The organism is Amycolatopsis rifamycinica (genome assembly GCF_000695625.1).
Classification (GTDB): Bacteria; Actinomycetota; Actinomycetes; order Mycobacteriales; family Pseudonocardiaceae; genus Amycolatopsis; species Amycolatopsis rifamycinica.
Window position 1 is genome coordinate 1 of record NZ_JMQI01000005.1, and the last position, 55,307, is coordinate 55,307.

The window sequence follows — 55,307 nt, forward strand, 5'->3', positions numbered from 1 at the left end:
GGGTTCTGACCCGCCTCACCACTCACGACGGCCGCGGCAGGGCGCTCAGCTGTGGAGGTCGGCCGAGAGGCGGAGGGCGTCGTCGGCGATCCGCTCGATCAGGGCCTCGTCCTTGTGCTTGTCGTAGAAGTCGGCCAGCACGATCGTCGTGTTCGTGCCGTCGACCCGCGAGGCGAACGCCGCGTCCTTGCCGCTCACGCTCGGTGTGCCGTCGCCCGCGAACGTCTTGTCCTTGACCAGGTCCGTGACGTTGCCGGTGTTGTCCTGCTCGGTCAGCGCCTTGAGGGCCTTCGCCGTCGTCGAGTCCGGCATGCCGACCAGCGCCACGGACACCAGCGCCTTCGCGCCGCCCGACTCCGTCGTGTACAGCGCCCGGACCAGCGACTGGCACGGGGAGTCCTGGAAGAACTCCTTCGTCTTGCCGTAGGACTTCGCGACGCAGTCGGTCGTCTTCGCCGGCCCGGAGACCAGCGTGAACTTGAACTGCCCGGTGTTCTGCGCCGGCGGCTGCGCGACCGGCTCGTCCGGCGTCGAGTCGTGCCGGATCAGGAACCACAGCAGCCCGGAGACGACGGCGATCGCGACCAGCCCGGCGCCCTTGAGCAGCAGGGACCGGGTGTCACGCGCCGGCGGTCCCGGCACCGGCGGGCGAGGCTGCGGGGGTACCGCGCCCAGCGGGGCCGTGTCGGACGGGCCTGGGGTGAAATGCGCACCAACCACGGGGCCATACGGTAGTTCACCCGCGTCCGGCGGTTCACTCGAATGCGTGTAAGAGCTGTTCGACGTCGTCAGCGGTGTTGTAGAGGTGGAAGCCGACCCGCACCCGGCCGCCGCGGACGCTCGACACGACCCCCGCCGAAGCCACCCGTCCGGGGTCGGCGTCGAGCGACACGATGGCCGTGCCGCGCGGCGGCAGCCCGAGCTTCTCCAGCAGCATGTCGGCGAGCCCGACGTTGTGCGCCTGGACCTGGGCGAGGTCGAGGCCGGCGAAGTACTCCAGGGCCACGGCCGAGCCGACCTGGGCCAGCCAGACGGGCGAGAGGTCGAACGCGCGGGCGTCGCCGGCCAGGCGCAGCGGGAGGCCGTAGACCGTGGCCCACGGGTCCTCCCCCGCGTACCAGTTCGCCGCGACCGCGCGGGTGCGCTCCTGCGCGTCCGGCCGCACCGCGAGCCAGGCGCCGCCGCGGGGCGAGCCGAGCCACTTGTAGCCCGCGCCGAGGACCCAGTCGGCCCAGGCGACGTCCAGCGGCAGCCAGCCGGCCGCCTGGGTCGCGTCGAGCAGCACCGCCGCCCCGGCGGCCTCGGCCGCGGCCCGCAGCGCCGGGAGGTCCACGATCCGGCCGTCCGCGGACTGGACGACGCTGACCGCGACGACGTCGTGGCCCTCCACCCGCGACGGCAGCACGTCAAGCGGCACCTCGGTCACCGTGACGCCGGGGTTCGCCGCGAAGGGGAAGCTCACGCTGGTGAAGTCGCCTTCGGCGGCGAGCACGCGGGTGCCGGCGGGCAGCGCCACGGCGACGTTGGCCACGAGCTGCGAAACCGACGCGCCGCTCGCGACGCGCCCGGGTTCGACGCCGAGCAGCCGGGCGAACGCCGCCCGCGAGCGCGTCACGTACTCGTCGAAGTCCGTCGGCCGGGTCGCGCCGGTCCGCCACCGTTCCACCGATTCGGCCACCGCCTCGGCCACCGGCGCGGGCGGGACGCCCACGCTGGGCGTGTTGAGGTATCCGGACGGGACGGCGAAGTCGGTTCCGAAGGCACGCATGCCCCGAGCCAAGCAGATCCGGCCGGGCCGGCTCACCCGATTTACGGCAGCAGCGCCGTGACGTCGGCGTAGGACGGCGGCGTCAGCGGCAGGTCGCGGCCGTCGCGCACGGCCAGCGCGGTCCCGGCCGCGGCGGCGAGCGCCATCCGGTACGGCAGCGACCCCAGGCTGACCCGGGCGACACCCAGCTCCGCCAGCCCGGCCACGGTGACCTTGCCGGGCAGGAACAACAGGTTGAGCGGCAGGCCGACGGCGACGACGCGCTCGACGTCACCCGGCTCGGCGAGGCCGGGCACGAAGACCCCGTCCGCGCCCGCCGCCGCGTACGCCCGCACCCGCCGTTCGGCTTCGGCGACCGAGCGGTCGCCCGCCCAGTGCGTGTCGGTGCGGGCGTTGACGAACAGGCCGGGCACCCGGTCCTTGACCGCCGCGACCAGGGCGCACTGGACGTCGACGGGGGCGAGGGAGCCGCCGGCCCGGCCGTCTTCGAGGTTGACGCCGGCCACGCCCGCGTCGGCCAGCTCGGCCGCGAGGTCGGCGACCGCGGCCGGGTCCGCGCTGAAACCGTCGGCGAGGTCGACGCTGACGAGCGCGTCGAGCCGCGTCAGGCGGGTGGCGAGGGCGACGGTCGCCTCGCGCGTCGACGGCGCGCCGTCCGGCTCCCCCGCCGCCGCGGAGACGCCGAGGCTGGTCGTGCCGAGGGCGCGGAAGCCCTGCGCGGCGAGGAACGCGCCGACGCCGAACTCCCACGCGTTCGGCAGCAGCAGCGGGGATCCGGGGACGTGCAGGGCACGGAATTCGTCCATACCCGGCAATCTAGGTCCGCGACGGTTCGGCTCGCGCCGAAGTCTCGAGGAACGGCGTCAGCACGCCCGGCACGGCCTCCGCCGCGAACTCCAGGCCTTCGGCGGCGTCGGCGTCGAGGATCGCGTAGGCGCCCGAGCCCGCCGCCGTGGTCGCGGTGAACGTCGCCAGCCCGCGGCGGCGCTGGAACACCGACTGCTTCACGGTCCAGCCGATCACCCCGTCCCGCGTCAGGACGGCCGTGCTCCGCCGGACCGAGCCCGCGCGCGTCAGCAGGTAGCGGCCGCGGACGCCGTGGCCGAGGCCGCGGTAGGCGTCCAGGGCGAGCAGAACCGCCACCGGCAGGGCGACGGCGGCGAAGGCCACGGCGACGACCAGCAGGACGTCGGTGAGCAGCACGCCGAGCAGCAGCAGGACGAGCACCGGCGTGACGGCGGCGACCAGGGCCCACCGCAGCCGCCGCCCGCGGGCCGCCACCGGGTGCGGCACCAGCCCGGCCGTCTCGACGCGCTCGCCCAGGACCCGCTCCGCGACGTCGTGCGCGACGGCCTTCGGCGCCGCCGGCAGGAGGGTCTTGGACTCGGTCTTGTCGTCGTCGTCCCGCTCCATGCCGGTGGCGATGGCGTCGACGCGGGCGGCGCCGGCGAGCCGGGCACCGAGCGGCTCGACCAGTTCGACGCCGCGCAGTCGCCGTTCTTCGACGGTGATCGTCCGGGTGGTGAGCAGCCCGCGCCGGACGCGCAGGGTGCCACCGGGCTCGCGGTCCAGCCGGTAGTGCCACCACATTTCGGCGAACAGGCCCACGGCACCGGCCACGCCGGCGACCAGCGCGAGGACCAGCAGGAGCAGGATGCTCACGGCGAGCGGCAAGTCGCCGAAGAGGGCGAAGAGCCACTTCACGAGCCCACCGCCGGCTCCGAACCAGTCGGCGACCTTGAACAGCGAGCCGAAGGCGGCCAGGCCGAGCGTCGGCGCGACGAAAGACATGGGTGCGTACCGGATCCAGCGCGGGTCGAGGGCGGCCAGTAGACCGTCTTGTGTGGACGGTTCCGGCAGCCGGTGCAGCAGCTCGGTGCGCAGGGCTTCGGCGTCCGCCCTGGCGAGCGGGGAAAGGGTGATCCGGTCCTGCTGCCCGGTGCCGATGGACAGCGTCGCGACGCCGAACAGGCGGTGCAGCGGGCCGGCCGTCAGGTCGACGTTGCGGATCCGGTCGCGGGGCAGGGATTTGCGCGTGTGGACGGCGAAGCGGAATTCGACCTCGAGGCGCTCGGCGGTGCAGCGGAACCGGGTGAACCGCCAGCGGAGGTATTCGGCGAGCACGCCGGCGCCGACGAGGAGCACGGCGGCCGGGACGAGCCAGAGGGACCGGGTGCCGATGGCGATCGGGGTGCCGGCGGAGACGGCGACACCGGCCATGAGGAGCGCGGTGACGCCGAGGGTGCGCCGGTCGAGCCGGCGCCAGCCGGCCGCGGCGGGACGGTCGGACCCCGGCAAGCCACTCATGTCGCGTCCCCCGGCGTGGCGTCCGTGCGCTCGGTCAAGTGCTCCGCGACGTCGGCCGCGACCTGGGCGTCGAGGCCGCGCAGCCGCACCGCGCCGCGGGCCGAGGCCGTCGTCACCGTGACCGTCGCGAGGCCGAAGCGCTGCTGGAGCGGGCCGCGCAGCGTGTCGACCGTCTGGACGCGCGACAGCGGGGCGACCCGCCACTCCTGCCAGAGGAACCCGGAACTCACGTAGACCGCCGTGTCGGTCACCTCCCAGCGGTGCAGGCCGAACCACCACCGCGGCAGGACCGCGCACCAGGCCACCCCCAGCACTGCCACCACGGCGGCCGGCGCCAGCAACCAGCCCGCCGCCGGCGGGATCAGCAGGCCGAGGACCGCGAGCACGAGCGCGGCCGGCCCGAAGGCGAGCGCGCCCTGCGTGCGCCACCAGGCGATCGCGCGGCGGTCGAGCGCGTGGCGTGGTGGCCGCAGCCGTAGTTTCCCGGTTTCCACCGGACACCCCCCGAAGTTGTTTGCCATGCGATCGCATCGTAAAGGCGGAATCCAGGTCAGGTCGCGGCCGAAGCCGGCATGTCCCTGCGCGTGCCGGCGCCTCAATCACGCATGTCGGCGCCTCAATCACGCGTGCCGGCTCCTCAATCACGCGTGCCGGCCTTTTCCGCACACGAACTCCGTGCGGGAACGGCCGACGCGCGTGATCCCGGGGTCGACACGCGTGATCAGGAGGACGACACGGCGTCAGCCGCCGCCACCGGAGCCGGCCGCGACGGCGGCTGAGCGGGCCGCCTGGAGTTCGCGGATCACCTTGCGCAGGGCCGGGACCGTGGCGCCCGCCTGCTCCTCCAGCCGCGCGAGCCGGTCGCGGCGGCCACGGCGCTCGGCGCGTGGCAGCAGCTCGGCTGCCGCGGCCAGCGACGTCAGGGCCGCGACGTCCGCGGGCACCGGCGCGTCGCTCCGCAGGGCCTGCCGCACCGAGTCGCGGAGTGCGGCCGCCGTCGCCGGGTCGCGGACCTGCGGGCGCCGGCGCGGGAACAGCCCCAGCACGCGGGACGTCCGCAGCGTGATCACGGCCGCCGCGTCGAGCTGGGCCTCCAAGGACTGCAGTGTCCCGCGCGCTCCACGGCGCACCCAGGCTCGCCACTTGCGGTGGGAGTCCGCGCCGAGCTCGGCGAGCAGGTCGTCGAGCACCAGGTGACCGGTGCCGCCGGCGCCGGTCACCACCGGGTGGCCACCGTCGTCGGTGATCCGGCCGCGCAGCACCAGGTCCGTCAGCGCCGCCGCGCGAACCAGCAGCGCCACCCGCTCCCGGTTCGGCAGCCGGTCGCGCCCGGTGTCGCACGCCAGCAGGTAGGCCCGGGCGGGCAAGGACAGCTCGCTCATCTCACTTCCGTCCCTCGTCGTCGTGTCCCCAGTCCACCGTCCGGCGTCCCCCGGCGAAACCGGACGAGGAGGGTGATCGCGGCGACGAACGTTGCGCCGCCCGCAACTTTGGTTGCGCGTCCGGGGCGGCGGCCCGCGCGAGCCGTTACCGTGACCGCGTGAGCACCGCCCAGCGGCCGCTGTGGCCGAGCCGCTCCGACGCCGGTTGGCTGATCTTCGCGGCCCTCGCGTTCGCCGGGCTGAACACGCTGCTCTACGTCCTCGGCGACCGGACGTCCGGCGCGTGGGGCCCGGCGGCCGGGCTGGTCCTGCAGATCACCTGCGACCTCACCCTCGTGCTGCTGTTCCGCTACCCCGGCCCGGTGTGCGCGTTCATCACCGCGGCGGCGTTCGCGATGCTCGCGGCCGACACCTTCGCCCCCGGCCTGCTCGTGCCGGTGAACCCGCTCGCACTGACGACGGTCCCGACGATCACCCCGGTGATCCTGTCCCAGGCGGCCCGCGTGCTGGACAAGCGGACCCTGCTCTGCGTGGCCGGCGTGCTCGCCGTGATCGCCGCGCGGCCGTGGACGCCGAGCTGGGCGACGACCCCGTTCGGCCTGCTCAGCACCGCCCTGCCGGCCCTGAGCTCGCTGTACTTCGAGGCCCGCAAGCAGCTTCTCCAGTCCCTGCGCGACCGGGCGGAACGCGCCGAGCGCGAACAGCACCTGCTCGCCGAGCAGGCCCGGGCGGCGGAACGGCGGCGGCTCGCCGGCGAGATGCACGACGTCGTCACCCACCGGCTCAGCCTGATGGTGCTGCACGCCGGCGCGCTCGGCGTGACGTCGGCCGACCCGGCCGCGCGGGCGGCGGCCGAGGACATCCGCCGCGAAGGCGCCCTGGCGCTGGACGAACTGCGCGACCTGGTCGGCGTCCTGCGCAACGGCACCGAGGCCGGGCCGCGGACGCTCAGCCCGGCCGAGCCCGGCGACCCGGCGCGGCTGGCCGAGGAGTCCCGGTCGGTCGGGGTGGCGACGGACCTGGTGGTGGACGGCGACCCGGCGCAGGTGTCGCCGACCGTCGCGCGCACCGCGTACCGGCTCGTGCAGGAGGCGCTGACGAACGTGCGCAAGCACGCGCCGGGCGCGTCGGCGACGGTTTCCCTGCGCTACCACCCCGGTGGCCTGGACGTCTCGGTCGACAGCACGGCGGCGGCGCACCCGCCCGACCCGGCGCTGGCGGGCAGCGGGTCCGGCGCCGGGCTGGCCGGCCTGCGGCAGCGCGTCGAACTGGTCGGCGGGCGGTTCGACGCGGGCCCGCGCCCCGGCGGCGGGTTCCGGGTGGGTGCGATACTGCCCGCCTACGTCCCGACGGCGGAAGGCTCGGACTGTGATCCCGGTGCTCGTGGCCGATGACGAGCCGATGGTGTGCGCGCACCTGCGCACGATCCTGGGTTCGGCCGGCGACATCGAGGTCGTCGCCCAGGCCGCCGACGGCGCCGAAGCCGTCGAGGCCGTGATCCGGCACCGGCCGCGCGTGGTGCTGATGGACCTGCGGATGCCGGGCGTCGACGGGCTGACGGCGATCGCCCGCATCACCGCGCTGCCGGACCCGCCGGCGGTGGTGGCCCTGACCACGTTCGACGCGGACACGTACGTGATCCGCGCGCTGCGCGCGGGCGCGGCGGGTTTCCTGGTGAAGTCGACGCCCCCGGAGGACCTGATCGGTCTGGTCCGGGTGGCGGCGGACGGCCACACGGTGCTCTCGCCGTCGGCCGCGCGCCGGCTGGTGGCGTTGTCCGCGGACAGCCGCGAACGCGGCGAAGACGCGCGACGGCGGACGGCGGGTCTCACCGACCGCGAGCGCGACGTACTGGCCTGCCTCGGTTCCGGACTGTCCAATGCGGACATCGCGGCGCGGCTGCACCTGGCCGAGGCGACGGTGAAGAGCTACGTCTCGCGGATGCTCGTGAAGCTCGACTGCGCGAACCGGACGCAGGCGGGGCTGCTGGCACACGAGGCCGGTCTGGTGGCTCGCTAAGGGAACAGCAGCGGCGCGGCGTGCCAGATCGCCCAGCCGTTGAGCAGGAACCACCCGCCGATCCACAGCGGCGACGGCATCATGGTGCGCTTCGCCAGCGCGGCGGCGTCGTCCTTCCGGTCCTTGTACCCGTGCTGCCTGCGGTTGACGACCAGGATCCGCACACCGTCGAGTTCACTGATCAGCAGCAGCCAGGCTTCGGTGTAGGCGACGCCGGTGCGCAGCCAGCCCGGGGCGTAGCGCAGGGCCGAGTACACGACCGCCCCCACCACGACGATCAGGACGACGGTGAGCAGGTCCCTGGCGAACAGCAGCAGGAACACCAGCGCGGCGAGGGTCAGGACGAGCACGGCCTGGACGTGCCCGCGGTGCAGCAGGACGGCGGCCCCCAGCCCGGCCAGCGGCGGCATCGCGTACCCGGCGGCACCGGCCAGCACGGCGCCGAGCCCCGAGTCGTGCTTCCCTTCGACGTGCCCGGATCCCGCACCGGTGATGGCGAGGCGGGAGACGTCACCGCCGGTCAGCAGGATCACCAGCGCGTGGCCGCCCTCGTGGAACAGGGTGCCCAGGACGTTGGCGTTGCGCAGCAGGCTTCGCCGGCCGCTGGACGGCGTGACGACCGAGGTCAGCGACACCGCGAAGGCGAACAACGCGGTGACAGCAACGACTCCCCAGCCCGGCGCGGGCGCGGTCTCGTTGAGCACGGCGAACAGTGTCGTCCCGCGCGGCGCCGCGAAACCCGTAACGCAACGGATTGTCCAAGAGCTGTCCAGTGACTACGCGGAGGCGGGCGTGTGCTCCGCATCGTAGGCGTCTCGGGCCTCCTGGACGGAAGCCATGTGCTGCCGGGCCCAGCGGTCCAGCATGTCCAGCGGCTCGGACAGGTTGCGGCCCAGCCCCGTCAGCTCGTACTCGACCTTGGGCGGGATCGTCGGGTACGCCGTGCGGGTGAGGATGCCGTCGCGGACCAGGCTGCGCAGCGTCTGCGTCAGCACCTTCTGGGAGATCCCGTCGACGCGGCGGCCGAGCTCGGTGAACCGGAGCGGGCCGTCGCGGAGCGCGCCGACGATCAGCACCGTCCACTGGTCGCCGATGCGGTCGAGCAGCTGACGGGTCGGGCAGTTGCGGTCGTACGGATCGGGCCCCACGGCACCTCCTCACTCTCCCCGGGAGAGTAACACGCCGGTCAGGCGGTGGCGCGCGCCAGACCGGCGGCCACGCGCTTGATGAAGGAGCCGAGGAACCAGCGGTAGAACCAGCCGGTACCCGGGATCTTCGGCGTGAACGTCGAGTGCCAGTGGATGTCGGTGCCGCCGTCGCGGGGCGAGAGGTCGACGTAGGCGACGTAGTCCCGCAGCGGCAAGCCGCGTTCCAGCGCGTAGCCGAACCGGCGGCCGGGCTCCAGCGCGACGATCTTTTCGTACGAGCGGACGCCGTTGGTCTCGAACAGCCGGACCGCGCCCAGGCCTTCCGGCTCGTCCGCACCCGGCTGGACCAGCTCGAACGACCCCAGCGGCGACCACCGGGGCCAGCTCGCGCCGTCCCGCAGCAGGGCGTACACGGCCTCGGCCGGAGCGGCCGACCGGGTGTGGACCGAAATGCGTTGTACCATTTGGTACGTGTACCATTTGGTACATGATCGACGCAAGCCCGCGCGCGAAGCTGCTCGACGCGGCGATCGAGCACATCGCCCACCACGGCGGGGCGGACCGGAGCCTGCGCGCGCTGGCCGCCGACCTCGGCACCAGCCACCGCATGCTGATCTACCACTTCGGCTCGAAGGAAGGCCTGCTCACGGCGGTCGCGCGGGAGGTCGAGGCCCGGCAGCGGGCCGCGCTCGACGGCCTCGACCCGGCGGACGCGGGCCGCGCGTTCTGGCGGCGGCTCACCGACGAAGGCCTGCGCGCCAACGAAAAGCTGTTCTTCCAGCTCTACGGCCAGGCCCTGGGCGGCACGCCGGGCACGACGGAGTTCCTCGACGGCGTCGTCGAAGACTGGCTCGGTCCGGTCGAGGCGCTGCTGGCCCGCTACGGCGTCCCCGAGGCCGACCGGCCGGCCCACGCCCGGCTCGGGCTCGCCGTGGCCCGCGGGCTGCTGCTCGACCTCGTCACCACCGGCGACCGCGAAGCCGTCGACGCCGCCATGGAGCAGTTCCTGGCCCGGTACGAAAAGCCGTGATTTCCTGTGCCGATGCGACTGGTACTGGGGTTCTTGGCCGCTTTGCTCACGACGGCGTGGGTGTAGTGCGTGCGTTCCTTGACTCCCGGATGAGCAGGCGCGCAGTCACCCGTCGCGCTGAGCGGCGTCCCGCTTGGCCCGGACAACTTCGTAGTCCGCCTCGGCCTGCTTTCGCTCCGCTCGCCTTTGGCTCCTGAGCAACGCGGCCTCAGCTCTGTCCAACCGCGCCCGCGCTCGATCCAGCGACTCTCGCGCCAGCCAAATCGCCTCGGTGCTGCGCCTCACTCGATCATCAGCGGAAACTCCCAGTTCGTGGCTTCGTTCCCCCAGATGAGCCGCCATCGACACCATCTGATCTTCACGATCGTCAGCGCCATGCTCACGGTGGTCGGCGATCGAGTCCCGCCGATCCGCGATCTGATCACGTTCGTCGGCGATCCGGTCCCTCTCGTCGGCGAGCCGGTGCCGCTCATCCGCAGTGGCTTCACGCGCATTCATCGACTGGCGGCCCTCCGCACGATCACGACCTGACTGCTCCACAGGGCCGGGATCCCGCCACAGCCCGGCGAGGAGCAAGCATGCGTACAACCGCCAGCGAGTCACCGGCGGGATCGAACCGGCAGCGCATCGGCGCAGTTCGATCAGCCAAGATGATGAGCTGCTCACCTGCGGTCTCAACGACCAGCTGCCCGTCATAGACCGCGTCCGGCTCAAACCCAAGATCACTCATGACCCACTGCGCGTACCGACGAACGAGCCGAAGTTCCTCCATGCTGACGGCAATCCGAAGCTCGGTGCTCGCGCCACCGAAGCACGCGGACCACAAATGAGCCGGATTCTGCAAGAACACGCGAGCACCATCCGGGCACGGATCCTCGCCGAGGGGGCCGCTGGGAACCGGCAGCTCGTCCCTGGTCACGGCACATCACCTCCGGCTACCGCGCCCAAGTGCCGAATAGCCCGGGCGTCGCCGTTCCACGGTCCGCCCGACCGCTCGCCGCGACAAGAGCCCTAAGTCCCCGCGGCGGTCGCGCGGGAGGTCGAGGCCATGGAGCAGTTCCTGGCGCGGTACGAAAAGCCGTGATTTCCTGTGCCGATGCGACTGGTACTGGGGTTCTTGGCCGCTTTGCTCACGACGGCGGGGCTCGCACCCCCCGCCGTCGCCGCGGAAAGCCGTCCGATCCATTCCTACGCGGACGCGATCCGCGAGACGACGTGGGTGGAGACCGGCACCGACAACGACCACGACGGCGAGCCCGACCGCGTCGCCGCCGACGTCATCCGGCCCGACACGCGCGTGCGCGTCCCGGTCATCCTCGACGTCAGCCCCTACTACGCGTGCTGCGGCCGCGGCAACGAGCAGCAGAAGAAGTCCTACGCGCCGGACGGCACGCCACTGCGGTTCCCGCTGTTCTACGACAACTACTTCGTGCCGCGCGGCTACGCCGTCGTGCTGGCCGACGTCGGCGGCACGAACCGGTCGTCCGGCTGCTTCGACGACGTCGCGTCCGGCAACGCGGTCGTGAACTGGCTCAACGGCCGGGCGAAAGCCTTCGACGCGCCCGACGGCGGCCGTGCGGTGACCGCGGCCTGGGCCACCGGGGACGTCGGCGCGATCGGCAAGTCGCAGGACGGCGCCACCGCGATCGGCATGGCCGCCTCGGGCATCGCCGGGCTGAAGACGATCGTGCCGATCGAAGGCGTCGCGGACAACTACGCGCAGGTCATCGGCAACGGCGCTCCCTTCGCCACGCCGGAGAACACCGGGTCGTCCTTCACCTACAACGAGCGCGCCGCGGAACTGTGCAAGCCGTTCGAGGCCGGACAGAAAGCGCGCGCGGGCACGAACGGCGACTACAACGACTACTGGGAGAGCCAGCACTACGTGCCGCGCGCCGGGCAAGCGAGCGTGCTCATCGCGCAGGGCTTCGGAGACTGGGTCGTCGCACCGAACCAGTTCGCCCGCTACTGGGACGCGCTGGGCCGGGCCGGCGTCCCGCGGAAGGCGTGGCTGAGCCAGGCCGGCCACACCGACCCCTTCGACCTGCGGCGGGCGGAGTGGGTCGAGACACTGCACCGCTGGTTCGACCGCTGGCTGCTCGGCCTGCGCAACGGCGTCGAGCGTGCGCCCGCCGTGCACCTCGAGACCGCTCCGGACCGGTGGACCGACCTCCGGAGCTGGCCGCCCGCGACGCTCCCGGTGACGCTGCGCCCGTCGGCCGGCGGCGCGCTGGGGCCGACCGGGTCCGGCACGGCGAGCGTCGTCGACGATCCCGCCGTCACCCGCGAGCAGTGGGCGGCCGGGGTGTCGGCCGCGCGGTTCACCGGGCCGCCCCTGCCGGCACCGGTGCGGATCGCCGGCTCGCCGTCGGTGACGATCACGGCGTCGTCCGACCGGACCGCCGCCCGGCTCGGCGTCGCGCTCGTCGACTACGGCCCGGCCGAGACGCGCAACACCGCGGAGTACGGCAGCGGCATCCGTAACCTGACCACGCGGTCGTGCTGGGGCTCCGGTTCCGACGCCGACAGCGCGTGCTTCCTCGACACCGTCGCCGACGTCGTGCGCGTCGACCACCGGATCGTCGCCGCCGGCTGGGCGGATCTCGGGCACCACGCGTCGCTGCGGCACGGCGAACCGCTCGTCCCCGGCCGGCCTTACCCGATGACCTTCGAACTCACCGCGCTCGACCACGTCGTCCCGGCCGGCCACCGCCTCGGGCTGCTCCTCGGCGGCACCGACGGGCTGTTGTTCGACCCGGCGCTGCCGCGGCTCGGCGACACGGTGACGTTCGACCTCTCGCGGACGTCGGTCACCTTCGGCCTTACAAAGCCCGAACACTAGACGGACGCCCTTCGAACACGACCCCGCCAGAGTTCTCCTCGTACCCCGGGAACGGAGACGAGGAGAGACGATGCGAGGAACCACCTGGACGCGGCTGGCGCTGGCGGGCGGGGCGAGCGCCGCCTGCCTGCTGGTGGCGGCGCCGCTGGCGTCGGCCCAGACGGCGCCGATCACGCTGAGCCCCGAGGAGTCGCAGCAGGTCTGCTCGGACTGGGTGCCGAAGCTGCAGAAGCGGGCCGCCAACCTGGAGAAGCGGATCAACGGCGGTCCCGAGATCAAGGGCTCGGTCGCCAACCTCAAGGCGCGGGCGGCCGACCAGCGGGCCGCCGGGCACACCGCCCGCGCCGACCAGCTGGACCAGCGCGCCACCAAGCGGCAGGGCCGCATCGGCGAGCTGACCACGGCCAAGCAGAAGCTCGACGCCTTCGCGGCCGCGCACTGCAAGCCGGCCAAGTGAGGGGCGCACGGGTCGCGGCGGCGGTCGGGGCCGCCGCACTCGTCGCGCTCGGCTGCTCGGGCTGCCGCGACGACCTGATGGGCTCTCCGGATCCGTCCACGTCGTCGGTTTCGCCGTCCGGCGAGCTGAGCGGGATCGAGTCGACGCTGAACGGGATCGAGTCCGACATGAACAGCGATGGCTCGCCCTGACCGGCTAGCGTCTCCCCTCTGAACACGGCGGAGACGGGAGCAGGCATGGGGTCACCGGGACGCGGCCTCGTCCTCGTGGTCGAGGACGAGGCCGCGATCGCCGAGCTGGCGGCGCTCTACCTCAAGCGCGACGGCTTCGGTGTGCACGTCGAGGCCGACGGCGGCCGGGCACTGGAGGGGGTCCGCCGGCTCAAGCCGGTGGCGATCGTGCTCGACATCGGACTGTCCGGAATGGACGGTATCGAGATCTGCAAGGCGCTGCGCGCGGCCGGCGACTGGACGCCGGTGCTGTTCGTCACCGCCCGCGACGACGAGCTCGACCGCCTGCTCGGCCTGGAGATCGGCGCCGACGACTACCTCACCAAGCCGTTCAGCCCGCGTGAGCTGGCGGCCCGGGTCCGGACCGTGCTGCGCCGCGCGTCGGGGGCGGCGCCGGCCGCGGAGACGTTCGCCGTGGGCGGCGCGCGCGTCGACGTCCTGTCCCGGCGGGCGTGGGCGGGCGACGTCGAGGTTTCGCTGACGTCGACCGAGTTCGACCTGCTGACGCACCTGCTCCGGCACCCGGGGCAGGTGCTTTCGCGCGACCAGCTGCTCAGCGCCGTCTGGGGGTACGCCGCGGCGGCGGGGACGCGCACGGTCGACGTCCACGTGGCGCAGCTGCGGGCGAAACTCGGGCCGTCGAGCCCGATCCGGACGGTGCGGGGCATCGGCTACGCGGCGGATCCGACATGAGGGGAACGCTGGCCGGGCGGATCACGCTGGTGTGCCTGGCCGTCGCGGGGGTGGCGGTGATCGTGGCCGGGCTGGTCGCGTCCCGGCTGATCCGGACCACGGCGGACAACGTGCTGCAGTCGTCGCTGGCCGCGCAGGCCGACGTCGTCGCGTCGCAGCTGGACGAAACGGGCATCGGCAACCGGCTCGGGGTGGGCAAGGTGGCCGACGTCGTGCGCGGGCAGGGCATCTCCGTCGTGGTCCGGCGGGCCGGCGGGCAGGCGCTCGGGGACGCCGTCGCCGTGCAGGCCGCCGGGAAGCTCGGGCTGGCGGCGGACCACTCGGGGCGCGTGCTGGTGGCGGGGTCGCAGTACCTGGTCGAGACGCGGGTGGTGGGCACGCGCGGGGCGGCGTTCGCGCTGGTCCTGCCCGCGCGGAACGCCGAAGCGACGCAGCGGGCCCTGGTGCGCAACATCCTGCTGGCGCTGGGCATCGGTCTCCTGGTGGCGGCGGTCGCGGGCTTCGTCTCGGGCCGGCTGCTGGGCCGTCCGCTGCGCCGGGCCGCGCTGGCCGCGGGGTCGCTGCGGGCGGGCCGTCGTGACGTGCGGGTGCCGGTGCAGGGGCCGCGCGAGGTGGCGGAGGTGGCCGGGTCGCTGAACTCGCTGGCCGACGCCCTGGCCGTCAGCGAGGCGCGGCAGCGGGAGTTCCTGCTGTCGGTGTCACACGAGCTGCGGACCCCGCTGACGGCGGTGACCGGCTTCGCCGAAGCGATCGCGGACGGCGTCGCCTCGGGGCCGGACGCGGCGCGGGCCGGGCAGACGATCCAGCGGGAGGCGGCGCGGCTCGAGCGGCTCGTCACGGACCTGCTTGAGCTGGCCCGGCTGGGGGCGGACGAGTTCCGGCTGGACGTCGCTTCGGTCGACTTGGGCGCGCTGGTCCGCGACTGCGCGGAGGTGTGGCAGCTGCGGTGCGCCCGGGAGGACGTGCGGCTGTCGGTTTCGGCGCCTTCGTCGCCCGTGCCGGTGCTCGCGGACGCCCGGCGGCTGCGTCAGGTGGTCGACGGCCTGGCCGAGAACGCGCTGCGCGTCACCCCCGCGGGCGCGCCGATGGTGTTTTCGCTGTCGGTGTCCGGTTCTTCGGCCGCGCTTTCGGTCCGGGACGGCGGGCCGGGCCTGGCGCCGGAGGACTACCCGGTGGCGTTCGAGCGCGGCGTCCTGAACGCGCGCTACCGCGACCGCCGCCCGGTCGGGTCGGGCATCGGCCTGGCCCTGGTCCACGCCCTGGTCACCCGCATGGGCGGAACGTTGACGGCGGGCCCGGCCCCGGAAGGCGGCGCGGCCTTCACGATGACGTTCCGCCGGCACTGAGCTGGGCGGCGCGGGCGGTGACGTCCATCAGGGCTGACTCCGCCGCAGCGTGATGCCCCTCCCATCACGCGTGATGCCCCGCCAATCACGCGAAAAGCCCGGTTGGTCACCCGCGATGCCGCCGACGGCCGAAGCCGGTGTGGGTGCCGGGCATCACACGTGTCCGGAACGGCATCACACGTGATTGCCGGGGCATCACGCGGCGTGGTCGTTAGGGTCGGGGGATGGAGATGCTGCACTTGCGCTACTTCGTCGCGGTTGCCGAGGAACTGAACTTCTCCGCGGCCGCGCGGAAGCTGCACATGGCCGCGTCGCCGCTCAGCCAGCGGATCAAGGACCTCGAACACGAACTCGGGCAGCAGCTGTTCGACCGCAGCACCCACCACGTCACCCTCACCGACGCCGGGGCCGCGCTGCTGCCGCTCGCGCGGGACGTCCTGGAGCGGATCGGCGCGATCCCGTGGAAGCTGGAAGAGGCCGTCCGGCCGCAGCGCAGCACCCTGTTCCTCGGCATGCCCGCCGGCGTGCACCCCGACCTGCGCGACCGCGTCAACGCCCTCGCCGAGCGCGTCCGGCACCGCTACGAGCTCAAACGCTGGCCCGGCACCACCGCCGACCTCGTGCAGGGCGTGCACGACGGCAAGCTGGCCCTCACCCTCGCCCGGCTGCCGGTCACCGATCCCGCGCTGGAACAGCTGCCCGTGATGACCGAACGGCTCGGCGCCGTCGTGCCCGCCGACCTGTTCGCCGGGCGGGACGCCGTCAGCCTCGCCGAACTGGCCGGATTCCCGTACGTCGCGTCTCCCGGCGAAATCACCCCCGCGTATTTCGACCAGCTGGACCACCAATTGAACGAACTGGGCGTCAAAAAACGCATCCGGCTGACCAACACCGGCTACGGCGGGACGTCGGAAATCATTTCCAGCGGCGAGGCGTTCTCGATTTCCATGCTCGACGCCAGGTCGCCGATGCACGGCTACCGGCTCGACAACGTCATCGTGCTGCCCTTCACCGATTTCCGCCCCCAGCTGGACACCGGCCTGCTCTGGCGGCGTGACCGCTCCGACGGCGACCTGCGCGAGCTTGTCGCCGTCGCCAAAGAGATCTTCGCCGAGCCGATCAGCAGCTAGCGAAATGGTATGACCACCAGAGTCATACCATTGTTCGCATCATGATCATTCCCTTCCACGCCGAACGCGCCTACGTTCGTAAGTAGAGCGAAACACCAAGGCGCGAAAGGACGGAAAGATGACGACCGGACCGCTGGACGGCGTGCGTGTGATCGACCTCTCGACCGTGGTGATGGGCCCGTACGCGGCCCAGATCCTCGGCGACCTGGGCGCCGACGTGATCAAGATCGAGTCCCCCGCGGACACCGTTCGGGTGGGCGAGTACCGCACCACGCCGGGCATGACCGCGCTGAACCTCAACGTCAACCGCAACAAGCGCAGCGTGGCCCTCAACCTCAAGGACGAGACCGAACGCGAGCAGGCGCTCAAGCTGATCGACACCGCCGACGTGCTGATCACCAACATGCGCCCCGGCGCGCTGGCCCGCCTCGGCCTGAACTACGCCGACGTCGCCGCGCGCAACCCCCGCCTGGTCTACGCCCACGCGCAGGGCTTCCGCAGCGACTCCGACCGCGCCGGCAACGCCGCCTACGACGAGACCGTGCAGGCCTCCTCCGGCCTGGTCGACGTGGCCAACCGGGCACTGGGCGAGCCGGTCTACCTGCCGACGATCATCGGCGACAAGGTTTCGTCGCTGACCATCGCCTACAGCGTGCTCGCCGCGCTGGTCCACCGGGACAAGACCGGCGAAGGCCAGCAGATCGAGATTCCGATGACCGACACGCTGCTCGCGTTCAACCTGGTCGAGCACCTCGCCGGGCACACCTTCGAACCGGCCGAGAGCCCCACCGGCTTCGCGCTGTCGATGACGAAGGGCCACGCCGCGGTCCGCACCAAGGACGGTCTCGCCTGCGTCATCCCCTACAACCCGCAGAACTTCCGCGACTTCTTCGCCGCGGCCGAGCGGCCCGACCTCGCCGCCGACCCGCGCGTGAACGGCGACGCCATCAACCGCGCCGACAACGAGTGGCTGAGCGAGCAGATCGCGGTGTGCGCCCCGGCGCTGACCACCGAGGAGTGGGCCGAGGTGTGCGCGAAGCACAGCATTCCGATGGCGCCGGTCCTGGAACTGGACAACGCCCACGAGGACCCGTACGTCCGGGACGGCCACCTGCTGGACACCGTCGAGCACCCGAGCGAGGGCACCATCCGCACGGTCGGCATCCCGGTGAAGTTCTCCGCGACGCCCGGCTCGATCCGCCGCCTGGCCCCGCTGGCCGGCCAGGACACCGCCGAAGTCCTCTCCGAACTGGTCCGAACCACCGCCACTTTCACGTGAAAGTGTTCCGGAGTGGCGACTCCAGGTCACTTTCACGTGAAAGTGCCCCCCTTGGGAAGTGGAAGTCATGAGTGAAGTACGCACCGAACGGATCGGCAGCACCCTGCTGATCACGATCGACCGGCCCCAGGCCCGCAACGCGGTGAACGCCGCCGTCGCGGCCGGGCTGGCCGCCGCCCTCGACGAACTCGAGAGCGACCCCACGCTCCGGACGGGTGTCCTGACCGGCGCCGAGAACACCTTCAGCGCCGGCATGGACCTCAAGGCCGCGCTCAAGGGCGAGTCGCCGGAAATCCCAGGCCGCGGGTTCGGCGGCCTGACCGAAGCCGAGCTCACCAAGCCGCTGATCGCCGCCGTCGAAGGGTTCGCCATGGGCGGCGGGTTCGAGCTGGCGCTGGGCTGCGACCTCATCGTCGCCGCCGAAGATGCGAAGTTCGGCCTCCCCGAGGTCAAGCGCGGCCTGATCGCCGCGGGCGGGGGCGTGATCCGGCTGCCGAAGCGGATCCCCCACCACCTCGCGATGGAGTTCCTGCTCACCGGCGAGCCCGTCACCGGCCGCCGCGCCGGCGAGCTGGGCCTGGTCAACCGCGTGACCGCGAACGGCGACGCCGCCGCCGTCGCGCTGCAGCTGGGCGAGAAGCTGGCGGAGAACGCGCCGCTCGCGCTCGCCGCCGTCAAGAAGATCGTGCGCGGCTCGGAGGCCGAAGCCTTCGCCCTGCAGCGCGAAGAGACCAAGAAACTGATGCAATCCAGGGACGTCCAAGAAGGCATGACCGCCTTCGCCGAGCGCCGCGCTCCGAAGTGGACAGGCCAATGAAGATCGAAGAAGTCCGCCGTCACATGACGACCCCGCTGACCGCCCCGGCGTTCGCGCCCGTGGTCCCGAGGTTCACCGACCGCGAGTACCTCAACATCGTCTACCGCACCGACGCCGACGCCCTGCGCGCGGTCGTCCCGGAGCCGCTGCGGATCGAAGAACCGTTGGTGCGCTTCGAGGTCATGAAGATGGGCGACGTCTCCGGCTACGGCCCGTACACCGAGTCGGGCCAGGCGATCGAGGTCAGCTTCGACGGCGAGCGAGGCGAGTACCTGCACGCGATGTACCTCGACAACTTCCCGGCCACCGCATCCGGCCGCGAGGTCAGCGCGTACCCGAAGACCGTCGGCAGCCCGGGTCTCTATGTCGACAACGGCGTCCTCGTGGGCACCCTGGACTACGGGACGCTGCGGGTGGCCACCGCGACCATGGGCTACAAGCACCACGAACTGGATGCCCGCGAGGCCGAGCGCCAGATCACCGTCCCGACGTTCATGCTCAAGACGATCCCCGGCTACGACGGCGCCCCGCGCGTGCAGGAACTGGTCCGCACCGAGATCTCCGACGTCGTGGTCAAGGAGGCCTACACCGGCCCGGCGCGGCTGCAGCTGTTCCAGCACGTCCTGGCCCCGCTGGCCGACCTGCCGGTGCTGGAGGTCGTCTCCGCGAGCCACATCCGCACCGACCTGACGCTCGCCCCGGTCAAGCCGGTCTTCGACTACCTGAAGGGAGCCCAGGCATGAAGAACGCCGCAGTCATCGGCGCGGGCACCATCGGCCTGTCCTGGACGGCGCTGTTCGCCCACCACGGCCTGACCGTCCAGGTCACCGATCCCCGTCCCGACCTCGCCGAGGCCGTCTCGCAGGCACTGGCCCGGTTCGCCCCGCACCTCGGCACGACCGCCTGCGAGCTGGCGAGCCGCGTCCACATCGCCGAGAACGTCACTGAATCAGTGAAAGAAGCGGATGTGGTCCAGGAGAACGGGCCGGAGAACGTCGAGTTCAAGAAGGACCTGTTCAAGCAGCTCGTCGAGGAAGCACCGGAGCACGCGCTGCTGCTGAGTTCGTCGAGCGCCATCCCCTCGACCGCGTTCACCGGCGAGATCGACGGCCGCCGGATCCTGATCGGCCACCCGTTCAACCCGCCACACCTGATCCCCCTGGTCGAGGTGGTCCCCGGCGAGCGCACCAGCGAGGAGTCCGTGCGGCAGACCGTCGACTTCTACACCTCCCTCGGCCGCACGCCGGTCGTGGAACGCAAGGAGATCGCCGGGTTCGTCGGCAACCGGCTGCAGAACGCGCTCAGCCGCGAGGCGATCTACCTCGTCGAGCAGGGTGTCGTCACGCCGGAAGACCTCGACAAGGTGATCACGAACTCGCTCGGGATCCGCTGGGCCACGGTCGGGCCGTTCCTCGGTTCGCACCTCGGCGGTGGCCCCGGCGGCTACCGGCACATGGCCGAGCACATCGGCAAGTCCATGAAGAAGATGTGGGCCGGGCTGGGCACCCCCAGCCAGGGCCCCGAAGAGCAGGAACGGCTCATCGAAGCCGTCGAAAAGGCTTACGGCTCCTCCACGTACTCGGAACTCGCCGAGACGCGCGACCGCAAGCAGCTCGCCGTCCTGACGGCATTGGAGGAGAACTGACATGACCATGGAAGCACTCGAAGGCCAGCTGACCGCCGACTTCTACAACTACGAGACGCTGCTGAGCGACGAAGAGCGCAAGCTGCTGGTGCGGGCCCGCGACTTCATGCGCACCGACGTCAAGCCGCTGGTGAACGAGAACTGGGAAGCCGGCACCTTCCCGAAGGAGCTCATCGGCCTCTTCCGCGACTCGGGCCTCGCGGGCCTGCCCTACGAGGGCTACGGCGAGCACAAGCCGGCGGTCAGCCACCTCCTCACCGGCATGATGGCGATGGAGATGAGCCGCACGGACGCCTCGGTGGCGACGTTCTTCGGTGTCCACAACGGACTCGCGATGTACTCGATCTACGCCGGCGGCAGCCAGGAGCAGCGCGACCGCTGGCTCCCCGAGATGGCCGCGATGGACAAGATCGGCGCGTTCGCGATGACCGAACCGCTCGGTGGCTCCGACGTCGCGGGCGGCATGCGCACCACCGCCAAGCGCGACGGTGACAGCTGGGTCCTCAACGGCGCCAAGAAGTGGATCGGCAACGCGACCTTCGCCGACTACGTCGTGGTGTGGGCGCGGGACCTCGACGACAACCACGTCAAGGGTTTCGTCGTCGAGAAGGGCACGCCGGGCTTCGTGGCGGAGAAGATCCAGGGCAAGACGGCGTTCCGGATCGTCGAAAACGCCGAGATCACCCTGACCGACGTCCGGGTGCCGGAGGAGAACCGCCTGCAGGGCATCGACTCCTTCCGCGACGTCGCCGAGATCCTGCGCGCCACCCGCGGTGGCGTGGCCTGGCAGGCACTGGGCGTGATGGTCGGTGCCTACGAGCTCGCGCTCGACTACGCCAAGGAGCGCCGGCAGTTCGGCCGGCCGATCGCCCGCTTCCAGCTGGTGCAGGACCTGCTCGTGAAGAGCCTCGGCAACATCACCGCCTCCTGGGGCATGCTGGTGCAGCTCGCCCGCCTGCAGGACGCGGGGATCTTCCAGGACGAGCACTCGTCGCTGGCCAAGGCGTTCGTCACCGCGCGGATGCGCGAGGTGGTCGCCTGGAGCCGCGAGATCTTCGGCGGCAACGGGATCGTGCTGGAGTACGACGTCGCGCGGTTCTTCGCCGACGCCGAGGCGATCTACTCCTTCGAAGGGACGCGCGAGATGAACACCCTGATCGTCGGCAAGGCGATCACCGGGCAGTCCGCGTTCGTGTGAGGGAGCGGCTCAGTTGACGCAGCCGGCGGCCGTACTGGCCGCCGGCTGTTTCGTGTCCGAAGTGCCCGGAGTGCCCGAAGTGCCCGGCGTCGGCACCGTCGTCGCCGTGGCGGCCACCGGCTTCACGCCGCCGGTCGTGTCGTCGCCGGCCGCCCGGACCGCCGCGGTGCTGATCGCCGTGCGGACGAACTGCTGGACCTGCGCCGGGTCGACCTTGACCGCGTCGCCGTCGGACGGCGTCGCCAGCGACAGGCTCTGCACCGGGATGGTGGCGAACGCGATCGCGCCCGAGGTCATCCCCCGCAGCTGCTGCGCGAAGCTCAGGATGTCCCAGCCCCTGTCCAGCACCACCGAGCCCTGCACCGCGCCGACCAGCGAACCCAGCTTCGACGGGTCGGTGAACGTGCCCGCGCTGAGCACCTTCTTCGCCATCCCGGAGAGGAACGCCTGCTGCCGCGCGATGCGGTCGAGGTCGCCGTTGAGCAGCCCGTGGCGCTGGCGGACGAAGGCGAGCGCCTGCGCGCCGGACAGCGTCTGCGGGCCGGCCGCGAAGTCCGCGCCGGAGTAGCTGTCGTGCACCGGCGCCTTGAGGCAGACCTCGACGCCGCCGACGGCCCGCGACAGCGCGTCGAAGCCCGCGAGGTTGATCGCCGCGTAGTGGTTGATCGTCAGCCCGGTGAACTTCTCCACGGTCTGGATCGCGGTCTTCGCGCCCACCTCGTTCGCCGCCACCTCCAGCTGCGCGCCGGAGAGCCCCTGGGCGCGCAGACCGGACATCGCGGCGTTCTTGCCGCGGCTGTAGGCCGAGTTGATCTTGTGCTTGCCGTACCCGCCCGCGATGTCCACATAGGAGTCGCGCGGGATCGAGACGGCGGTGGCCGCGGCGCCCCCGGCCGGGATGTGCACCACGATGATCGTGTCGGTGGTGTCGCCGCCGTCGTCGCCGCCCCCGGCGTGGAGGGCGTCGAGCACGGTCTGCGGCAACGGGTTGCCGTACGCGTCCGTTCGCGCGTCGATCCCGACGAGCAGGATGTTCTGGGCGACCCGCAGCGGCTCGCCGGGCGGGGTGTCCTCGACGTCGACCTGAGCGGCCGGCGGGATGACGTCGGCGGTGACGATGCCGGCGTCCAGGGAACTCAGCTGCGTCCACAGGTAGCCGGTGGCCCCGAGCACCACCGTCGAAACGACGCCGAGCGCGACCCGGCCGCCGATGCGGCTCCCCCGCGACGACAACAGCACGACGTTCCCCTTGCTTCCCTCTGGCGACTTCCCCTCTTCGAGGATCACCGGGTTTGCTGGGAATCAGCTGAGAAAGTTGTCGGAAACTCGTGACGCTGCCCGATCGGCCGAGCAAGTTCGGGCCGATCGGCCCGTTTTGCCACGCAGGGTAGGGATTCGCGCACTCCCCAGTGCTGTGTCACCGGCCACAGTAGCCGCCTTCACCGTGTCACCGCGGCAGTTTGCGCCAAATGGCGCGAGGCAGAAGGCGCATCGCGAAGAAGACCGGACGGAGCATTCCGGGCACCCAGACGACCCCGCGGCCGCGGCGCAGCGCCGCCACCGTCGCCTCGGCCACCTGGTCCGGGGTGCTGGAGAACGGCGCGGGCGTCATGCCCTCGGTCATCCGCCCGATCACGAAGCCGGGGCGGACGAGCAGCAAGTGGACGCCGGAGCCGTGCAATGCGTCGGCGAGACCGCTCGCGAAGCCGTCGAGGCCGGCTTTGGCGGAGCCGTAGACGTAGTTCGCGCGGCGCACCCGCACCCCGGCCACCGACGAGAACACGACGAGCCGGCCGTGTCCCTGCGCGCGCAGCAGGTTCGCCGCGTGGGTCAGCACGCCGACCTGGGCGACGTAGTCGGTGTGCACGATGGCGGCGGCGTGCGCGGCGTCGCGCTCCGCACGCGCTTGGTCGCCGAGGATGCCGAAGGCGAGCACGATGGTTTCCAGCGGGCCGTGCTCGGCCGCCACCTTCTCCAGGAACGGGCCCTGCGCGGCGAGGTCGTCGGCGTCGAACTCGGCCGGTTCCACCGTCTCGGCGCCGGCCTCGCGCAGCGCGGCCACCTCCCCGCTCAGGTCCGCGCCCGGCCGCGCGGCCAGCACGAACCGCCGGACGTCGCCGCTGACCAGGCGTTTCGCCACGGCCAGCCCGATTTCGCTGCGTCCGCCCAACACCAGCACTGTTCCGCTCACCACCGCAGTTTCCCAGTCCGGGTGCGCTAGCGTTCCCGGGGTGGGGCACGCGCGGGACTTCGAGACGCTCGTCGAACGGCACCGCCGGGAGATCCAGGTGCACTGCTACCGGATGCTCGGTTCGCTGGCCGACGCCGAAGACCTCGCGCAAGAGACGTTCCTGCGCGCGTGGAAGGGCCGCGAAGGGTTCGAGGGCCGGGCGAGCGTGCGCACCTGGCTCTACCGGATCGCGACGAACGCCTGCCTCGACGTCCTCGCCCGCCGTCCGCGGCGCGTGCTGCCCGACCAGCTCGGCCCGGCCGGGGAGCCGGACGGGCCGATCGCGGCGGCCGACCTGCCGTGGCTCGAGCCGTACCCGGACCGGCTGCTCGAGGGCGCGGCCCCCGACGACACCGGCGCCGCCGTCGTCGAGCGGGAGACCATCGAGCTGGCCTACCTCGCCGCCGTCCAGTACCTCCCGCCGCGGCAGCGGGCGACGTTGATCCTGCGAGACGTGCTCGGCTGGTCGGCGAAGGAGACGGCGGCGTTGCTGGAGACGAGCGTGGCTTCGGCGAACAGCGCGCTCCAGCGCGCTCGTGCGACGTTGCGTGAGCGGTTGCCCGCGCGGCGTGCGGAGTGGACGGTCGGCGACGCGACGGCCGAGGAAACGGCGCTCCTGAAGCGGTTCATCGCCGCGTACGAAGCCGGCGACCCGTCCGCGGTCGCCCGGCTGCTGCACGAAGACGCGCAGGCCATCATGCCGCCGTACCCGTTGTGGTTCGGCAGCCGCGCTTCGATCGTCCGGGCGCTCTCGCATTCGCTGGCCCCGGCGTCGCCGGACTGCGTCGGGCAGTTCCGGATGCGGCCGGTGCGCGCCAACCGCCAGCCGGCGGTGGCCACCTACCTGAAGCGCCCGGGAGAGCACGACCACCGGTGGTTCGGTGTCACCTTGTTCACCATCGAGGCCGGGTGGATCACGGCGATGGCCGCGTTCGAGTCGGCCACGGCGGCGGCGTGGGGCCTGCCGGAGACGTGGCCCGGAGAGCACGACGACCACGGGTCCGCGGGAAAGATGCAAAGAAACGCATAGATATCGCGCACCGAAAAAGCCCGGGTGGGTGATTCACGAGGAATCACCCACCCGGGCGCGCACTCGGCCGGAATCGATTTCTTCCGGATTCGGTGGTGGTACTCGCGGCCGCCGGGAAGAGGTCACCGGGGCGGCGCGTCAAGCCGCTCGGTGCCGCTCGGGCGCGGTGCGCACCAGCCGGCGGCGTTCGTCCGCGGTGATGCCGCCGAAGACGCCGTGGTCGAGGCCGTTGTCGAGCGCGTAGCCGAGGCATTCGGCGCGCACGGGGCAGCGCGCGCACACGGCCTTCGCCTGCGCCGTCTGCCGGGCGCCGGGGCCGACCTCGGAGATCGGGAAGAACAGTTCCGGGTCCTCGTCCTTACAGGCCGCGAGTTCCGCCCAGCCCGTCATCGTGGCTTCCATTTCCTTCGTTCACCTCCTCGTCTTACTGTTACTGCTTCCCATTGTTGGGGCGCGTCAACCGACTTAACCGCGGCGGACGCGCGAGCGTATCCGCCTGGGTCAAGGGGGTTTTGGCTTCGGTCCCCGGCTCACCCTCCGGGCAACCAAGACTGCAACACATGAGAGTACGCCTTTCTTCCGGGGATCTCGATGTCGATCACGTCACCCGATCGGCGACGCCCGCGCGCGGCAAGCGCCCGCCGAGCGGTCTCGGGCCGGACGGCACCGGTCCGCTTCTGCGTTGTCCGAAGGGGGTTTCCGGTCACGGGTGATCGAAACCCGGTATCCGGGAACCGCTGCGCCCGCGTGTCCGGAACCCGCCGTTCGCGGGCGCGCGCGTCGCCGGCCGCCGACTGCCCCCGCCTGCTCGTCACCACCCGTCACCGAAGCAACGCGGTCCATTACTCCTACCGGGCAGTCTTGATCGGATCGTTACACGTAGCGGTCACCTCAGTGCACCTGTCCTTGTGAGGGCGAGGGCGAGGGGTGGTGGGGTGCCGTGTGCGGTCACGACGAGTTCGACGCGTTCTTCCGCGCCGACTTCCCGGCTCTCGTGGCCTTCCTCTGCAAGGCCGGGTTCGAGGTCGAGACGGCGCGTGACGTCGCCGCCGAGGCGATGCTGCACGCGCTGGAGGCGTGGCCGACCGCGGAGGACCCGCGCGCGTGGGTGCGCCGGGTCGCCGGGCGGCTGATCGACGCCCCGGGCGACGCGCGGGCGGACTGGACCCTGGCGGGCGACCCGCGGGACGACGAGGAGCTCACCGGGCTGGTCGAGCAGCACGCGGGGCTGATCGACCTGCTCGCCGCCCTCCCGGGCAAGCAGCGGATGGTCCTGGCGTGGTCGCTCGACGGGTTCACGCCGTCCCAGATCGCGGAGGCCCTCCGGGTCGCGCCCGCGACCGTCCGGTCCACCCTCCGCCACGTGCGGGAACGCCTCAAGCGACTCCGGGCCGCTCCGTCCGGTGATCAGCGGGACAGGGAAAGGTGAGCGAAATGCCGGCAACCGGGTACGGGGATCGGGCGATCACCGAGCAGCTGCGGGAGTCCAACGCCGCGCTGCACGACTCGCTGCGCGCCGGGCTCGACGTGGAGGGCACGCTGCTGCGGGTGCGCAGCCGGGCGCTCGTCCGGGAGATCGCCGCGGCGCAGCCCGCCGAAGCGTTCCCGCCGCACTGGCGGCACCACGACGAGCCGGTGGCCGCCGCGATGGCCGGCGACGACGCGGCGACCGCGCGCCTGCTCGCCACCATCCGGCCGCTGGTGGTGCGGTACTGCCGCGCCCGCGTCGGCCGCCACGAGCGCTCGTTCGCTTCGGCGGACGACGTCGCCCAGGAGGTCTGCCTCGCGGTGCTCACCGCGTTGCCGTCCTACCACGACCAGGGCCGCCCGTTCCTCGCGTTCGTCTACGGCATCGCCCAGCACAAGGTGGCCGACGCCCACCGCGCCGCGGCCCGCAACCGCGCCGACCCGGTGCCCGAGGTCCCGGACGGCGTGAGCGACCTGGCCGGTCCGGAGCAGCGGGCCCTGCGGTTCGAGCTGAACGAGCGGCTGGCCCGGCTGCTGGACGTGCTGCCGCCGAAGCAGCGGGAGATCGTCGTGCTGCGGGTGGTGGTCGGGCTCTCGGCGGAGGAGACGGCCGCCGCGGTGGGATCCACGCCCGGGGCCGTCCGGGTGGCCCAGCACCGCGCGCTCGGCCGCCTGCGCCGGTTGCTCACCGGCGAAGAGAGCTAACGCCGCACCCGCTCGAGGACGAACTCCGCCAGCGCCGCGGCCGGGCCCGCCATCGACTCCCTGGCCAGCAGCATGAACTCGATGTCGCCGGGCTCGGGCAAGCCGTCGAGCTCGACCAGGTCGGCCGGGATCAGGCTGCGCGCGTGCAGGGTCACCCCCAGGCCGGCCGCCGCCGCGGCGCGCAGGCCGGTGAGGCTCGACGTCTGGCACGCCGCCCGCCACTCCAGGCCCGCCCGCTCGAGGACCTCCACCGCCAGCTGCCGCGTGATCGACGGCATCGGGTACTGCACCAGCGGCACCGGCTGGCCCGGCTCCAGCACGGTCGCCGCCGACCCGATCCAGACCAACGGCTCCCGCCACAGCAGCCGGCCGTGGTGCGCGCCCGGGCGGCGCTTGCCCAGCACCAGGTCGAGCTGCCCGGCGCGCAGCCGCTGCGCCAGCACGTCCGACAGCTCGACCGTCAGCTCGACGTCCACCAGCGGGTGACTGCGGCGCAGCCGGTGCAGGATCTCCGGCAGCTCGCCGAGCGCGAAGTCCTCGGAGACGCCGAAGCGCACTCGGCCGCGCAGTTCCGCGCCGCGGAAGTGCCGCTCCGCGCGCTCTTCGGTGTCGACGACGGTCTGGGCGAACCCGAGCATCGCCTGCCCGCGCGCGGTGAGTTCGACCGTGTGGGTGTCGCGGGCGAACAGCAGCCCGCCGGAGTCGCGCTCGAGCCGCCGGACGTGCTGGCTGACGGTCGGCTGGCCGACCCCCAGCCGCCGCGCGGCCGCGGTGAAGCTGCGCGTCTCGGCGACGGCGAGGAACGAACGGCAGAGGCGGGGGTCCAGCACCGGGGCAGCCTATCGCGATCCGCGATGACAGTCAGTCCGGTCATCGGGGTTCCGAATGAGCACCGGCGCACCGAGAATGGGTTGCGGAAGGAGATCCATGTCCCGCCTGCGTCCAGACCCGTTCGTCCTCGCGATCCTCGCCACCGTCGGCGTCGCCACCCTGCTGCCCGCTTCGGGCGCGGTGGCCGGCGGCTTCGGCGTCGCCACCACCCTCGCCGTCGGCCTGCTGTTCTTCCTGTACGGCGCCCGGCTGTCGACGCAGGAAGCCCTCGAAGGGCTGCGGCACTGGCGATTGCACGCGGTGGTGCTCGCGGCGACGTTCGTGCTGTTCCCGCTGCTCGGCCTGGCGCTGTTCCTGCTGCCGGCGTCGGTGCTGCCGCCCCAGCTGGCGGCGGGGGTGCTGTTCCTGGCGGTGCTGCCCTCGACGGTGCAGTCGTCGATCGCGTTCACCTCGATCGCCCGCGGCAACGTCGCGGCGGCGATCTGCGGCGCGTCGCTGTCCAACCTGGCCGGGATCGTGCTGACCCCGCTGCTGGTGGCCCTCCTGCTGGCCGGCGACGGCGCGGGCGTCGACGGGTCGGCGGTGCTCGGGATCGTGCTGCAGCTGCTGGCGCCGTTCGTGGCCGGCCAGCTGGCCCGCCGCTGGATCGGCGGCTGGATCACCCGCCACGCGGCGCCGCTGAAGCTCGTCGACCGCGGCTCGATCCTCCTGGTCGTGTACACGGCGTTCAGCGCGGGCATGACGGAGGGCATCTGGCACCGGCTCGACCTGGGTCATCTCCTCGTGCTGGTCGTGGTGTGCTGCGTGCTGCTCGCGGCGGTCCTCGGCGCGACGGGCCGGGGCGCCCGCGTGCTGGGGTTCGGGCGGGCGGACCGGATCACCATCGTCTTCTGCGGGTCGAAGAAGAGCCTGGCCAGCGGCCTGCCGATGGCGACGGTGCTGTTCGGGCACGCGCAGGTGGGGCTGATCGTGTTGCCGCTGATGCTGTTCCACCAGATCCAGCTGATCGTCTGCGCGACGCTGGCCCGGCGGTACGCCGCCGAGGAGGAGCAGGAGCTCGTGCCGGCGTGACCGCGCTTCGTCCAATGTGTACAGAACCTGCCGCTCCCGCGGAACAGCGAGCGTCGGGAAAGCGCTTTCGCGGTGCTGCACCGGACGGGTTCCGGGACACGGTCGCCTCCTGGTCCGAACGTCGGCGATCTCCTCAGCACGGTGCAGGGTTCCGCCACGCCGACGACGTTCCGGGTGCGGGCGATGGCCGGCCAGGCCACCCCGAAGCCGGCCGGCCAGATCTGGTTCAACTACGCGGTCTACGCCCCGGTCTCGGCGTCGGGCCCCCCGACGCCCACCTCCGACGTCGCCGCCCTACACGTCCGTCGACCCGACGACGCCCTACACCTCGGTGACGCCGATGCCCGTCAGCGGCAGCCGCTGAGCGGAATCCGCGGTTTTCGCCCGGCCCGCAACGGCTTTCCGTCACCGCGGGCGGGGCGAAGGCTTCTTTTCCAGCTCCTCCGCCAAAATCGTGTCGACGCGCGAACCCGCACGCCGCAAAGCGCGCACCGCAAGGCGAATCAGGTAGCCGGCGGCGAACACGACCAGCAGCGTCAGGCCGATGATCCCGGGATTCGCCACGATGACCTCCCGGTACTCGTGCGCGAGGAAGCCAAGGCCCACCCCCGCGGTGAACGCGCTCAGCAGCGCCAGCCAGGACGCCCGGGAACGGGACGAGGTGGCAGAACCCATCGCTGCTTCCTCCCGCCGTTCCGGTCAGCGGCGACGCCCTTGCAACGTAGACGAGCATGGGCCGGTCGGCGGCCACTTCAACCTGTTTGGCCTACCGGATCTGCCCGGATGGCCGCTGTGATAACTTGAAGCGAACTGAGTGTCCTGTGCGCATGCAAACCTCGGGCGCGCAGGCGCGCCGAGGCGAGGGGGCGGTAGCTCAGTTGGTTAGAGCAGGGGACTCATAATCCCTTGGCCGCGGGTTCGAGCCCCGCCCGCCCCACGAACGAGTGGACGAGGCCGGCGCGGAGAACTCGCGCCGGCCTCGCTTCTTTTCGCCGCCGACGATTCGGCGTCGGGCGAAACGTCACCCGGCGCAAAGGCAGCGCTCGCACGCCTCCACGAACACCTGCACGGCGCGACGCTCGTCCCCCGCCCGCCAGACGACGGCGAGTTCACCGGGCGGCAGCCCCGTCACCCGGCGGCACACGATGTCGTCGCGCTGGTAGATCTGCGCGTTCCCTGCGGAAAGCAGCACCACACCCAGTCCGGATCCGGCGGCTTCGAGGGATTCCTCGGCCGTTTCGGCCTCGGCGACGACCCGCGCCGGTGCCGCCCGCCGGTCGTTCCCCAGCCAGAACTCGCGAAGCGGCCCGGCCGAACGCGGCAGCGCGATGAACGGCTCTTCGGCCAGCTCGTCCAGCGCAACGGTTTCCCGGGCCGCGAGCCGGTGTCCGGACGGCAGGGCCACCCAGCGGTCCTCGGTGGCGACGACCTTCCGCGCGAACCCGGCCGGGACCGGCAACCAGGCGACGGCCACATCGACCTCGCCGTCGGCGAGCCCCACCGTGGGATCGCTCCACGCGATCTGCCGGAACAGCAGTGTCCAGCCCGGCAGCGACTTCGCCATCTTCGCCGTGACGTTCGGGATGAGGCCGCGGCCGATCCGGGTGTGGAACCCGACCGTCAAGGTCGTCCGCCGCGCGGCGGCCACTTCGGCGAGCTCGCTCTGCGCGTCCTCCCACTGCCGGATGATCCGCTGGGCCTGCGGCAGCAGCGCCGCCCCGGCCGCGGTGAGGGCCACCGTGCGGTGGTCCCGCTCGAACAGCGGGATCCGCAGCGACGTCTCCAGCCGGCGGATCTGCTTGCTCAGCGACGGCTGGGCGATGAACAGCCGCCCGGCGGCCCGGGTGAAGCTCAGTTCCTCCGCCACCGCGACGAAGTAGCGCAGGTCCCGGACGTGGACATCCATAGCCCCAGGCTATAGCGGCCGGTCTTGGACGCCCGGCACCGGACGGCCCGACGATGACCCCGGACATCGGACAACGGACAACGGACAACGGACATCGGACAACGGGCCTCGGGCACGGCGAAGGGCGAGAACCATGCAACTGGGAGTGGCGGGACTGAACGCCAAGGCGACGCTGGGCCCGGCCGAGACGGTCCGTCTGGCGCGGCTGGCCGAGGACCTCGGGTACGCGTCGTGGTGGGCGGGCGATCACGTGGTGCTGCCGAGCCCGCGGGTGCCGCAGTCGCCGATGGAGCCGACCGACCCGATCCTCGACCCGCTGGTGCACCTGTCCTACGTCGCGGCCGTCACCGAGCGGCTGGAACTCGGCACCGGCGTCGTGATCCTGCCGCAGCGCAACCCGCTCGTCCTCGCCAAGCAGGCGGCGAGCCTCGACGTGCTCAGCGGCGGCCGTCTGCTGCTCGGCGTCGGGGCCGGCTACCTCGAACCCGAGCTGCGCGCTCTCGGGGTGGCGATGGCCGAGCGGGGCCGGCGCACCGACGAGTACCTCGACGCGATGACCGCGCTGTGGACCGACCCGGCACCGGCGTACCGGGGCGAGTTCGTGGAGTTCCGCGACGTCGACGCGCACCCGCGCCCGGCGCGCCCCCGGATCGTGGTCGGCGGGCACAGTCCCGCCGCGTTCCGCCGCGCGGTGTCCCGCGGTCACGGCTGGTTCGGCAACGGCGGGCTCGACGACCTGCCCCGCCACCTCGCCGGGCTGCGCCGGGCCGCCGGCGAGGTCGACCGCCCGGCCCGGCTCGGCCGGCTGGAGATCAGCTACCTCCCCCTCGACCCGGTGGAGGTGGACGCTCGCGCCGCCGAGCGCTACGCGACCCTCGGCGTGGACCGGCTCGTCGTCTACCCGCTGCCGCTGGAGGATCCGTCGGAGGTCGCGAGGTTCCTGGAGCGTCACGCCGTGCTCGGCTAGTGCCCGCCGTGGCCGGGCGGGGCCGGGTGGTGGCCGGTGCGGCCTGCGTGCCGGTGGAACCGGCTGACCTCGGGCGGGTGGACGACGAACGGGCGCATCATGCCCTCGTCCTCGTGGTCCAGGATGTGGCAGTGGTACATGAACTCGCCGGTCGCCTCCTCGAAGCGGCCGGCGACGCGGATCCACTCCCCCGCCCACAGGGTGAACGTGTCCTTCCAGCCCTCTTCGTGCTTCTCGATCGCCGGGCCGTCGGCCGGGGCGGGCAGGGGCCGGGACGTGCCGCCCGCCGCGATGTCGAACGCCGTCAGGTCGGCGAACTTGCGTCTGGTCAGCAGCTGGAAGCGGGCCATGTGGATGTGCATCGGGTGCGGGGCGCCGCCGAGCTGGATCAGGTTCCACACCACCCAGCGGCCGCGGTCGACGAAGATCGTCGTCGTGTCGTCGAACAGGTGGGCCACCTTGCGGAACGTGCGCACGTGGCCCATCGCCGGGTCGGTGAGCTGGAGGACGCCCTCCGCCGGGAACCGCGCCGGCAGCTCGGCCGGGTCGGTGATCTCGGCCAGCTCCCACATTTCCGGGTGCGGCCGGCCCGCCACGCCCGGCGGGGTCGTCGCCACGAACACCTCGTCGTGGTCCGCCGGCACGGTCACCCCCTCCGCCAGCCGGACGTAGGAAGTGGACAGCCGGGCCGGCGGCCGGAACGGTTCGGGACGGCGGCGGCTTTCGACGCGGAACTCCATGATGTTCGGCTCGATCGAGGCACCCGTGTTGACCAGCCGCAGGCGCTGCCCGGGGAACCGGCTGAAGTCGATCAGCAGGTCGGCGCGCTCGGCCGGGGTCAGGGTCAGCCCGCCCGCCGGCACCGCCGCCGGTGCGGGCAGCAGGCCCGCGTCCGTGCCGGCGATCCGGACCGCGTCGTTGTGCACGGTGCCCGCCTCGTCGACCAGGTCGAGGCGGAAGAACCGGCCGTTCGCCATGTTGAGCACGCGGAAGCGGTACCAGCGCGCGTCGACGTCCAGGTGCGGCCAGATGCCGCCGTTGACGAGCGTGAACGGGCCGGTGACCGGCGCCGTCGTGCCGGAGGCGGGCAGGTACTGGAACTTGAACAGCAGCCGCCCGGTGAGCGCGCCGGTCGCCGGGTCGGTGTCGAAGTTGCGGTCGGCCAGTACCAGCGGGATTTCGTGGTCGCCGCTGGGCAACCGCAGCCGGTCCTCTTCGTCGTCGCGGATCAGGTACAGCCCCGCGAGTCCGGAATAGACGGTGAAGCGGGTCACGGCCATCGCGTGGTCGTGGTACCAGAGCGCGGTGGCGGGCTGGCGGTTCGGGTACTCGGTGAGCTGCGTGCGCCCGGGGGAAATCCCGTTGTGCGCCCAGCCGTCGTTGCCGGCGTCGGTCAGCGCGCCGTGCAGGTGCACGACGTTCCACGGCGGCAGCTCGGCGACCCCTTCGACCAGCTCCACCCCGTCGGGCAGGCTGCCGTCCGCGGCGCGGTAGCCGGGCCGGTTCGCCGGCGTCGGCACCGCGTACGGCGCCCGCACCGCCACCAGCGGGACGGTGCCGCCGAGCTCGTTGGCCCACGCGACCCGGAGCCGCTGGTGGGCGCGAACTTCGATGGTGGGGCCGGGGAAGTGACCGTCGTAGGTCCACAGGGTGGTTTCCGGCAGCTGCGAGTGGAGCCGCGTCCGCGCGGGGGTCATCGTGACCGTGAGCTCGCCCCGGTACCGCCGCGAATGCGCCTGGATCACCGGCGGGATCCGCAGCGGGTCGAGGAACTTGGTGAGCCCGAAGTGCGGCGCCACGGTCGGCGCCGGGGCACCGGTCGCCGCCGCGCTCGGACCGAGCAGGTTCACCCCCACCGCGACGCCCGCGGAACCGAGCGCCGCGGCGGTGAGGAAGGTGCGCCGGTCGAGGGAGTCGTCCACTTTCCCTACCAGGCAACCGGAAGTTCGGTCAGCACCTGGAACCCCGCGGTGGGGTTGAACGGGATCTCCGCCGCGGGCACCGCGAGCCGCAGGCCGGGCAGGCGCTCGAGCAGCCGGCCGAGGGCGATTTCCATCGTGACGCGCGCGAGGTTCTGCCCCAGGCACTGGTGGGCGCCGAACCCGAACGAGACGTGGTCCCGGGCGGTGGTGCGGTGCCAGCCGAGCGCGTCCGGCTCCTCGTGGACGTTCTCGTCGCGGTTGATGAGCGAGGTTATGAAGAACACGCCGTCGCCCTTGCGGATGGTGGCGCCCTCGACCTCGATGTCGTCGACGGCCAGCCGGGAAACACCGTCCGGAATGGACAGCACCCGCAGCAGCTCGTCCACGGCGGTGGGCAGCAGCGACGGGTCGGCGCGCAGCTCGGCGAGCCGCTCCGGGTTCTGCAGCAGGACGAACGTGCTGAGCGAGATCATGGTCCCGGTGGTGCCGTGGCCGCCGGCCACCTGCAGGACCAGCGTGGAAATCAGTTCCTCGTCGACGCCGCCTTCGGTGCCGCGTTCGGCGAGGAGGTCGTCGAGGACGCTGTCGCCGGGGTTCCGCCGTTTCTCCGCGATCAGCCGGTCCATGTAGGCCATGAGCTCGTCGTACGCCGCGTTGGCGTCCGGGCCGGCCGCGAGCTGGTGCGACGTCTTCTCGAAGTATTCGTGGTCGCCGTCGGGGATGCCCATCAGCCGGTAGAGGATGGTCACCGGCACCGGCCCGGCGAACGCGGCGATCAGGTCCGCGGGCGGGCCGGCCGCGACCAGTTCGTCCAGCTGCCGGTCGACGATGGCCTGGATCCGCGGGCGCAGCGCGTTGATCCGCCGGGTCGTGAAGCTGGGGATCAGCAGTTTGCGCCGGGCGTTGTGCACCGCGCCGTCCACCCCGACCAGCGCGGTGACGATCTTCATCACCTTCTGCTGGGCATCGCTGACGGTGGCGGCGATGCTGGCGAACATCATGGGCCACGCCGGATTGGTGCGGTCACTGGAGATCCGGGGATCGATCAGGAGCCGGCGGGCGACGTCCCGGCTGGTGATCGCCCAGACGCGCCGTCCGTCGTAGAGCGCGACCTGGGCCAGCGGCTTCTGGCCGGCCAGCGGCAGGTAGGCCGGAGCCGGCTGGTAGGGGCAAGTGCGGTCCTGCGGGAACACGACGGTGTCGGCGGTGGTCATGGCGCCCCCTTGCGCGAGGAATGCGGCGACCCGCCCGCGTGCGGCGAGCGGGTGTGGCTCGGACCGGGAACGTTAGCCAGGGGACGACCGGCCGCGCATCCCCTCACTTGGTAATCCCCGCCCGCCGCCCCGGGTTCCGCCGCACAGCGCGAACCCCGCCGCCGCGGGACACTTCCCGCGGCGGCGGGGTCGGTGGTGTGCCTAGTTCGTGAAGTCCGCCTTGTGGTCTTCGGCCCATTCGGCGAAGGTGCGCGCCGGTTTGCCCAGGACCTTCTCGACCGTGCGGTCGATCTCCTCCGGCCCGTCGAGCGCTTCTTCGTAGTAGCGGATCCGCGTCTCGATGATGCTCGACGCGTCCCCGCGCCCGACCGTCCCCTCCGCGACCAGCTCTTCGAAGCGCCCGCCGATCCGCGCGCGGAAGTCCGCCCGTGCGGCGTCGCCGGTGAGGTCCACGAAGGCCAGTTCACGCCCGATCGCCCGGCCGATCAGGGCGAGCTGCTCGGCTTGGGTGATGCTTTCGCCCCCGGTGATGTGGTACTTCGCGCCCGCGTGGCCGTCCTGCAGCAGCGCGCACGTGCTCACCTCGGCGATGTCCCGTTCGTGGATCGAGGACAGGTAGGAGTGGGCGTAGAGGATCGGCACCGGCTCGCCCTTCTTGACGAACTCGGCCCACTGCAAGGAGTTCGCGGCGAACGCGCCCGGCCGGACGAACGTCCACGCCAGCCCGGACCGCTCGATCGCCGCCTCTTCGGCCAGGTGCCACCGCGCGATCCAGTGGTCCGGATCGCGCCCGGCGGCGGCCAGCGAGGACAGCAGGACGACGTGCCCGACCCCGGCGGCCTTCGCGACTTCCAGCACCCCTTCGACCCCGGCCGGCTGGGTGTAGAGGAAGAGTTTTTCCACGCCCCGCAGGGCTTGCTCGAACGTTTCCGGTTCGGCGAGGTCCGCTCGGCGGACGTCGACCCCCGCCGGCACGTCGAGCGCGTCCGGGTCGCGCGAGGTCGCGCGGACGTCGGCACCCGCCCGCACCAGCAGGTCTACGACGTTCCGGCCGACGTTGCCGGTCGCACCGGTCACCAGGATGGTCATGATTTTCCCCAGGTTGCTTGGCTGGCACGGGCTTCGCGCCGGCGAGATGTCCAATATGGACGTTGACTGACCGTACCTCCGGTCAGCAAGTATCGGTCAGCCGCCGGATGTCGTCAACCGAACACCGGTGCCGTGCTGGTCAGCGACCGCCGCACCATGTTCAGGCGGGATCTCCGCCGGGCACCCACCGCAGCCCGTGGGCGTACCCGAGCTGCGGCGCGGCGAACTCCTGCGCCACCTCGCACGCGCCGTCCAGTGGCAGGGCGGCGCCCGGCTGGGGCGGGTCGGCGAGCACCGACGGCGGGACGCGGTCGAGCCGCCACACCACCCGCGGTGGCCGCCGCGGGTCGAAGCGGACGCGGACCTCGAACGACTCGCACGTCACCAGCGGCACGAAGACGTACGACGGCCGGATCGGCAGGCCGTCGCGGATGCGGTAGGCCAGCGAATACGTGTGGGTGTCGCCGCGGTCCAGGGGGCGCGGCAGGTCGAGCAGCCAGCGGAAGTGCCGCTGGCCCTCGCGGGTGCCCGCGCTGATCCGGACGCCGTGCCGGGCGTCCACGGCGACGTCGCGCTCGCCGTCGCGGCCGTCTTCGGTGCGCGGCACCGTGAACTGCGCGGAGATCCGGGCGAGGGCGTCGCGGGTGGCCACGATCAGCCGTTCCTCGGTCACCTCCGGCTCGGCGGTGTCGAGCCGGACGAGCACCTTGAGCCGCTTGACGAACCAGCCGTCGTCCGGGCCGGGCTCGGCGGCACCCGGCCGCGTACCGGCCTCGATCTCCGCGGCGAGCCGGGCGAACGACCGGTCGACGCGGCGCCGGGCCGTGCGTTCGGAGACGCGCAGCTGATCCGCGAGCACCCCGATCCGGTCGCTGAGCAGGGCGTGCTGCGCGCCGGGCGCGATGCCGAGCGCGACGTTCACCGCCAGCTTGTCGTCGGCCGGGAATTCGGCGATCGCGGCGGAAATGGCTTCGCGCAACACGCGGCGCGCATCGCGATCGCTCGTTGTCCGGTGGATTTCACACCAGCCGGAAACCAGCGGCCCGAGCCGGCTGCGCAGCCGGTCGGCCTCCAATCCCCAGCCGCGCCGCAACGTGGTGAGTTCCCGGAGCAGCCCGTTCTCCTGTGCCATGGGATTTCCATTGTGACACGGGCACTTCGCGGCGATCGGCGGCACCGGCTGCGCCGATCAGGTGATTCCGCCAGTGGCCAGCCGATGGCCAGTTCCCGATGATTTCGGCCCGCGCGCGGCCTTTTCCGCATCGGCGGCTGCCCGACCATTTTTCCGTCGACTTCGCGTCGGCATCGGGGAGGAAGGGTGCTCGACACTACCGGTCCGGCCGACGTCGCCGGCATCCGGCGGCTGGCCCGCGAGGGCCTGCTCGCCGGCTCGGCGGCGGCCGCCCGGCCCCGCGCCCTCGCCCGGCTGCGCGGCGGGGTCTACACCGTGGCGTGGCCGTTGGTCTTCACGCGGATCACCAAGCCGCTGGAGCACCGGCGGCGGCACGCGGACTGCGCCCGCGGGCTCGAGTGGCTGCGCCCGGACTGCCTCGACCGGTTCCACGACGACGTGGAGGCGGTGGTCGACCACGCGCTCCGGCGCGCGACGGGCCCGATCGACAACCTCGAGGGCTGGCTGGCGACCCGCCTGACCCCGGCGACGGTCGACGCGCACCGCCGTCGCCGCGGGGAAATCGGGGCGCTGCAGCGCCCGCGCCTCCCCTCGTGGCTGGCCGACAAGCTCGAAGGCGACCCGTGGTTGTGCGACCTGGCGGTGCAGATCCTGCTCTGGGTGGGCGTCCCGGCCACGGCGGGCGCCGAGCTGTGGCCCCTCGACGGCTGGGCGGCGCGGCGCGCGGAGCTCACCGGCGAGCCACCACCCGCCCGCGACACGCTCGACCGCGAAGTCGGCCGCGTCCTGGCCGCGATGCGGACCCGCCCGGCGTGGCACGCGGAGCACGTCGAGCGGCCGCTCGGGCACAAGCAGGCCCCGGTCGCCCCGACGCCGGCGGAGTGGCCGGCCTTGGCGCTGGTCGCCGAGCACGAGCTGGCGGACGCCCGCCTGGCGGGGCTGGCGGAAGAGGCCCTGCGGGCGATCGAGACGCGGCTGAACCGGGGAGAGGCCCCGGCCACGGCGGTGACGACGGTGGTCCAGAAGGTGTTCGGCGAGCAGGAGCCGGCCTGCGAGAACTGGCTGGCGGCGGCCTTGGCGGACGAGGAACGGGTCGGGGCGATCGTGGCGGCGGTCCTGGCGATCCTGGACCGCTGAGCACCGCCGCGACCAGCACGACTGCAACCAGCACCACAGCGACCAACACGACCGCAACCAGCACCACCGCGGGCGGCCGGCCCAGCGGCCCCGGTGAGCCGCGGACCGGTCAGCCGTCCTCGACGGAGCGGCGGCGGGCCTCGAACACCGCCGTCAGGGTCTCGGGTGAGCGGCCTGCCGCGCGGGCGCGCCGTCCTGCCGCCGTCAGCTCGGCCAGCAGGACCGCGCGCACCGCCGCGCGGGTGGCCTCCGGGAGTCTCGAACACGGGTCGGTCACCCTCGGCCTCCTCTCTGCGTCGGCACCAGCCTTGACCTGACGGACACGCCGTTCACCGCCACCACGGCGGCGGCGGCACCGGAAGCCGCAGCGGGCAGCCCGCGTGGCGGCCCGTCCAGCAGTCCGCCAGCCAGCGGGTCAGCGCGACCGGGCCGAGCAGGCTGTCCTCCCACACCGGGGTCAGCTCGCCCGCGCGGCGCAGCATCGCTTCCGCCGTGCCGCAGAAGGAAACCACCGCCGCGATCGCCGCGTCGGCGCGTTCCACCGACCAGGCGACCGCGGCGCCCGGGAGCCGGGCCGGGATGGCCAGGCCGGTGCCGACGGTGCACTTGCGCGCCAGCAGCACGGCGAGATCGAACTCGACCGCTTCGGCGTGGCGCTGTCTCGCCCGCCAGCGGGGCGAAGCGGCAGCGGCGTACAGCCCGGCCAAGCGGGCGGCGACCAACCCGTCCCACACCGTCATAAGCACCGCTCGCGTGTCGGCCGGAGGGGCGTCGGCGAGCTCGTGGGTGACGGCGCTGAGCCAGGCACACGGGTCCTTGACTTGACGATCAGCGGCGACGGTCACGGCTGTCAGTTTCCCACCGCCGAACGCCGGCAACCCCCGGATGATCATGGTTCACCCGAGGACCACCCGGTCGGTGGCGGACCGTTGAGCGGCCCCGTAACCCAATCGGGCACTGGGCGTGACCGAATCGTCACAGCTGTGCGATCATGTCGGCGCTCAGTGCCGAGCACGCTTCCCGAAACCCGCTTCCGCGAAAGGCCCACCAGTGATCAAGATCAGCAAGAGCCGGGCCGGCACCCAGCGCGTGACCTTCAGCCTCCCCGTCGGCGCGCCGCCCGGCCGGGTGAGCGTCGTGGGCTCGTTCAACGACTGGACGCCCGGCCGCCACCACCTCACGCCGCGGTCCAACGGCCGCCGCTCGGCGTCGGTCGACGTGGCGCCCGGCACCGTCCTGCAGTTCCGCTACCTCGGCGAGGACGGCCACTGGTTCGACGACCCCGACCTGCCCGACCGCGCCGACGGCAACTGCGTCTGCACGACGTCGTAGGAGTCCGGGCTCAGCCCCGGCGGCGCCGCTTTCCCCCGCCGGCCGCGCTCCGCCGCGCCGGTTTGGCCGCGGCGGGCTTGCGCTCCGGGCGCTTGCGCTCGGCCGGGGCCGGCGCCCGCCCGCGCGTGCTGTTCACCGTCCGGCCGCGGACGATCCCGATGAACTGCTCCATCAGGTCGGTCGTCTCCTCCTCCAGCCACGACAGCGCGACGCTCGACTGCGGCGCGTCCCCGACCGGCCGGTAGGTGAGGTCACGGCGGTGGTGCAGCCGGGCCAGCGACTGCGGGACGACCAGCACCCCGACCCCGGCCGCGACCAGCTCGATCGCGTCCGCCGTCGTCTCGGGCCGCGAGACCGCCGGGCGGCCCGGCAACGACGGCCACTCCAGCGTGTCGTCGAGGGGATGCAGCACGACCTCGTCCGCCAGGTCCACGGTGGACACCGCGTCCGCCGCCGCGATCAGGTGGTCCTTGGGCACCACGACGACCGTCGTCTCGGTGTAGAGCGGGATCGCGTGCAGGCCGTCCCGGTCGATCGGCGAGCGCAGCAGCGCGGCGTCGGCGTCCCGGGCGCGCAGCAGCCCGGCCGCGTCCGCGGCGGCGACCGGGACGAGGGTCAGCGGCACCTCCGGCACCCGCTCGCCCCACGTCCGCACCCACTTGGCGGGCGTCGCTCCCGGGACGTACGCGAGCTTGAAAGAGGTCACCGGGTCAGGTTACCGGGAGTGACGCTGGCTACCCTGGACGGCATGACGTCGCACAAAACCGCCCAGACCATGAAGCCCGCGACGGCGGCGAAGAAGCTGGGCGTGTACCTCGAAGCCACTCCCGCCGAGTTCCAGGCGGGCGTGGTCACGCGCGACGAGCTGAACGCGCTGCAGGCCGACCCGCCGGAGTGGCTGCGGGAGCTGCGCCGCACGGGCCCGCACCCCCGGCCGGTGGTCGCGGCGAAGCTGGGCGTCTCCATCGGCGGCCTCACCCGCGGCGGCATCACCGAGCCGCTCACCACCGAGCAGATCGAGGCGCTGAAGGCCGAGAGCCCCGACTGGCTGGTGCGGGAGCGCGCCACCCAGGCCGAGGTGCGCAAGGAAACGGTGCGGGTGAAGGAAAAGAATCGCTGACCGCCGCCGATCTTTCGCCCGAGGCCGCCGAGCGCCTCGACGCCGCCGACGAGCTCGCCGCCTTCCGCGAGCGGTTCGTGCCCATCGCCGATCCCGGCGTCGTCGCCTACCTCGACGGGAACTCGCTCGGCCGTCCGCTGCGGGCCACCGCCGAGCGGCTGCAGGAGCTGGTCACCCACGAGTGGGGCGCACGGCTCATCCGGTCCTGGGACGAGCGCTGGCTCACCCTCCCCGAAGAGATCGGGGACGAGCTCGGCCGGGTCGCGCTCGGGGCCGCGGCGGGGCAGACCATCGTCGCCGACTCGACGTCCGTGTGCCTCTACAAGGCGCTCCGGGCCGCCGTCGCGCTGCGGCCCGGCCGCGACGAGATCGTCACCGACGCCGCGAACTTCCCCACCGACCGGTTCCTCGTCGAAAGCGTCGCCGCCGAACTCGGGCTCACCGTCCGGTGGGCCGAGAGCGACGACGTCGCCGCGGCCACCGGGCCGCGGACGGCGGTGGTGACCCTGTCCCATGTGGACTACCGGACGGCCGCGATCACCGACCTGGCCGCCGTCACGCGGCTGGTGCACGCACGCGGCGGGCTCGTCGTCTGGGACCTCTGCCACAGCGTCGGCTCGATCCCCGTCGAGCTGGACGCGGCGGGCGCCGACTTCGCCGTCGGCTGCACCTACAAGTTCCTCAACGCCGGGCCGGGCGCGCCCGCGTTCCTCTACGCCAACGCCCGCCACCACGCGGAGTTCGGCCAGCCCATCACCGGCTGGATGGGCGCCGCCGACACCTTCGGCATGGCCGCGGAGTACGTTCCGGCACCCGGCATCCGGCGGGCGCTGTCCGGCACGCCGCCGGTGCTCGGCATGGTGGGCGTCCGGGAAGGCGTGGCGCTGCTGGCGGAAGCGGGCATCGACCGCGTGCGGGCCAAGGCCGTGGCGCTGGGCCGGTGGGTGATCGCCCTCGCCGACGCGTGGCTCGTCCCGCTCGGGTTCACGGTCGCCTCGCCGCGCGACGACGCGCGCCGGGGCGGGCATGTCACCCTTCGCCACCCGGACGCCGAGCGGCTTTCGCGCGTCCTCATCGACCACGGCGTATTGATCGACTTCCGCCGTCCCGACGGCATCCGCATCGGGCTGAGCCCGCTGACCACCGGCTTCGCCGAGGTCCGGCGCGCCATGGAGCGCATCCGCGAGCTCGCCGGCTGACGCCGAAGCCTCCGATGGCCACTCCAGATGGAAATAGTAGCCATGTACTTAGTAGCCATGTACTGTATCCGGCATGAGCACTCCCGGGCATCTTGTGTGGCGGCTTTCGACGAAGTGGCGGGTGGCCGTGGACCGCGCGCTCGCCCCCGCCGGGCTGACGCACGCGCAGTACGTCTTCCTGGCCTCGCTCGCCGGGATGGAGCGCGCCGGGACGAGCCCGAGCCAGCGGGAACTGGCCGACCACACCGGGCTGGAAGCGCTCTACGTCTCCAAACTCGCCCGCACGCTCGACGCCGGAGGGCTCGTCGAACGCACCCGCGACCCCGCGGACACCCGGACGGTCCGGCTGCGCCTCACCGCCCGCGGCCGCGAGGTGACCGAGCCGGCGATCGCCACCGTGGCCGAGCTGCTCGACCGGCTCCTCGCCCCGCTCGGCGGCCGGCGCGGCGAGCGCACCGCGGCGCTGGCGCGCGAGCTCACCCTCCTCCTCGACACCCCGCTGGAGTCCGGAAAGGACAGTCATGGTGCACCATGAGGAGACCGGCACCGGCACCCCGATCGTCTTCCTGCACGGCAACCCGGGCTCGTCGCACAGCTGGCGCCACGTCCTCCCGCACGTCGGCGGTGGGCGGCTGCTGGCCCCCGACCTCATCGGCATGGGCCGCTCCCCGAAGCCCGACATCGCGTACACCTTCGCCGACCACGCCCACCACCTCGACGCCTGGTTCGCCACGCTCGGCCTGGACGGCGTGGTCCTCGTCGGCCACGACTGGGGCGGCGCGCTCGCCTTCGACTGGGCGAACCGCCATCCCGGCCGGGTCCGCGGGCTGGCGTTCTTCGAGACCATCGTCAAGCCGATGGAGTGGGACGACCTCACGCCGCAGGCGGCGGAGCGGTCGCGGAAGATCCGCACCCCGGGGGCCGGCGAGGACATGGTGCTGGCCCAGGACCTGTTCATCCGCCAGGCGTACACCGGCGGCGTGCGCACCCCGGTGGCCGGCGACGACCTGGCCGCCTACCTCGCCCCGTTCCCGACGCCCGCAAGCCGCCGCCCGGTGCTGGCCTGGGCGCGCCAGCTGCCACTGAGCGGCGAACCGGCCGAGCTGGTCGCGCGCGTCGAGGCCTACGACAAGTGGCTCGCCACCAGCGAGAGCACCCCGAAGCTGCTCATGACGTTCGAAGGCTCGCCGACGCTGCTGATCGGCGAGAAGATGACGCGGTGGTGCGCGGACCACATCGCCGCGCTCGACGTCGTCGCGTGCGGGGAGGCCGGGCACCACGCCCAGGAGGACCGGCCGAAGGAGATCGCCGCGGCGATCGCGGCGTGGCTGGACCGGCACGGTCTGCGCTAGGCGGGTGGCCGCGACGCCGCCGGAGCGGTCCGGACGGGCACCGGCGGATGGCCCGCGGTGACACCGGACAGACCTACGTATGCCGCAGCGACGGACTCGCCGTGACCCCGAGAACCCGCGCGACCACCCACGCCAAGGCGTCCGCGGTCCGGGCGGGCGAGTCCGACGGCTGCATCACGTGCGAGAGGACCGCCCGGACGACCAGGTCGATCACCACCGCGACCCGGTCGTCGGCCAGTGGTGGCCGGTAGGCCGCCACGCGGACGGCCAGCACCGCCTTCGCCTGGGTGAGCAGCGCGCTCGCGTCGGTGGTCAGCAGGGGCAGGAGATCGGGGGCGGTGCCGTGCGTCGCCGAGGCGATCGCGCGCAGCAGCGTGTGGTCGTCGGCGAGCTCGAGGACCGCGCGGACGGCGTCGTGGATCGCCTCGACCAGGTCGTCGGGGTGGCGGTCGAACGCGGCGGCGACCACCGAGAGGAACCGGTCGAGCTCGTGCGCGACCATCGCTTCGGCGAGCGCGGGCTTGGAACCGATCTCGTTGTACACGGTCTGGCGGCTGACGCCCGCCAGCTCGGCCAGCCGGGCCATCGTGACCGCCTGCCACCCGGAGCGCGCGGTCAGCTCGATCGCCGCGGCGATGATCGGCTGCCGGTGCTGACCACCTTCCGCCGGCACCGGAACCGCCCTGCTCATGACCGGCATTCTAGGGCCCGGCCGGGCCCACCCGCCCCGGTGCCACGAAGTCGACCTTCTCGCGCACGCCGCAGTCCGGGCAGCACCAGGAGTCCGGGATCGCCGCCCACGGCGTGCCGGCCGGGAAGCCCTCCCGCGGGTCGCCGCGCTGTTCGTCGTAGACGTACCCGCAGCCGGGGCACCTGCCGCCTTCGGTGGCGTCGCCGCGGGTGTCGGCGATCACCGGCGTGGCCGCCGTGACGCGGGTTCCGTACCGGGCCAGGACCTTCGCCCGCTTGCCTGGCTGGATGTTGGCGCGCAAGATGTCCCCGCCGTAGTGGGCGAGCACCCGCGGGTCCATCACCCGGCGCCACAGCGGCGGGACGAGCGCCAGCACGATCATCCCGGCGTACCCGGTGGGCAGCACCGGCGACTCGGCGAAGTCGCGCAGCGTCTGGTAGCGGCGGGTCGGGTTGGCGTGGTGGTCGCTGTGCCGCTGCAGGTGGTAGAGCAGGACGTTCGTGGCGATGTTGTTGGAGTTCCAGCTGTGGCTGGGATCGACGCGCTCGTACCGGCGCCGTCCCGGCACGCCGACCCGCTGCCGCAGCATGCCGTAGTGCTCCATGTAGTTGACCACCTCCAGCAGGGAAAACCCGACGACCGCCTGGAGCACGAGATAGGGCAGGACGCCGGCGCCGAGCCAGGCGACCATCGCCGCCCACAGCACCGCGGACATCAGCCAGGCGTTGAGCACGTCGTTGCCGAGCCGGTAGGGGTGGCGGTCACGCCGGGCGTAGCGCTTGCGCTCCAGCCGCCACGCCGACTTGAGCGAACCGGAGACCGTCCGCGGCCAGAAGCGGTAGAAGCTTTCGCCGACGCGGCTGCTCGCCGGGTCCTCGGGCGTCGCCACGCGGACGTGGTGGCCGCGGTTGTGCTCGATGTAGAAGTGCCCGTACCAGCTCTGGGCCAGCGCGATCTTCGACAGCCAGCGCTCGTGGCTCTCCTTCTTGTGGCCGAGTTCGTGCGCGGTGTTGATGCCGATGCCGCCCACGCAGCCGATCGACACGGCGAGGCCGATCTTGTCCACCACGGTGAGCTCGCCCCGCGCGATCAGCCAGAACGCCGCCGCGAAGCCGAGGTACTGGACGGGCAGGAAGGCGAAGGTGATCCAGCGGTAGTAGCGGTCGTTCTCCAGCCGCGCGATGACGTCGTCGGGCGGGTTGCTCCGGTCCAGCCCGGCGACGAGGTCGATGACGGGCACGACCACGAGGATCACGACCGGCCCGATCCAGAACCAGCCACCCCACCCGGTGGCGGCGTGCAGCCCGATGGCCAGGAACGCCAGGGAGGGCACCACCAGGCCGATCAGCCAGAGGTACCGCTTGCGGTCACGCCACCGTTCGGTCGAGCCGGCGGGCAGGGTCCCGGTCGCTTCGCTCATCACACCCTCCTTGGCGGCTGAGTTGACAAGAAGGTAGCGGATGTCCAGCTGGATTGACAATCGCTCGATTGTTGTAAAGCGAACGGCTCAGGCTCGGAGGGGTGGCACCTCGGCCGGGCGCGCGCCGGGACCGGTCGACGCCTCAGCCTGAGGACCCCGGCCCGTCCGCGGCCGGAGCCGCCGCCAATCCCGGAGACCACGGCGACAGGGGGCACATCCGGGCAGCGCCCGTTCCCTTCTTTCCCTCGCCGCGAACCACTCCGCACCGCGATCCGGCCGAATTGACTTTCACCCGTTCGGCCCAGCGATCGGCACCGCGAATTAACCCACACCGCCAGTACCTGAGGAAATGCCGGTAATCGCCCTGAAGCGGACGGTAAACACCGTTCGCCGCCGGGCGGACGAGTGTCCGCAAGCCGGGTCGCACCGAACGGGAGTCAGGGGTTCGTGGTAAAAAACGGACCCTGATCGATTCCGCGGCTACACGGAGGGTGAGGCGAAGACGGGTGACGGCGGCCGCTGTGTCCCATCGTCGTGTCCGCTTCCTCGTCCGGGTCCCCATTCCTCGCCGACCGTCACTCAGGAGTTCGTGAACCGCCGTGCTGAACAAAGACCCCAGGGACGAGTCGGACAAGCCGTACGACAAGTCGATCCGCAAAAGGCTGACCAGGACCGTTCTCATTCCCAGCGTCACGCTGCTGGTGCTGTGGATCGCGGTCTCGTCCTACTTCCTCTTCAACGGCGTTTATGTCCGCTTGGTCGCCGCTTCCGTGCGTGAGGTGTCGATCCCGGCCGCCACCGCGCTGGCCGAGTTCCAGAAGGAACGCCAGACCGCGCTGCAGTACCTCGACGACCCGGCGCTCGGCCCGGCCCGGCTCCAGCAGCAGCAGCGGGCCACCGACGAGAAGCTCTCCGCGCTGAAGGACGCGTTCGCCGCGACCATCTCGAACGCGCCGGACGAGATCGCGGCCAAGGTGAACGCGCTGAAGTCGCAGTTCGACCAGCTGCCCGTGCTGCGCTCGCAGATCAGCTTCCGCAGCATCGACCGCACCCAGGTCAACACCTACTACAACGGCGTGATGGACACCGCGTCCAACCTCTTCGACACCCAGGCGCGGATCGTCCCCGACTCCGAAGCCGCGACCGGCGGCATCACGGCGACGTCGGTCTTCCGCGCCGGGGACATGATGTCGCGCGAGACGTCCCTGGTCTCGACCGCCTTCTCCGCCGGGACGTTCGCGCCCGACGACTTCGCCCAGTTCGCGCAGCTGTCCGGGCTCTACCGGACGCAGCTGGCGCAGATCGCGCCGTTCCTCGACCCGAGCGTCCGCGACCGCTACCAGGCGCTGACCACCAGCACCGCCTGGCGGCAGCTGGGGACCGCCGAAGAGGCGATCGTCAAGCACGGTCCGTGGTCGGCGGGCGAGCAGAACTCCGTGCCGGTGTCCGAAACGGACTGGCAGAACGCGACGAACCAGGTCGCCCAGAGCCTCAACGACCTCGCCATCACCCAGGCGGACAAGGTTTCGGCCGCCGCGATCGACGCCGGTGACGCCCAGCTGCGCAACGTCATCATCGGCAGCATCGTGGCCCTGCTCGCGTCACTGGCGGCGATCATCGTCGCGGTGCGGGTGTCCCGCTCGCTCGTCGACCGCGCGCTGATGACCCGCCTCGCGCGGCTGCGCAACGACTCGCTCGACCTCGCCCGCAACCGGCTGCCGGACATCGTGGAGCGGCTCAAGAGCGGCGAACCCGTGGACCTCAAGGAAGAACTCCCCCGGCTCGACCACGGCCGCGACGAAATCGGGCAGGTCGCCGAGGCGTTCAACGTCGCCCAGCTGACCGCGGTCAACGCCGCGGCGAGCGAGGCGAAGGCCCGCAGCGGTGTGCACAACGTGTTCCTCGGCATCGCGCACCGCAACCAGGTCCTCGTCCACCAGCAGCTGCAGATCCTCGACGAGATGGAAGCGCGCGAGGACGACTCGACGCAGCTGGCGTCGCTGTTCCAGCTCGACCACCTCGCCGCCCGCGCCCGCCGCACCACCGAGAACCTGATCATCCTGGGCGGCAAGCAGCCCGGCCGCCGCTGGCGCAAGCCGGTCGCGCTGATGGAGGTGCTGCGCGCCGCCGTCTCGGAGACCGAGCAGTACGCCCGGGTCCAGGTCGAGCAGGTGGCCGACGTCGCCATCGTCGGCGCCGCGGTGGCCGACACGATCCACCTCATCGCCGAGCTGGTCGACAACGCGACGTCGTTCTCGCCGCCCGGCTCGCCGGTCGAGGTGACCAGCCGGATGGTCGCGCGCGGTGTCGTCGTCGACGTGTCGGACCAGGGGCTCGGCATGAAGGACGGCGTCCGCGAGTGGGCCAACGCGATGATGGCCGAGGCCCCCGAGTTCGACGCGATGGCGCTGCGGGCCGACTCCAGCCTCGGCCTGTTCGTGGTCGCGCGCCTGGCGGCCCGGCTCGGCATCACCGTCACCTTCGACCCGTCCCGCTACGGCGGCCTGCGCGCCACCGTCCTCATCCCGACCCAGCACCTGGCCGGCGAGGACGGCGGCCAGGGCGGTGAAGAGACCTCACCGGCCGAGACCACCGCGGTCCTCGCCCCGGTGGGCGCCCCGGCACCGCAGGCGGCAGAAAGCTCGCTCCGCACGATGGACACGCCCAGCTCGTTCAGCGGTCAGATCCCGATGAAGCGAGACACCAAGCCGAGGCCGTACCCGGCACGTGCCCTCACCCCGCCCGACGCCCTGCCGTCCGTGCCGGCGGCGACGCCGGAGGGGGAGCTGCCCGTGAGCCCGGCGACGGACGTGAGACCGACCGACGACCGGCCCCGGCTGCCCCGGCGGGAGCCGCAGCAGAACCTCGTCGCCCAGCTCGAGAACGAACCCGACGACAGCCTCGACGACGTCGTGGCACCGGGAGAAGGCACCGCGCGCACGCTCGCGGCGTTCCACAAGGGCACCCGCCGCGGCCGCGGCGGACCGGACGACGACTCGTAATCCCCGGCCACACACCGGAAAGTCCACACAGGAAAGTCAGGGTCTGAAGTCGAATGAACGAGTACGGGAACGCCAAACCCGATCTCAACTGGCTGCTCGACGACATGGTGAACCGCGTGGTCGGCGCGCAGAACGCCATCGTGCTGTCCGCCGACGGGCTGCTGATCGGCAAGTCGGCCGGGATGAGCAAGGACGACTCGGACCAGCTTTCGGCCATCGCCTCCAGCCTGCAGAGCCTCGCCAAGGGGGTGAGCAAGCAGTTCAACCGCGGCCCGGTGCTGCAGAACATGATCGAGATGGAGCGCGGCTACCTGTTCGTCTCCGCGGCCGGGCAAGGTGCCTGCCTCGCGGTGCTGGCCGCCGACAACGTCGACGTCGAGATGATCGCCTACGAGATGAGCCGGCTCGTCAAGCGCGTCGGTGACTACATGGCGTCCGCGCCGCGGGAAGCGGCGTCGGTGCTGCGGGAGGCCACATGAGTTCCGACGACGGCTGGTACGACGAGGCCGCCGGGCCGCTGGTCCGGCCGTACACGATCACGAGCGGCCGGACGCCGGCCGGCACCGCGCGGCTGGACCTGTCGACGCAGGTGATGACGCTGCGGTCGGAGCAGGAGCCGGCCGGGCTGGGCCCGGAGCACGTGGCGATCGTGCAGCTGTGCCGCCACCCGGTGTCCATCGCCGAGATCGCCGTCTACGTCAAGATCCCGCTCGGGGTCGTGCGGGTGCTCGTCGGCGACCTGATCGAACGCGGCCTCGTCATCACGCGGTCCCCTGCCCACCACCCGGCGCAGTCGCCGGACCTCGAAACACTCCAGGCGGTTCTCGATGGCCTCATCAAGTACTGACGGCACCGGGGCCGACATGGTCCCCACCCCGGTCAAGATCATCATCGCGGGCGGTTTCGGCGCGGGGAAGACCACGATGGTCGGTTCGGTCAGCGAGATCCCGCCGCTGACCACCGAAGAGGTGCTCACCGAGGCGAGCGCCGGCATCGACGACCTGTCCGGCGTCGAACGGAAGACGACCACGACGGTCGCCCTGGACTTCGGCCGGATCACCATCTCGCCGCGGCACGTGCTGTACCTGTTCGGGACGCCGGGCCAGGCGCGCTTCTGGTTCATGTGGGACGACCTGGCCCGGGGGGCGATCGGGACGGTCGTGCTGGTCGACACCCGGCGGCTGGAGACGAGCTTCGCCGCCATCGACTTCTTCGAGCGGCGGAAGATCCCATTCGTCGTCGCGGTGAACTGCTTCGACAACGCCCCGCGCTACACCGCCGACGAGATCCGCGAGGCCCTGGTGGTCCCGGACCGTGTGCCCATCGTCATGTGTGACGCACGCGACCGCGACTCCAGCAAGCTCGCGCTGATCCGTTTGGTGAAGCACGCGATGACCGTGGTGCCGGCCCGGGTCTGAGACCTGCGCGTTGTCCGGTTTTGTCCGCACAGGACACCGCCGGTGTCCGCTGTGGCCCTCCGTGGCCGCCGCGGGCACCGGCGTACCCACATGGCGCAATTGACTGGACCACTCGGGTGCAGACTTTTAGTTGAGCAAGCATCCAACTGATAGCATCCGCTCGTGACGAGTCGCGCGCCGGAGTTTCCTGAATATATAAGGGAAAACTATCCGGCTCAGGGTCGTCTCTTCGGCGACTTTCTGTGTGGACTGTGGTCGACCGCGTGTGAAGCGCTGGACGTCCCGTGGGAGCAGTCGGTCCGGACCACCCGGATGCTGCGGTCCCTGCTGCCGCCGTGGGCGCACGAGCGGATCGGCCCGGCCCCCGCCCCACCGTCCTATGTGGCGGACGACGGCTTCCCGGCCGAGATGTCGGTCAACTGGTCCGGCGCGCACCCGGAACTGCGCGTGCTGTTCGACAGCCTCGGCCACGACGTGGTCTGGCCTGGTGACAGCGTTTTCCACACCCGGCGGCTCGACCACGTCCGCGAGACGTTCACCCCGCGGGCGGGCCGGCCGTCACCCGCGCCGCTGTGGCATTCGATCGCCTGGCGGCCCCCGGCCGGCTTGATCCACAAGACGTACTTCGGGCTGTACTCCTGGCCGCACGCGCACCGCGAGGCCGCGGTCGCCGAAGCCATGGCGCGGCTCGGCCTGGCCGAAGCCTGGGCCCGCACCCGCCGTCGCGTCGAAACTGTCGAAGGCGACCGCGAGATCGAGTTCTTCGCCGTCGACCTGACCGAGGACGCACAGGCCCGCGTGAAGATCTACTACCGCAACCACGGCGCCGGCCTCGCCGAGGTCGAGCGCGTCGCCGCGGTGGCACTGCACCACGACTCCGGCCGGGCACGGGCCGCATACCAGACGCTGGCCGGCGAAGGGGCCGGCGCGGGCGAGGCGGCGTTGAGCTGCCTGGCCTTCCGGTCCGGCGTGGACCGCGCCGCCGAGTCCACCACCTACCTGCGGCTGCCCGCCCTCGCGCCGGACGACGGGGAAGCCGTGGAGCGCACGGCCGCGCTGCTGCACGAGCAAGGTGTCGACCCCGGGCGGTTCCGCACCCTCGCCGCCGCGGTGGCGCCCGAGCCGCTGAGCCGCAGCAAGGGCGTGCTGGAACTGGTGAGCTTCCGCGCGGCCGGCCGGCCCGGCGACGTCACCACGTACTTCCGGTTCCCGGTGTTCGACCGGCCCCCGCCGGCCCCCTTTCGCCCGTCGATCTCGGATGACCACCGTTAAGGAGCAGATCGTGACCGAGCAGGCCGTCGAGCGCATCGCCCGCCACAACGAGCAGCGGCAGCGGGAGTACGAGGGGTCGGAGCTGATCCGGCTGCTGACCGACGAGAGCACCCCGGCCGAAACGAAGAAGGCGGTGCTCACCTACCTCCAGCCGTGGTCGAACGCCTTCCAGCGGATGATCAGCGCCCGGGTGACCTTCGAGAGCGACCCGGAACTGCGCGCGCTGGCGTGCGAGCACCAGGCCGAAGAGGTCGGCCACGACAAGATCCTGGCCCGCAGCCGCGCGGACGACCGGGACCTGGTCTGGGACCCGGTCATCGAGATGGGCGCGTCCTGGTTCGTCGACCAGTTCGCGATCCTGCCCGGCGTGCAGCGCGCGGTGCTGGCGCACCTGGCCCTCGAGGCGGGCAGCCTGGTGTTCAGCCAGGCGGGCACGAAAGCGTTCCCCGACGACGAATACTTCGAGCTGCACGACGAAGCCGACGTCGAACACCTCGAGATGGGCTACGAAGTGCTGCGGCGGCGCGCCGACTGGACGCCGGAGGCGGTGATCGACGTGCTCGACCGGGCGTGGCAGGTGATCGGCGTGGTTTCCGACCGCATCGCGGAGTGCGCCCGCCGCGATACGGTGGCGGCATGACGACCACCGAACCGGCCGCCGCGGCCCGCGAGATCGCCGTCGAAGCCGCCGCCGCCTACCAGGAAGCGTTGGGAGAGCGCCTGATCGGCGTGTACCTGCTGGGGAGCCTGTCCTACGGCGGTTATTCCGCGGCCGCGAGCGACATCGACCTGGCCCTGGTCCTCACCGGCATCGGCGACGCCGACCGTTCGGCCGTGGACGAAACGACGAAGGCGTTGCAGGAGCGAAGCCCCTTGCACCGCAAGCTTTCGGTGTTCTGGGCTTCGCTGCCGGCGCTGCGCGAAGGCCGCGACGACGGCCGCTTCCCGGCCCTGGACCGCCTGCAGCTGGCCGACGACGGCCGCGTCCTCGTCGGCGAAGACGTCCGCGCGGAGGTCGCCCGCCCGCAGCCGTCGGAGCTGCTGCTGGAGAGCGCGGGCTTCGCGATCGCGGTCCTGGCGACGGACGAGGTGACGGCCGAGTTCCGGTCGCCGAAGCGCCTGCTGGTGGACAAGGTCTGGTTCACGAAGGCGGTGCTGTTCCCGGTCCGCTTCCTGTACTCGGGCACGACGTCCACGGGCCGGGCGGCGAACAACGACGAAGCGATCGACTGGTACCTGGTCCAGCCGGACGCCCCGGCGGCCTCGCTGGTGCGGCTGGCGCGAGAGGTCCGCGCGGGTCACCCGCTGGAGCCGGCGGAGGTGGAGCCGGAACTGGCCGCGGGCCTGGTGCCGTTGTACCGGTACTACATCGAGGCGGAGACCAGCCGGCTCCGGGAAACCGGAGCGCCCGAGGAGCTGGTCGCCGCGTTCGCCGACTGGGCCAAGCGGCTGGGGTGAGGCCGGATCCGGCGGTGTGCGGGGAAGCACACCGCCGGGGCCGCGCTCAGTGGATCTGGACGTTGCCGCCGTCGAGCGTCTGGCCGTAGCCGGCCGAATCCGCTGGAGGACGTCCGCCGAGGCCACCGGCGCGAACCCGCCTGACACGCCAGGATTCCGACGAGGCCGGGGAACCGGCGCCTTCTCCCCCTCAGCGCAGGGTCAACGGCGTCTCCGCCGCCACCCGGGTCAGCTTCTCCGGGTTCCGGACGAAGTACAGCCCGCTGATCCGGCCGCCCTCGACGCGGGCGGCCATGATGCCGTCGAACGAGCCGTTCACGTACATCGCCAGCGCCGGGTTGCCGTTCACCAGCACCGGCACGCCGGACAGCGCCACCTCCGCCTTGCCGATGCCGCCCACGATGAACCGGCTCACCTTGTCCGCTCCGGACACCGGGCGCAGGGCCGCCTGCCGGACGCCGCCGCCGTCGCTCATCAGGACCACGTCCGGGGCCAGCAGATCCAGCAGCCCCTGCAGGTCCTGGCCCTCCAGTGCGCGCTGGAACGACTCCAGCACCGCCCGGGTCTCCCGCGCCGACACCGCCTCACGCGGTCGTCGCGCGTCGACGTGCTTGCGGGCCCGGTGGGCGATCTGCCGGACCGCCGCCGGGGTTTTGCCCACCGCTTCCGCGATTTCGTCGTAGCCGACGTCGAACACCTCGCGCAGCACGAACACCGCGCGCTCGGTCGGTGCCAGCGTCTCGAGCACCAGCATCAGCGCCATCGACACGCTCTCCGCCAGCTCGACGTCCTCGGCCACGTCCGGCGTCGTCAGCAGCGGCTCCGGCAGCCACGGGCCGACGTACGCCTCCTTGCGGCGCTTCATCGTGCGCAGCCGGTTGAGCGACAAGCGGGTCGTGATGCGAACCAGGTACGCGCGCTCGTCGCGCACCGCGGCCCGGTCGACCTCGATCCAGCGCAGCCACGTCTCCTGGAGGACGTCCTCCGCGTCCGCCGCCGAGCCGAGCATCTCGTAGGCGACGGTGAACAGCAGATTCCGGTGGGCCACGAAGGCCCCGGTCGCCGGGTCGCTCATCGAAACCCCTCCGATCACGCGGTGAAATCGCCGAACCGGCCCCAGGCGACGAAGGCCGCCACGGCCAGGTTCAGTAGTGCCAGGTTCACGAAGTTCTCCTCTCCACGGTGTCCGGCCTCAAGACACCGCGCGGCGGGTACGTGTGACATCTTGATTTCTGTACCTACTAGTATGTACAGTCGGGCCCCATGGGAACCCGGGACCAGCTCGTCGACAGCGCCCGCGAACTGCTGTGGGAACGCGGCTACGTCGGCACCAGCCCCAAGGCCATCCAGCAGCGGGCGGGGGCCGGCCAAGGCAGCATGTACCACCACTTCGCCGGCAAGAAGGACCTCGCGCTCGCCGCCGTCCGGCGCAGTGCCGGCGAACTGCTGGCCGCCGCCGACGCGCAGCTGCGCGCGCCCGGCACCGCCGTCGAGCGCATCACCGCCTACCTGCGCCGTGAGCGCGAAGTCCTCAAGGGCTGCCCCATCGGCCGGCTCGCCCAGGACCCCGACGTCGTCGCCGACCCGGTGCTGCGCGCGCCGGTCGACGAGACGCTCACCCGGCTGCGCGCCCGGCTGGCCGAGGTCCTCGCCGAAGGCCGCGACGCCGGCGAACTGCCCGCCACCCTCGACACCGCCGCGCTGGCCGCCACGATCGTCGCCGTGCTGCAGGGCGGCTACGTGCTGGCCCGCGCCGCGAACCGCCCCGAGCCGTTCGACCAGGCCGTTTCCGGCGTGCTCGCCCTGCTCGCCGCCCACTGACCCCCGGGAGAACCGAAGTGCACGTCCGCCACCTTCCGTCCCCCTGCGCCCCCGCCCCCGCCGACGCGATCACCGGCAGCGCGTGGATCACCTCGCTCGCCGTCCCCGAAGGCCCGTCGCGCACCCGCGTCGACCGCGTCCAGTTCGCCCCCGGGGCTCGCACCCGCTGGCACCGGCACCCGCTCGGCCAGGTGCTCGTCGTCACCGAAGGCACCGGCTACGTCCAGCGCCGCGGCGGCCCGGCCCAGCTGATCCGCCCCGGCGACACGGTCCGCGTCGCCGCCGGCGAGTGGCACTGGCACGGCGCCACCGACACGACGTCGCTGACCCACCTGGCGATCGAGGAACTGCCCGCCGACGGCACCCCGACCGAGCTCGGCGAACCGGCGGGCGAGGGGGAACCGGCCGCCGTCCCGGCCGTGACCCGCACGCTGCTGCTGGACCAGCGGTTGCCGGCCCCGCGCGTGATCGACCACGTCGAGGTCCGGCGCATCACCATCGCGCCGAACGAGAACCCGGGCCTGCACGTCCACAACGGACCGGTGTTCGGCAGCATCGAATCGGGCTCGGCCGTTTACCAGGTCGAAGGCGAGCCCGAAGCCGTGCTCACCCCCGGCGACGTCTTCCACGAGCCGGAATCGACCCGGATCGCCCGGTTCGACGCCCTCGGCGAAGGCGTCACGTTCCTCGCCTACTTCCCCGTCGGCCCAGGCGAAACCCCCACTCTGACGCTGCTGGACAGCTGACGCCACACCGCACGCTTCACCCGGGTACACGGCTGCCGGTTCATCGCGGTTCACCACATTTCCGAACTCTTTCCTCACGGGACGAAGCTCTGGACAACGGGGCGCGCGCGGGTCACGATTACGCCGTGCTCGCCCTTCGTTGATCCCCCGGAAAGAATCGGTTACCCCTTCACGGGGCGGACATTGTTATCGCTAACAGAGAACCGCTCCACTGGTGTCGGGCCAGTGGAATCTCTTCCCTTTGAACCCATCGGAGTCACTTCATGCCCGGAAGCACGGGAAAGCACCGCATCTCCCGACGAACCAAGATCGCCACCGGCGTCCTCGCACTGGCCGTGGCCGCCGGCGGCATCGCGGTGTCGACCACCTTCGGCGACCCCGGCCAGGCCAGCGCGGACGAGGCCGACCCGGCGCTCTACATCGACATCCTCAAAGTCGCCCCGAACAACACCGAGCCGGCGAACTCCCGCGCCGCGTCCACCGG

Annotated in this window: 61 protein-coding genes and 1 tRNA gene (1 of these 62 running past the window's edge); 37 read left to right on the forward strand and 25 right to left on the reverse strand. The window is 72.2% G+C overall.

Annotated elements, in window-relative coordinates:
* Positions 1-45: 45 nt before the first annotated feature.
* From DV20_RS02715 to DV20_RS02745, 6 genes are all read right to left on the reverse strand, one after another.
* Positions 46-642, reverse strand: a complete 597-nt coding sequence (locus tag DV20_RS02715) for a hypothetical protein (protein ID WP_043776157.1) — start codon at positions 640-642, stop codon at positions 46-48.
* A gap of 112 nt (positions 643-754) precedes the next feature.
* The gene (locus tag DV20_RS02720; RefSeq protein ID WP_043776159.1) at positions 755-1,768 is read right to left on the reverse strand and encodes an aminotransferase class V-fold PLP-dependent enzyme; all 1,014 of its coding nucleotides are present in this window, start codon (positions 1,766-1,768) and stop codon (positions 755-757) included.
* A gap of 41 nt (positions 1,769-1,809) precedes the next feature.
* On the reverse strand, positions 1,810-2,574 hold the full coding sequence (locus DV20_RS02725) for an isocitrate lyase/PEP mutase family protein (protein WP_043776160.1): 765 nt from the start codon (positions 2,572-2,574) through the stop codon (positions 1,810-1,812).
* A 10-nt stretch (positions 2,575-2,584) separates the two neighbouring features.
* Positions 2,585-4,075 (reverse strand): PH domain-containing protein, encoded by a 1,491-nt coding sequence (locus tag DV20_RS02730; RefSeq protein ID WP_051735771.1) that lies wholly within the window; start codon positions 4,073-4,075, stop codon positions 2,585-2,587.
* Positions 4,072-4,596 carry a PH domain-containing protein gene (locus DV20_RS02735; RefSeq protein WP_043776163.1) on the reverse strand — a complete coding sequence of 175 codons (525 nt, stop codon included), beginning with the start codon at positions 4,594-4,596 and terminating at the stop codon, positions 4,072-4,074. The genes DV20_RS02730 and DV20_RS02735 overlap by 4 nt, the downstream gene beginning before the upstream one ends.
* Before the next feature lie 219 nt (positions 4,597-4,815).
* Complete coding sequence (locus tag DV20_RS02745; protein WP_043776164.1) at positions 4,816-5,457, reverse strand: GOLPH3/VPS74 family protein; 642 nt, start codon at positions 5,455-5,457, stop codon at positions 4,816-4,818.
* A gap of 158 nt (positions 5,458-5,615) precedes the next feature.
* Here DV20_RS02745 and DV20_RS02750 point away from each other — a divergent pair, with 158 nt between their 5' ends.
* Complete coding sequence (locus DV20_RS02750) at positions 5,616-6,851, forward strand: sensor histidine kinase (RefSeq protein ID WP_043776166.1); 1,236 nt, start codon at positions 5,616-5,618, stop codon at positions 6,849-6,851.
* A complete protein-coding gene (locus DV20_RS02755) occupies positions 6,826-7,476 on the forward strand; it encodes a response regulator (protein WP_043776169.1) in 651 nt (216 codons plus the stop codon). Before DV20_RS02750 ends, DV20_RS02755 begins: the two co-directional genes overlap by 26 nt.
* Here the strand turns inward: DV20_RS02755 and DV20_RS02760 are convergent.
* The 3 genes from DV20_RS02760 to DV20_RS02770 all read right to left on the reverse strand — a co-directional run bounded on the left by DV20_RS02760 (position 7,473) and on the right by DV20_RS02770 (position 9,088).
* A complete protein-coding gene (locus tag DV20_RS02760; RefSeq protein WP_043776171.1) occupies positions 7,473-8,180 on the reverse strand; it encodes a M50 family metallopeptidase in 708 nt (235 codons plus the stop codon). The genes DV20_RS02755 and DV20_RS02760 overlap by 4 nt on opposite strands.
* A gap of 72 nt (positions 8,181-8,252) precedes the next feature.
* Positions 8,253-8,624 (reverse strand): winged helix-turn-helix transcriptional regulator, encoded by a 372-nt coding sequence (locus DV20_RS02765; RefSeq protein ID WP_043776172.1) that lies wholly within the window; start codon positions 8,622-8,624, stop codon positions 8,253-8,255.
* A gap of 38 nt (positions 8,625-8,662) precedes the next feature.
* A complete protein-coding gene (locus tag DV20_RS02770; RefSeq protein WP_043776173.1) occupies positions 8,663-9,088 on the reverse strand; it encodes an SRPBCC family protein in 426 nt (141 codons plus the stop codon).
* A 23-nt stretch (positions 9,089-9,111) separates the two neighbouring features.
* Between DV20_RS02770 and DV20_RS02775 the strand changes: the two genes are divergently transcribed.
* The 13 genes from DV20_RS02775 (at position 9,112) to DV20_RS02845 (ending at position 21,291) form a co-directional block, all read left to right on the forward strand.
* Entirely contained in the window at positions 9,112-9,654 is a 543-nt protein-coding gene (locus DV20_RS02775) for a TetR/AcrR family transcriptional regulator (protein WP_043776175.1), read from the forward strand.
* 312 nt (positions 9,655-9,966) lie between these two features.
* Positions 9,967-10,185 (forward strand): hypothetical protein, encoded by a 219-nt coding sequence (locus DV20_RS45405; RefSeq protein ID WP_043776180.1) that lies wholly within the window; start codon positions 9,967-9,969, stop codon positions 10,183-10,185.
* Between the two features lie 565 nt (positions 10,186-10,750).
* Positions 10,751-12,496 (forward strand): CocE/NonD family hydrolase, encoded by a 1,746-nt coding sequence (locus DV20_RS02795; RefSeq protein ID WP_043776184.1) that lies wholly within the window; start codon positions 10,751-10,753, stop codon positions 12,494-12,496.
* A 70-nt stretch (positions 12,497-12,566) separates the two neighbouring features.
* On the forward strand, positions 12,567-12,953 hold the full coding sequence (locus tag DV20_RS02800; RefSeq protein WP_043776186.1) for a hypothetical protein: 387 nt from the start codon (positions 12,567-12,569) through the stop codon (positions 12,951-12,953).
* Positions 12,950-13,144 (forward strand): hypothetical protein, encoded by a 195-nt coding sequence (locus DV20_RS02805; protein ID WP_043776188.1) that lies wholly within the window; start codon positions 12,950-12,952, stop codon positions 13,142-13,144. Before DV20_RS02800 ends, DV20_RS02805 begins: the two co-directional genes overlap by 4 nt.
* A gap of 45 nt (positions 13,145-13,189) precedes the next feature.
* Positions 13,190-13,876: a response regulator transcription factor gene (locus DV20_RS02810; protein ID WP_043776189.1), complete on the forward strand. Its 687-nt coding sequence runs from the start codon at positions 13,190-13,192 to the stop codon at positions 13,874-13,876.
* Positions 13,873-15,222 (forward strand): sensor histidine kinase, encoded by a 1,350-nt coding sequence (locus DV20_RS02815; protein ID WP_043776190.1) that lies wholly within the window; start codon positions 13,873-13,875, stop codon positions 15,220-15,222. The genes DV20_RS02810 and DV20_RS02815 overlap by 4 nt, the downstream gene beginning before the upstream one ends.
* Positions 15,223-15,446: 224 nt before the next feature.
* The gene (locus tag DV20_RS02820; protein ID WP_043776191.1) at positions 15,447-16,352 is read left to right on the forward strand and encodes a LysR family transcriptional regulator; all 906 of its coding nucleotides are present in this window, start codon (positions 15,447-15,449) and stop codon (positions 16,350-16,352) included.
* 118 nt (positions 16,353-16,470) lie between these two features.
* Complete coding sequence (locus DV20_RS02825) at positions 16,471-17,631, forward strand: CaiB/BaiF CoA transferase family protein (RefSeq protein ID WP_043776193.1); 1,161 nt, start codon at positions 16,471-16,473, stop codon at positions 17,629-17,631.
* Between the two features lie 67 nt (positions 17,632-17,698).
* Positions 17,699-18,448, forward strand: a complete 750-nt coding sequence (locus tag DV20_RS02830) for a crotonase/enoyl-CoA hydratase family protein (protein WP_043776197.1) — start codon at positions 17,699-17,701, stop codon at positions 18,446-18,448.
* On the forward strand, positions 18,445-19,191 hold the full coding sequence (locus tag DV20_RS02835) for an acetoacetate decarboxylase (protein WP_043776199.1): 747 nt from the start codon (positions 18,445-18,447) through the stop codon (positions 19,189-19,191). The genes DV20_RS02830 and DV20_RS02835 overlap by 4 nt, the downstream gene beginning before the upstream one ends.
* The gene (locus tag DV20_RS02840; RefSeq protein ID WP_043776200.1) at positions 19,188-20,093 is read left to right on the forward strand and encodes a 3-hydroxyacyl-CoA dehydrogenase NAD-binding domain-containing protein; all 906 of its coding nucleotides are present in this window, start codon (positions 19,188-19,190) and stop codon (positions 20,091-20,093) included. The genes DV20_RS02835 and DV20_RS02840 overlap by 4 nt, the downstream gene beginning before the upstream one ends.
* 1 nt (position 20,094) lies before the next feature.
* Positions 20,095-21,291, forward strand: a complete 1,197-nt coding sequence (locus DV20_RS02845; protein ID WP_043776201.1) for an acyl-CoA dehydrogenase family protein — start codon at positions 20,095-20,097, stop codon at positions 21,289-21,291.
* A 9-nt stretch (positions 21,292-21,300) separates the two neighbouring features.
* Here the strand turns inward: DV20_RS02845 and DV20_RS02850 are convergent, their stop codons facing one another.
* Positions 21,301-22,530 carry an LCP family protein gene (locus DV20_RS02850; protein ID WP_043776276.1) on the reverse strand — a complete coding sequence of 410 codons (1,230 nt, stop codon included), beginning with the start codon at positions 22,528-22,530 and terminating at the stop codon, positions 21,301-21,303.
* Positions 22,531-22,738: 208 nt separating this feature from the next.
* Positions 22,739-23,482 (reverse strand): SDR family NAD(P)-dependent oxidoreductase, encoded by a 744-nt coding sequence (locus DV20_RS02855; RefSeq protein WP_043776277.1) that lies wholly within the window; start codon positions 23,480-23,482, stop codon positions 22,739-22,741.
* Positions 23,483-23,522: 40 nt separating this feature from the next.
* On the opposite strand from DV20_RS02855, the gene DV20_RS02860 reads away from it, so the two are divergent.
* The gene (locus DV20_RS02860; protein ID WP_043776204.1) at positions 23,523-24,551 is read left to right on the forward strand and encodes an RNA polymerase subunit sigma-70; all 1,029 of its coding nucleotides are present in this window, start codon (positions 23,523-23,525) and stop codon (positions 24,549-24,551) included.
* Positions 24,552-24,689: 138 nt separating this feature from the next.
* Here the strand turns inward: DV20_RS02860 and DV20_RS02865 are convergent, their stop codons facing one another.
* On the reverse strand, positions 24,690-24,953 hold the full coding sequence (locus tag DV20_RS02865) for a WhiB family transcriptional regulator (protein WP_043776205.1): 264 nt from the start codon (positions 24,951-24,953) through the stop codon (positions 24,690-24,692).
* A gap of 538 nt (positions 24,954-25,491) precedes the next feature.
* On the opposite strand from DV20_RS02865, the gene DV20_RS02870 reads away from it, so the two are divergent.
* Positions 25,492-25,980, forward strand: coding sequence for an RNA polymerase sigma factor (locus DV20_RS02870; RefSeq protein WP_043776207.1), 489 nt, complete (start codon positions 25,492-25,494; stop codon positions 25,978-25,980).
* Between the two features lie 218 nt (positions 25,981-26,198).
* Positions 26,199-26,723 carry an RNA polymerase sigma factor ShbA gene (shbA, locus tag DV20_RS02875; protein WP_051735777.1) on the forward strand — a complete coding sequence of 175 codons (525 nt, stop codon included), beginning with the start codon at positions 26,199-26,201 and terminating at the stop codon, positions 26,721-26,723.
* Here the strand turns inward: shbA and DV20_RS02880 are convergent.
* Complete coding sequence (locus DV20_RS02880) at positions 26,720-27,553, reverse strand: LysR family transcriptional regulator (RefSeq protein WP_043776209.1); 834 nt, start codon at positions 27,551-27,553, stop codon at positions 26,720-26,722. The two genes, shbA and DV20_RS02880, sit on opposite strands and share 4 nt — an antisense overlap.
* A gap of 97 nt (positions 27,554-27,650) precedes the next feature.
* Here DV20_RS02880 and DV20_RS02885 point away from each other — a divergent pair, with 97 nt between their 5' ends.
* Positions 27,651-28,625: a bile acid:sodium symporter family protein gene (locus DV20_RS02885; protein ID WP_043776210.1), complete on the forward strand. Its 975-nt coding sequence runs from the start codon at positions 27,651-27,653 to the stop codon at positions 28,623-28,625.
* Between the two features lie 405 nt (positions 28,626-29,030).
* Here the strand turns inward: DV20_RS02885 and DV20_RS02890 are convergent, their stop codons facing one another.
* Positions 29,031-29,300, reverse strand: coding sequence for a hypothetical protein (locus tag DV20_RS02890; RefSeq protein WP_043776212.1), 270 nt, complete (start codon positions 29,298-29,300; stop codon positions 29,031-29,033).
* Between the two features lie 188 nt (positions 29,301-29,488).
* Between DV20_RS02890 and DV20_RS02895 the strand changes: the two genes are divergently transcribed.
* A tRNA-Ile gene (locus DV20_RS02895) sits at positions 29,489-29,562 on the forward strand.
* An 84-nt stretch (positions 29,563-29,646) separates the two neighbouring features.
* On the opposite strand, the gene DV20_RS02900 is transcribed toward DV20_RS02895, so the two are convergent.
* Positions 29,647-30,531: a LysR family transcriptional regulator gene (locus tag DV20_RS02900; protein ID WP_043776215.1), complete on the reverse strand. Its 885-nt coding sequence runs from the start codon at positions 30,529-30,531 to the stop codon at positions 29,647-29,649.
* Between the two features lie 133 nt (positions 30,532-30,664).
* Here DV20_RS02900 and DV20_RS02905 point away from each other — a divergent pair, with 133 nt between their 5' ends.
* Entirely contained in the window at positions 30,665-31,498 is an 834-nt protein-coding gene (locus DV20_RS02905; protein WP_043776217.1) for an LLM class F420-dependent oxidoreductase, read from the forward strand.
* Here DV20_RS02905 and DV20_RS02910 read toward each other — a convergent pair.
* From DV20_RS02910 to DV20_RS02925, 4 genes are all read right to left on the reverse strand, one after another.
* Positions 31,495-33,420: a multicopper oxidase family protein gene (locus DV20_RS02910; RefSeq protein WP_043776219.1), complete on the reverse strand. Its 1,926-nt coding sequence runs from the start codon at positions 33,418-33,420 to the stop codon at positions 31,495-31,497. The two genes, DV20_RS02905 and DV20_RS02910, sit on opposite strands and share 4 nt — an antisense overlap.
* Positions 33,421-33,425: 5 nt before the next feature.
* A complete protein-coding gene (locus DV20_RS02915) occupies positions 33,426-34,634 on the reverse strand; it encodes a cytochrome P450 (protein ID WP_043776221.1) in 1,209 nt (402 codons plus the stop codon).
* A gap of 201 nt (positions 34,635-34,835) precedes the next feature.
* Complete coding sequence (locus DV20_RS02920; protein WP_043776222.1) at positions 34,836-35,723, reverse strand: NAD(P)H-binding protein; 888 nt, start codon at positions 35,721-35,723, stop codon at positions 34,836-34,838.
* 160 nt (positions 35,724-35,883) lie between these two features.
* Entirely contained in the window at positions 35,884-36,855 is a 972-nt protein-coding gene (locus DV20_RS02925) for a hypothetical protein (RefSeq protein ID WP_043776223.1), read from the reverse strand.
* Between the two features lie 186 nt (positions 36,856-37,041).
* On the opposite strand from DV20_RS02925, the gene DV20_RS02930 reads away from it, so the two are divergent.
* On the forward strand, positions 37,042-37,992 hold the full coding sequence (locus DV20_RS02930; RefSeq protein WP_043776225.1) for a hypothetical protein: 951 nt from the start codon (positions 37,042-37,044) through the stop codon (positions 37,990-37,992).
* A gap of 109 nt (positions 37,993-38,101) precedes the next feature.
* On the opposite strand, the gene DV20_RS45740 is transcribed toward DV20_RS02930, so the two are convergent.
* Together DV20_RS45740 and DV20_RS02935 are read right to left on the reverse strand one after the other, a co-directional pair.
* Complete coding sequence (locus DV20_RS45740) at positions 38,102-38,269, reverse strand: hypothetical protein (RefSeq protein WP_167344356.1); 168 nt, start codon at positions 38,267-38,269, stop codon at positions 38,102-38,104.
* Positions 38,270-38,321: 52 nt separating this feature from the next.
* Positions 38,322-38,837: a hypothetical protein gene (locus DV20_RS02935; protein WP_043776280.1), complete on the reverse strand. Its 516-nt coding sequence runs from the start codon at positions 38,835-38,837 to the stop codon at positions 38,322-38,324.
* 205 nt (positions 38,838-39,042) lie between these two features.
* Between DV20_RS02935 and DV20_RS02940 the strand changes: the two genes are divergently transcribed.
* Positions 39,043-39,324 carry an isoamylase gene (locus DV20_RS02940; RefSeq protein WP_043776227.1) on the forward strand — a complete coding sequence of 94 codons (282 nt, stop codon included), beginning with the start codon at positions 39,043-39,045 and terminating at the stop codon, positions 39,322-39,324.
* Between the two features lie 10 nt (positions 39,325-39,334).
* Here DV20_RS02940 and DV20_RS02945 read toward each other — a convergent pair whose 3' ends face one another.
* Positions 39,335-40,030, reverse strand: a complete 696-nt coding sequence (locus tag DV20_RS02945; protein ID WP_043776229.1) for a LysR substrate-binding domain-containing protein — start codon at positions 40,028-40,030, stop codon at positions 39,335-39,337.
* A gap of 42 nt (positions 40,031-40,072) precedes the next feature.
* Here DV20_RS02945 and DV20_RS02950 point away from each other — a divergent pair, with 42 nt between their 5' ends.
* From DV20_RS02950 to DV20_RS02965, 4 genes are all read left to right on the forward strand, one after another.
* On the forward strand, positions 40,073-40,444 hold the full coding sequence (locus DV20_RS02950) for a DUF5997 family protein (RefSeq protein WP_043776281.1): 372 nt from the start codon (positions 40,073-40,075) through the stop codon (positions 40,442-40,444).
* Entirely contained in the window at positions 40,441-41,643 is a 1,203-nt protein-coding gene (gene kynU, locus DV20_RS02955; protein WP_043776282.1) for a kynureninase, read from the forward strand. Before DV20_RS02950 ends, kynU begins: the two co-directional genes overlap by 4 nt.
* Before the next feature lie 73 nt (positions 41,644-41,716).
* Complete coding sequence (locus DV20_RS02960; RefSeq protein ID WP_043776231.1) at positions 41,717-42,178, forward strand: MarR family winged helix-turn-helix transcriptional regulator; 462 nt, start codon at positions 41,717-41,719, stop codon at positions 42,176-42,178.
* Entirely contained in the window at positions 42,165-42,995 is an 831-nt protein-coding gene (locus DV20_RS02965; protein WP_043776233.1) for a haloalkane dehalogenase, read from the forward strand. Before DV20_RS02960 ends, DV20_RS02965 begins: the two co-directional genes overlap by 14 nt.
* Positions 42,996-43,068: 73 nt before the next feature.
* Here DV20_RS02965 and DV20_RS02970 read toward each other — a convergent pair whose 3' ends face one another.
* Together DV20_RS02970 and DV20_RS02975 are read right to left on the reverse strand one after the other, a co-directional pair.
* A complete protein-coding gene (locus DV20_RS02970; RefSeq protein WP_043776235.1) occupies positions 43,069-43,695 on the reverse strand; it encodes a TetR family transcriptional regulator in 627 nt (208 codons plus the stop codon).
* 1 nt (position 43,696) lies between these two features.
* Entirely contained in the window at positions 43,697-45,106 is a 1,410-nt protein-coding gene (locus DV20_RS02975) for a fatty acid desaturase (protein WP_043776236.1), read from the reverse strand.
* A gap of 599 nt (positions 45,107-45,705) precedes the next feature.
* Here DV20_RS02975 and DV20_RS02980 point away from each other — a divergent pair.
* The 7 genes from DV20_RS02980 (at position 45,706) to DV20_RS03010 (ending at position 52,256) form a co-directional block, all read left to right on the forward strand.
* Positions 45,706-48,108, forward strand: coding sequence for a sensor histidine kinase (locus DV20_RS02980; protein ID WP_043776237.1), 2,403 nt, complete (start codon positions 45,706-45,708; stop codon positions 48,106-48,108).
* Between the two features lie 53 nt (positions 48,109-48,161).
* Entirely contained in the window at positions 48,162-48,587 is a 426-nt protein-coding gene (locus DV20_RS02985) for a roadblock/LC7 domain-containing protein (protein ID WP_043776238.1), read from the forward strand.
* Complete coding sequence (locus DV20_RS02990) at positions 48,584-48,955, forward strand: DUF742 domain-containing protein (protein ID WP_043776239.1); 372 nt, start codon at positions 48,584-48,586, stop codon at positions 48,953-48,955. The genes DV20_RS02985 and DV20_RS02990 overlap by 4 nt, the downstream gene beginning before the upstream one ends.
* Before the next feature lie 16 nt (positions 48,956-48,971).
* Positions 48,972-49,526 (forward strand): GTP-binding protein, encoded by a 555-nt coding sequence (locus DV20_RS02995; protein WP_043776240.1) that lies wholly within the window; start codon positions 48,972-48,974, stop codon positions 49,524-49,526.
* Positions 49,527-49,838: 312 nt separating this feature from the next.
* Entirely contained in the window at positions 49,839-50,798 is a 960-nt protein-coding gene (locus DV20_RS03000; protein ID WP_043776241.1) for a hypothetical protein, read from the forward strand.
* A 10-nt stretch (positions 50,799-50,808) separates the two neighbouring features.
* Positions 50,809-51,438, forward strand: coding sequence for a heme oxygenase-like domain-containing protein (locus DV20_RS03005; RefSeq protein ID WP_043776284.1), 630 nt, complete (start codon positions 50,809-50,811; stop codon positions 51,436-51,438).
* Positions 51,435-52,256: a hypothetical protein gene (locus DV20_RS03010; RefSeq protein WP_043776242.1), complete on the forward strand. Its 822-nt coding sequence runs from the start codon at positions 51,435-51,437 to the stop codon at positions 52,254-52,256. The genes DV20_RS03005 and DV20_RS03010 overlap by 4 nt, the downstream gene beginning before the upstream one ends.
* A 190-nt stretch (positions 52,257-52,446) precedes the next feature.
* Here DV20_RS03010 and DV20_RS03015 read toward each other — a convergent pair whose 3' ends face one another.
* A complete protein-coding gene (locus DV20_RS03015) occupies positions 52,447-53,331 on the reverse strand; it encodes an RNA polymerase sigma-70 factor (RefSeq protein ID WP_043776245.1) in 885 nt (294 codons plus the stop codon).
* Between the two features lie 188 nt (positions 53,332-53,519).
* On the opposite strand from DV20_RS03015, the gene DV20_RS03020 reads away from it, so the two are divergent.
* The 3 genes from DV20_RS03020 to DV20_RS03030 all read left to right on the forward strand — a co-directional run.
* The gene (locus DV20_RS03020; RefSeq protein WP_043776247.1) at positions 53,520-54,077 is read left to right on the forward strand and encodes a TetR/AcrR family transcriptional regulator; all 558 of its coding nucleotides are present in this window, start codon (positions 53,520-53,522) and stop codon (positions 54,075-54,077) included.
* Between the two features lie 17 nt (positions 54,078-54,094).
* Complete coding sequence (locus tag DV20_RS03025) at positions 54,095-54,823, forward strand: cupin domain-containing protein (RefSeq protein WP_043776248.1); 729 nt, start codon at positions 54,095-54,097, stop codon at positions 54,821-54,823.
* Between the two features lie 263 nt (positions 54,824-55,086).
* A protein-coding gene (locus tag DV20_RS03030; protein WP_043776249.1) for a DUF1996 domain-containing protein crosses the window boundary here: on the forward strand, positions 55,087-55,307 show its 5' end (the start). Its footprint extends 1,546 nt past the window's final position; 221 of the gene's 1,767 nt are visible here — the first part of the coding sequence; the start codon lies at positions 55,087-55,089; the stop codon falls past the right edge of the window.

Bases quoted from the DNA above. Each gene is read 5' to 3' on its own strand.
- DV20_RS02720 (WP_043776159.1), bottom strand. From the start codon at position 1,768: ATGCGTGCCTTCGGAACCGACTTCGCCGTCCCGTCCGGATACCTCAAC.
- DV20_RS02725 (WP_043776160.1), bottom strand. From the start codon at position 2,574: ATGGACGAATTCCGTGCCCTGCACGTCCCCGGATCCCCGCTGCTGCTG.
- DV20_RS02730 (WP_051735771.1), bottom strand. From the start codon at position 4,075: ATGAGTGGCTTGCCGGGGTCCGACCGTCCCGCCGCGGCCGGCTGGCGC.
- DV20_RS02735 (WP_043776163.1), bottom strand. From the start codon at position 4,596: ATGGCAAACAACTTCGGGGGGTGTCCGGTGGAAACCGGGAAACTACGG.
- DV20_RS02745 (WP_043776164.1), bottom strand. From the start codon at position 5,457: ATGAGCGAGCTGTCCTTGCCCGCCCGGGCCTACCTGCTGGCGTGCGAC.
- DV20_RS02770 (WP_043776173.1), bottom strand. From the start codon at position 9,088: ATGGTACAACGCATTTCGGTCCACACCCGGTCGGCCGCTCCGGCCGAG.
- DV20_RS02775 (WP_043776175.1), top strand. From the start codon at position 9,112: ATGATCGACGCAAGCCCGCGCGCGAAGCTGCTCGACGCGGCGATCGAG.
- DV20_RS02795 (WP_043776184.1), top strand. From the start codon at position 10,751: ATGCGACTGGTACTGGGGTTCTTGGCCGCTTTGCTCACGACGGCGGGG.
- DV20_RS02800 (WP_043776186.1), top strand. From the start codon at position 12,567: ATGCGAGGAACCACCTGGACGCGGCTGGCGCTGGCGGGCGGGGCGAGC.
- DV20_RS02810 (WP_043776189.1), top strand. From the start codon at position 13,190: ATGGGGTCACCGGGACGCGGCCTCGTCCTCGTGGTCGAGGACGAGGCC.
- DV20_RS02815 (WP_043776190.1), top strand. From the start codon at position 13,873: ATGAGGGGAACGCTGGCCGGGCGGATCACGCTGGTGTGCCTGGCCGTC.
- DV20_RS02820 (WP_043776191.1), top strand. From the start codon at position 15,447: ATGGAGATGCTGCACTTGCGCTACTTCGTCGCGGTTGCCGAGGAACTG.
- DV20_RS02825 (WP_043776193.1), top strand. From the start codon at position 16,471: ATGACGACCGGACCGCTGGACGGCGTGCGTGTGATCGACCTCTCGACC.
- DV20_RS02830 (WP_043776197.1), top strand. From the start codon at position 17,699: ATGAGTGAAGTACGCACCGAACGGATCGGCAGCACCCTGCTGATCACG.
- DV20_RS02835 (WP_043776199.1), top strand. From the start codon at position 18,445: ATGAAGATCGAAGAAGTCCGCCGTCACATGACGACCCCGCTGACCGCC.
- DV20_RS02840 (WP_043776200.1), top strand. From the start codon at position 19,188: ATGAAGAACGCCGCAGTCATCGGCGCGGGCACCATCGGCCTGTCCTGG.
- DV20_RS02845 (WP_043776201.1), top strand. From the start codon at position 20,095: ATGACCATGGAAGCACTCGAAGGCCAGCTGACCGCCGACTTCTACAAC.
- DV20_RS02865 (WP_043776205.1), bottom strand. From the start codon at position 24,953: ATGGAAGCCACGATGACGGGCTGGGCGGAACTCGCGGCCTGTAAGGAC.
- shbA (WP_051735777.1), top strand. From the start codon at position 26,199: ATGGCCGGCGACGACGCGGCGACCGCGCGCCTGCTCGCCACCATCCGG.
- DV20_RS02885 (WP_043776210.1), top strand. From the start codon at position 27,651: ATGTCCCGCCTGCGTCCAGACCCGTTCGTCCTCGCGATCCTCGCCACC.
- DV20_RS02890 (WP_043776212.1), bottom strand. From the start codon at position 29,300: ATGGGTTCTGCCACCTCGTCCCGTTCCCGGGCGTCCTGGCTGGCGCTG.
- DV20_RS02900 (WP_043776215.1), bottom strand. From the start codon at position 30,531: ATGGATGTCCACGTCCGGGACCTGCGCTACTTCGTCGCGGTGGCGGAG.
- DV20_RS02905 (WP_043776217.1), top strand. From the start codon at position 30,665: ATGCAACTGGGAGTGGCGGGACTGAACGCCAAGGCGACGCTGGGCCCG.
- DV20_RS02915 (WP_043776221.1), bottom strand. From the start codon at position 34,634: ATGACCACCGCCGACACCGTCGTGTTCCCGCAGGACCGCACTTGCCCC.
- DV20_RS02920 (WP_043776222.1), bottom strand. From the start codon at position 35,723: ATGACCATCCTGGTGACCGGTGCGACCGGCAACGTCGGCCGGAACGTC.
- DV20_RS02925 (WP_043776223.1), bottom strand. From the start codon at position 36,855: ATGGCACAGGAGAACGGGCTGCTCCGGGAACTCACCACGTTGCGGCGC.
- DV20_RS02950 (WP_043776281.1), top strand. From the start codon at position 40,073: ATGACGTCGCACAAAACCGCCCAGACCATGAAGCCCGCGACGGCGGCG.
- DV20_RS02960 (WP_043776231.1), top strand. From the start codon at position 41,717: ATGAGCACTCCCGGGCATCTTGTGTGGCGGCTTTCGACGAAGTGGCGG.
- DV20_RS02965 (WP_043776233.1), top strand. From the start codon at position 42,165: ATGGTGCACCATGAGGAGACCGGCACCGGCACCCCGATCGTCTTCCTG.
- DV20_RS02970 (WP_043776235.1), bottom strand. From the start codon at position 43,695: ATGCCGGTCATGAGCAGGGCGGTTCCGGTGCCGGCGGAAGGTGGTCAG.
- DV20_RS02975 (WP_043776236.1), bottom strand. From the start codon at position 45,106: ATGAGCGAAGCGACCGGGACCCTGCCCGCCGGCTCGACCGAACGGTGG.
- DV20_RS02985 (WP_043776238.1), top strand. From the start codon at position 48,162: ATGAACGAGTACGGGAACGCCAAACCCGATCTCAACTGGCTGCTCGAC.
- DV20_RS02990 (WP_043776239.1), top strand. From the start codon at position 48,584: ATGAGTTCCGACGACGGCTGGTACGACGAGGCCGCCGGGCCGCTGGTC.
- DV20_RS02995 (WP_043776240.1), top strand. From the start codon at position 48,972: ATGGTCCCCACCCCGGTCAAGATCATCATCGCGGGCGGTTTCGGCGCG.
- DV20_RS03000 (WP_043776241.1), top strand. From the start codon at position 49,839: ATGCTGCGGTCCCTGCTGCCGCCGTGGGCGCACGAGCGGATCGGCCCG.
- DV20_RS03010 (WP_043776242.1), top strand. From the start codon at position 51,435: ATGACGACCACCGAACCGGCCGCCGCGGCCCGCGAGATCGCCGTCGAA.
- DV20_RS03015 (WP_043776245.1), bottom strand. From the start codon at position 53,331: ATGAGCGACCCGGCGACCGGGGCCTTCGTGGCCCACCGGAATCTGCTG.
- DV20_RS03020 (WP_043776247.1), top strand. From the start codon at position 53,520: ATGGGAACCCGGGACCAGCTCGTCGACAGCGCCCGCGAACTGCTGTGG.